The organism is Pseudomonas sp. Van50 (assembly GCF_055390755.1).
The window spans coordinates 4,874,140-4,930,820 of sequence record NZ_AP024343.1; the positions used below are offsets into that span (position 1 = coordinate 4,874,140).

A 56,681-nucleotide genomic window follows, 5' to 3' on the forward strand; every position below is an offset into this window, starting at 1 on the left:
TGCTGGTGTAGCTGTGGGCGAGGTTCTGCAAACGAATTTCGGCCATCAGGCAACCCTCGCGATACGCTGCCCTGGGGCTTGGACCAGCTTGCCCTGGGCGTCGAAAACAAACAGTTTATGGGTCGGAATGTAGATGCGAATCGGCGCGTCCACGTCGTACTCATGCACCCCTGGCAAGTGCAGCACCAGCAGGAAATGTTCGTTGCGCACGTGCAGGAACGTCTCCGAGCCGCTGATCTCGGCCACTTCGACGGTCACCGCCAGCTCGAGGTCGTCGTCGTTGCTCGGCACCAGGGAAATATGGCTGGGGCGCACGCCGAAACGGAACTCGCCCTCGCCCACCGGGCGCAGGTCGACGTTCAGCGGGAAGTGCACGAAATTGGCGAAGCTGACTTCGTTGCCGGCGATACGACCCGGCATGAGGTTGATCGGCGGTTCGGAAAACAACTCGGCGGCCAGCACGGTTTGTGGCTGGTGATAGACAGAAGACGACTTGCCACTTTGAATCACCCGGCCCTCATGCAGGATCGTGGTGGTGCCGCCCAGGGCCAGCGCTTCGTTAGGCTCGGTGGTGGCGTAGACGGCGATGGTGTGGCGGGCCTGGAACAGCTCGCGCATTTCCTGGCGCAGCTCTTCACGCAGCTTGTAGTCCAGGTTCACCAGTGGCTCGTCGAACAGGATCAGTTCGGCGTCCTTGACCAGTGCCCGGGCCATGGCCGTGCGCTGCTGCTGGCCGCCGGACAATTCCAGCGGATGGCGCTGCAGGAACTTCTCGATCCGCAGCATCCTGGCGGTTTCCAGCACCTTGTTCTGGATAACTTCGTCGGACACACCAGCCTGGCGCAACGGCGAGGCGATGTTTTCGAAAACGGTCATGGTCGGGTAGTTGATGAACTGCTGGTAAACCATCGACACGTTGCGCAGCCGCACCGGGCGGTGGGTGACGTCGACGCCGTTCATCAGGATGCGGCCGCTGTCGGGCTTGTCCAGACCGGCCATCAGGCGCATGAGGCTGGTCTTGCCGGACAGCGTGCGGCCCAGCAGGACGTTGAAGGATCCGGGTTCGAAACTCAGATTGGCATCGTCGATCCAGGTCTGGCCTTCGACGGTGCGACAGATGTGCTCAAGCTTTAATGACATGGCTCGGCCTTTTTATTATTTGGAGTCAAGCGACCCGAGTTGCAAAGCGAAAGCCGTGCCAGAAATCACAACCCATTGACTTGGCTTATTTTTTTAAAAAAACATGAGAGAAACACATTCGCAGATGAACACAAGTGAACAGCCACGACTGAACAACTGAACAATCTTCGGGTTGACAATGAACAATTTTGAACAACACTGAATGAACGTTTTCGGTTAGCCTGGCCATGCCCTTTGTGGGAGCGAGCTTGCTCGCGATAGCGGTGGATCAGCAGCATCGATGTGACTGACACACCGCTATCGCGAGCAAGCTCGCTCCCACAATGGTCTGTGTTATTACGTGCTATTCAGGCCTGCCCCAGCACAAGGAGTCTGTGCGAGACTTGCCACAACAATAAAAAACAGCACCTGCGAGAGTGCCCCATGGCCGCACCTGCTCCTGCCTTGTCCCACGAGGCCATCATCCAGGCCTCCTGGTCCCGTTGCCGCGCCTTTGGCCTGAATCACCAGAGCGTGCCGGCCTTCGATCAGTTGCCCGCCCAAGGCATCGCCCAACTGCTGGAGAGCCAGCATTCACTGGTGCAGACCACCCATCAGGAAGTCCTGCCGTATTACGAAAACATCCTGAGCAACTCCAACTGCCTGATCATGCTGGCCGACAACCAGGGCCAAGTGCTGACCTCCTGGGGCACCCAGCGCTTCATCGAGCCGAAACTGGCCCATGGCTTCAGCGCCGGGGCAAGCTGGATGGAGCGCTGCACCGGCACCAACGCCATCGGCACCGCGCTGGCCTGCGAACAGGCAGTGCACATCGAGCACGATGAACACTTCCTCAAGGCCAACCGCTTCATGACCGGTTCCGCCGCGCCGATCTTCGATGCCGAGCGCAAGGTCATCGCCGTACTGGACGTCTCCAGCGACAGCTACCTGCCGCCGTCCCACACCCTGGGCATGGTCAAGATGATGAGCCAGACCGTGGAGAACCGGCTGATCCTCAACTTGTTTCGCGGTGAACACTTCCAGCTGACCTTCAACACCGGCTTGAACAACCTCGACAGCCAATGGGCCGGGCTGCTGATCTTCGATGAGAGCGGCCAGGTGCTTTCCGCCAACCGCCGGGCCGACAACCTGTTGGGCCTGAGCCTGTCACGGGTGAGCATTGAAAGCCTGTTCAAGGTTTCGCTGCTGGAGCTGCTGAACCAACCCGACGGCCTGCCGTTTGCCCTGCAAGCGTCTGGCAGCAATCGATTCCAGTGCTTGCTCAGGCGCCCGAGCCAAGTGTCGATCAGGGCCCGGGTCTTCACCGAGGCGACACCTGCGCCAGCCCCCGCCAGCAACGCCATTAGCCTCAATACCCTGCACTTCGGTGACAACCGTGTGGAAAAAGCCGTGCGCCAGGCCGAGCGCTTGCTGGAGAAGGACATTCCGCTGCTGATCCATGGCGAGACCGGCGTCGGCAAGGAAGTGTTCGTCAAAGCCCTGCACCAGGCCAGCTCGCGCTGCAAGCAGCCATTCATCGCCGTCAACTGCGCGGCGATCCCCGCCGAGTTGGTGGAATCGGAACTGTTCGGTTATGAAAAAGGCGCGTTCACCGGCGCCAACCAGAAAGGCAGCATCGGCCTGATCCGCAAGGCCGACCGCGGTACGCTGTTCCTCGACGAAATCGGCGACATGCCCCTGCCGACCCAGGCCCGACTGTTGCGGGTCTTGCAGGAGCGCTGCGTGCAACCGGTGGGCAGCGCCGAGTTGTTCCCGGTAGACATCCGTATCATCTCCGCCACCAACCGCTCGCTGCGCGAACAGGTGCAGCTGGGGCGGTTTCGCGAGGACTTGTACTACCGCATCGGCGGCCTGACCCTGGAACTGCCGCCCCTGCGCGAACGCAGCGACAAGCAGGCGCTGTTCAAACGCCTCTGGGAACACCACCGCGAACCGACCCAATGGGCCGGCCTGAGCCGTGAGGTCCTGGATTTGTTCGAACGCCATCCCTGGCCGGGCAACCTGCGACAGGTCAGCAGCGTGCTGCAAGTGGCCCTGGCGATGGCCGAGGAACAGCCGATCCGCCCGGAGCACCTGCCCGACGACTTTTTTGTCGACCTGGAAATGGAGCCAGTGGAAACACCGGAGCCGCTGACGGTGGACCTCAACGATACCGAAGACTTGAACCGCCAACTGCAGGCCGTGGGCGGAAATATTTCACACCTGGCACGACGCTTGGGCGTCAGCCGCAACACCCTGTACAAACGCCTGCGACAACTTGAAAGCTGATACAAACCCTGTCCCACAAGGGATTTGTGGTGAATACCGAAACTGTGGGAGCGAGCTTGCTCGCGATAGCGTCAATTCAGCCAATGATGAAGTGACTGAAACGACGCCATCGCGAGCAAGCTCGCTCCCACAGGAGGTTCAGTTGAAACACCGGGTCAGTCGAACGCGCCATTGAGCACTTCGTAGATGATGCCGCTGGCGATCGCCACCAGGATCAGGTCCGTGCCGACCTGCTGCCATTCATAACCGTCATAGTGCGGCAACCGCCCCAGCAGCCGGCCATCAAGCTTCTTGGCGATGCCAGGGGGCAACGGCTTGCCTCGGGCCAGGTTTTTCTGGATGCCCGGCGGCAGTGCCGGGCCGGGGCTCCAGTAATCGCGATAGCCGCCAATCACCCCCAGAATGCCGCCACGGTCAATGCTCGGGCCGTTATGCCAATCGCCGCCGCCTTGGTTTCCCTTGCCGCCCTGGTTGCCCTTGTTGCCGGGATTGCCTTGACCGCCCTGGTTGCCCTGCCCGCCTTTACCTCCTTGCCCGTGGCCCTGGCCTTGATCGAATTGAGCATTCCCCTTGCCGTTGCCCGGGTCCGCGACAACAATGCCAGGGCCCACCGCCAGGGCGAAACAGGTTGCTGCGGCAATCAACGAGCGCGATTTGAACATGGCAGTTCTCTCAAAAAAGGGATGTCCCCTGTAAAGATATAGAGACTAACGGTGATATTAGTTCCATATCACGCTGCGCGCCGCTGGCCGACTGGATTACACCCGAATACAGCAATCAAGGAGTTTCATGCGCAAGGATTACCTGGCTTTTTTTACCTCAATGTTCCTCTCTCGGTTGGCCGACCAGATCTTGCTGTTCATCGTCCCGCTGATTGTTTTCCAGACCACCAACAGCGTCGCCTGGGCAGGCCTGGCCTTCTTCGTCGAGTCCTTGCCACGCTATCTGGCGTTCCCGATCTGCGGCGCGCTGTGCGACAAGTTTCCGCCGATTCGCATCCTGCACATCAGCCAGGTCTATCGCGCCGTGGCCTGCGGCGTGGCAGTGCTGCTGTATGGCATCTTCGGCGGCATCTATTGGATCGTGGCGCTCTCGGCCCTCTGCGGCGTATTGACCACCCAGGGCATCATGGCCCGCGAAGTGGTGATGCCGTACATCTTCAAGCACTACACCTACACCAAGACCCTGTCCTACTCGCAAATCGCCGACCAGACCGGCTTGGTACTGGGCCCGCTGATCGCTGCGCTGCTGCTTGAGGTGTGGGCATGGCACTGGGTGGTGCTGGCGATTGCCGGGCTGTTCCTGCTGGCGGACCTGGCCATGGGGTATTGGCAGCGCACCAGTTCGGTCACCCTGGAAACCTTCGAGCAACCTCACGACCTCTGGCTGAATCCGTTGCGCGTTGCCTTCGGCCACATTCGCAACCTGGCGGAACTGAAAAAAATCATCAGCCTGGCGGTGGGCGTCAACCTGATCATCGGCGTCACCCTCGCCACATCGGCGGCCATGGTCATCGGCCACTACAGCGCTGGCAAGGATGATTACGCCGGGTTGCAGGCGGCCGGTGCGCTGGTCACCATCGTCATCCTGTTTATCCTGGCCCGGGTGAGCTTGCCCTTGAAACTGCTGGGTGCCCTCTCCTACACACTGATTACCGTCGGCGCCTTCGTCACCGCCCTCAGCCCGAACACAGGGGGCTACGTCGTCGGCTTCTTGCTGATCGTCGGTTTCGACAAAATGTTCAACGTCTACTTCCGCACCCTGCGCCAGCAAGTCATTCCGCCCCAGGACTTCGGCAAGACCGTCGGCGTCATCACCCTGCTCAACAACCTGTCGCAACCGCTCGCGGGCCTGCTCGTCGCGGTGCTGGCCGCGCCTGCCGGTACGCAGGAGGTGATTCTGCTGCTGGCGGTTGTCACCGCTCTGATCGGCGCCGCAGTGGTCCTGGTGAACAGGCATTCAACACACGGAGCAAGCGTCTACCGCACCGATACCGACTGACCCTGCCGGAGCGTCGGTTTGTATTATCAGTGACTTATTGTTGAGGCATGGTTGAAACGTTGCCAGCGTCGAGGACGTCTGCCCCGCCATTCGTCACCTGTCCAATGGCGGGGCCAACAAGCGGCCCTGTCTGGCTCAGGGTTTGCACTGGCCTGTCTCAGCAGCCAAGAACGACGTAATTCTGACGCGGCGGCAAATTAATCAATGCTTGGTCAGCAAACGGAGATGTACCGTGTCAACTCTCAACGAAATCGCAGCGAACCACGCGAGAATGGCAAAGTTAAAGGAAGAAGAGTCGATGCGGCTGAGTGCGCTTCAGGGGCAGGTGGTGGGGAGTTTTGAAATTCCACCCATCGAGGCGCCGCAGGAGATGTCGCTGCACTTCATGACGGGAGGACAGGATCACTCGTTTGGAGAAGCATCTGCGCTGAGTTTTTGACCTGAGTGTTGTTAGGGCTCCGTCGCCCGCTTGTGTGCGGGCGACTCGGCTGTTCAGAACTGCCTGGCTAAAGCCGCCGCAAGTATGCCGACCGCAATCGCCGGCAACGGTTTTTTCAGGATCAACATGACGACTGCCGTGGTGAGCAACGCCAAGCGTGCGCCGTCATCACCTTTGACCGCCATCGGTGCCAACACTGCCACCAACACCGAGCCAGACATGGCCGTGATGAACTGCTGCACCCGATAGTTGATCGGCACGAACGACATCACGAAAACACCGCCCCAGCGAGTCGCCAATGTCACCACGGCCATGATCGATAAGATGATCAATGTGCCGTAACCCGCGGTTTCGATATTCATTGTTTTTTCTCCATCCACACCGCACCCAGGATCCCACCCGCCAATGCACCGACGACGACATGACTGTTCGCCGGCAAATACCAATAGGCCAACAGCGATGAGCAGGCCGCCACAGTCCAGATGATGAGCATGCGCAGGTTCTTTTTCCCGCCCACGACCATCGCCAACAAGAAACAGCCCATCACCATATCGAGCCCGAAACTGACCGGGTTCTCGATGGCGCTGCCAAAATGAAGCCCCAGCCAACTCCCCAGGATCCAAGTGACCCACAGTGCAATGCCGCCGCCAAATAAAATCCCCAGCCCCGGCTTGCCCTGACTGAACGCCTGCATCGCCATGGCCCAGTTGGCATCCGAGACAACCAGCATCACACCGTAGCGTTTGGCAACGGGCAATTCCCGCAACCACGGGTAAAGCGTCGCGCCCATCAACAAGTGCCGGGCGTTGATAGCGAAGACGGTGATCATCAGCGGAACGACCGGCACTTGCTGCCCCCACAGATCCAACGCGGCAAATTGAGAAGCGCCGGCAAAAACCAGGGTGCTCATGAGCACGGCTGACGTATCACTCAAGCCCGTTTGCGCAGCCGCCAGGCCGAAAGCAACGCCGAACACGATGACAAAAAGAGAGATGGGGATCAGTTGCTTGAAACCGTCGTAAATGTGCTTCAGCTTTAGCTCATGCAAATGGGGTTGATCGCTCGACAAAACATCGCCTCTTCTGGTTATCCACGGTGTAAAAGCTGGGAGTATGAAGCTGAATCTTCATGGCGAGAACTTCTCGGCGGACCTATCCCCATCAACCCGGCGAATCCTATTAGTCGTAAAGCCAGCGACGAGCGCGTACCGTGCCCCATTTCCCGCTTCAAAACGGGCGTCATTCAAATTGCCACCACGTCATAGGTGAATACCATGAGCACCCTTGAAAAAGCGATATCGATTGCCGCGCTGGCCCATGAAGGGCAAGTGGATAAGGGTGGCGCGCCTTACGTTTTGCACCCTCTGAAGGTCATGCTGCGCCTGGCCCATGACGAAGAGCGTATCGTGGCGGTGCTGCACGACGTGGTCGAAGACACCGCGACAACCCTCGCCGACCTGCGCGATGAAGGCTTCAGCGAAGCAATCCTGGGCGCAATCGACGCGCTCACCAAACGCGAAGGCGAGACTTACCAGGCCTTTATCGAGCGGGCTGCTCGCGACCCGATCGCGCGCCGAGTGAAGCTGGCAGACCTTGCGGAAAACAGCGACTTATCCCGCATAAGCGAGCCAAGCCAGAAAGACCTGGATCGGATTGAAAAGTACCGCAAGGCGACTGACTACCTGACGGCCTTGCAAAGGTAGGTGCCATTGAAAAAATAGAGTGAAGCGCGTCACAGACCAAGCGACCGCTCAAGCTGCCAATGCGGAATGTTCCACATCAACGGTCATAAAGCGGCAAAATAAGTGCCCCGGACGACTCGCTCGAATCTTCGACAAAACCAAAGCAACCAATGCTCTAAACCAGAGCACAGGATTTCTTGGAAGAAAGACAACTATTTATGGAAAACAGGAGCCTTGAAAATGAGCACGACTGAACAAGTACAAAGCACTGGCAAATACAGCGCCAAATGGCAGGAACGCTTCGACTTCTTTGACACCTACGGTGCACCAAACGACCCGCGCTACAAGGAAGCCGTCAAGACGCTGCCTGGCGTCAAGAAAAAAATCCTCATCAACGCCAACGTGATTGCGTTTTTCTTCGGCCCTATCTACCTGTTCGTCCTGGGCCTCTGGAAGAAAAACCTGGCCCTGCTGGGTATTTTCCTGGCGATCAATATCGCATTGAGCGTGATTTTCGCACTCATCGGCATGGAGTTTCCCCGTCCTTTGAGTACGGGCCTGAGCATCGCCCTGTCGATGATGTACGCACTCATGGCCAACTACGCGTACTACCTCAAAGAAGTGAAAGGCGAGCAAGGCTGGAACCCGTTCAAAGGCATGCGTCTCTGATTGCAGGCTCGGGTAATCAACAGCCCGCACCTCGTCATGAGTGTGCGGGCTTGTTGTTTCTGAGTCGTCGGAATTTGGTTTTTAATAATAAAAAAAGTATCGCGCCCATGGACTCATAGGTCGCGGGATACTCGGCAGTACGATGACACTCGGAACTTCGGGGTGGCTTGCGAGCCGACACCGTCCCCAAATCCAATCAGGTGTTAAGTAAGCGATACATATCTGTCCGCATTTTAAACACTCGCACTCATACGCTCTTAAAACCTTTGCAAATAATGGCAACCTACAAAAGCCCGACTACCCTGAGCCTGAGCGACGTAAAAAAAACAATGCAAAGGAGCAGCAGATGAAAACAATACTATTGATAATAACTGCATTACTCTTAACTGCTTGCAATGCAAATTGGAACAGCATCTACAGGACTCATGACTTCCAGCTACCTCAAACCGCCCAAGAGAGACAAAAATCCGTATTCATAGACATTAACCAGAGAGCGATCGTAAGCGGTAACGACACCATTTGTGCGGAACCCAGCCCGGATGCAATGCAAGCCTATGCGGCCCAACTCGCTGCCTCCGGCACGCTGAGCGACAGGGCCAAGGCGGAATTAGCGGCCGCGGTACAAACTTCGGCAGCCTACATTGGCGTCAGGTCAAAGAACATTCAGCTCTTCAGAGATGAATTTTATCGACTCTGCGAAGCGCGCATGAACGACACCCTTGATGATGCACAATATAATTTTTTCCTGGCAAGGCTCCAGCGTTACTCGGTGGCATTGGCAGCCGTGGAAGAACTTAACCAGGGAGCCATTGCCCCGGCTGTATACCTATCGTCCTCCGGCAGCGCATCAGTCGCGGGATTAGCGGCCCAGCGGCAAGAATTGACGGCCGTTCAGAGTGAACTGGCGACAGCGAAAAAAGTGATGACCGACACACCTTCTGACGCAGCCAACGCGAAGGTAGCTGAATTAGCTGGAAAAGAAGCAGAGCTCAAAAAGGCCATCGATGAAAACAAAAACAATTCAGTCAGTGGTAAAACGTCGGGGGCAATTGGAACTCCGGCAAACGGTACGTCCCAGATAACGGCTGATGCCACTCAAAAAATCATTACAGCCGTCCTGACAACCAACGACCTCCCCTATATGTGCCTGGAGCGCTTGAACGAATATGCCAAACGAAACATGAATCTGGGCGAAAGTGACTCATGGTCCCAACTCCCCGACGGACGTGTCATTTCCAAAGGCGGACGCCCGCTGAATGAAGCCGAGAGGGTCATCGTTTCATATTGCAAATCCATACTCCAAACAGCGGGGGCCAACGCGCAGTTCTGAGTACTTGAGAAAAAGGGATAGATTGATGCAAGCCCCTCGGGGGCTCTGCTTTGCCCCCGGCTTTTCCAGGTTAGCGTTAATCATCCAAGATAATAAATCAGTCCTGCCCAGTCATGGCATTGGCTGCGGACTGCGCCGAAAGCGGAACATCGAACACTCGATCGAACACCCATTGAAAAACCAGCGCGTAAAAAAAGAAAAACACGAACAACCCCAGGTTGGTCACCAGCGCCAGCCACAGGCTGATGCCCAACCATGCGCCAATCACCGGAGTCAGGATCAACGTCAAGCCGCCTTCGAATCCCAGGGAATGGAGCAGTCGTCGCAGCCAGGTGCGATGGCGGCTGCGCTGGCGACGTTCCCACCACTCGAACAGGCCGTTGAAAAGCATGTTCCAGGCCAGCGCAACGGCAGAAATCACCAGCGACAGCAGGGTTGAATATCCCATCCCTTGTTCGTAGGTCAGCGCGAGCGCCGGGGCCACGAACAACACACCGCCGGCTTCGTAGAGGATGGCCTGGAGGATTTTACGGGGCGTGCCTTGCATCGGTGGGCTCCTGAGCCGGATTGGAAGACCACAGCCTGGCAAGTTGAGCCCCCGCGCACAATTGAGCTAAATTGAGCCACGCTCAACCTGAGTAACCTACCCGCCCATGTTCGCCAAACTGCCCCTCACCGCCTTGCGCGGCTTCGAGTCCGCCGCACGGCTGGGCAGCTTCAAGGCCGCGGCTCAGGAACTGAACGTCAGCCCGGCGGCGATCTCCCACCAAGTCAAAAGCCTTGAAGCCTTCCTTGGCGTGCGCCTGTTCGATCGCTCCAGCCAAAACGTGCGCCTGAGCGCCGACGGCGAGCGCCTTCACCCTTACATGCACCGCGCCCTGCTCGATATCCAGCAAGGCCTACAGATACTGTCGCCAACGTGTGCCGCGCAGTCCCTGGTGGTGAGCACAACGCCAGCGTTCGCCAGCCTGTGGCTGATACCTCGGCTCGGGGACTTTCATCGGTTGCACCCGCAGATCGACGTCAGGCTGCACAGCAGCAACGACGTGGTGGACCTGCGACGAGACGCCAGCATCGACCTGGCGATCCGCGCCCTGTTCAGGCCGGACCCACAGCTGTTCGAACAGCCTTTATTGGATGAACACTTTGGCGTTTATTGTCGACCCGGTTGGCAACCACCCGCGGCGGGCTCGCCCGTCGAACTGATCGACGTGCCGTGGCTGAGCAGCGCAAACATCGCAGTCGACTGGCCTGCATGGTGCGCCAAGGCCGGCACCCTGGGTTGGCTGGAGAACGCCCGCTTGCGGCGTTATGACGAGGAACAGCATGCACTGCAGGCAGCGATCGCCGGGCACGGGCTGGTGCTCGCCAGCAACGTGCTGGTTGCTGAGGCTGTTGCGCGTGGTGAGCTGGTTGATTATCGCCCGGAGGTTCGCTTGGCGGGTGCGCGGTATACCGTGGTGTGCGTGCCGGGACGGGAGCGGCAAGTGGAGGTGCGGGCTTTTAGTGAGTGGTTGCTGGGGCGGAGTATTGGTTGAATCAGGTGTTCTTGACTTCACCCGCAGCAACCACATCCAACTGACCGCTTGTCGCTTCTGTCATACCTGACAGTTATCACTCGAACATATCACAGGCTACATAGGCAGTTACTTACTCAACTCGCCTGCTGAAAACTGACTGCATAAAATCTGGTGCACCCCCGCATTCAATTTCATTCCTAAGGTAGTACCTCGGTACTTATTACGTAGGAAATAGAACCATGAACTTTCAACTTGAAGAATTACCTGATAACTCAATTACCGAAGCCAAACTCGTGCGCTACCTGTCTGCACGCATCGGCGCGTTGTTTAGTTCGGTCTCCGAAATGCTGGAAGATGTCGAGCTGAATGACTCGGCGATATCGGTAGGAGACACGCTTCTAGCGCAAGGCTTCCAGTATGAAGTCATGGCAGAAACGGCCGAACCTCATCTGGTGACTGCCGGAGGCCTGAAACTTCGCGTACTTGCCGACGCCTCGGAGCGAATGTCATTGGCGGCATTCGGCGCAGACCCCTTGGGCAACGAAGATAGCGTGCCCGCTTTGCAGAAAGCAGCAAGGGCGGCCAACGAGGCGCAAGCGACGCTGGTTGCAAGGGGTCGGTTCAAACTCCTCGGTAACGGCCTCGTTGAACTCACCACCGATTGCGATTTTTCTGGCGCCGTATTCGACTGTTCGGCTTGGTCCGGGCGCTTTGTCTTTGGCAGAAAAAACAGCGCAGAGACCTACGGGCCAGATTCAGCCGTCGTCAGGCTCTTGATGAGTTCTCAGGATCTCGACGTAGGCTCGTCACGATTCTCGGGCTGGTTCGGCCGTCCGGAAGTCAGCGACAGCTTCGTCATCATCTACACCGAGCAGGATTTTTACACCTACCGCTCGGAGACAAAAAAACGGATCGAGCTAAACAGAGTCTACAAAGATGGCGTTGTGTCCTCGCCGCTAAGGTACTCCCTGGCCGGCGTTAACGTATCCTCGGTGAAAGTGTTTCGAATGGAAGATCGACGACGCACGGTCAAGGGATTAACGCTGGACATTCGCAACAATGCTGAATCAAACGAATACGTACGTGTCAGCACCAGCTTGCTCGATCTGGATGTGCGCTTCATCCAGGATGAAAATATCTATACGCCACGCAACCCAACCTATGTTTATTTTGCTGAATGCTGTCAGGTGAGGGCTCGCACTGAGATGCAGTGGGCGATCCGGAACGAAAGTTTCAACTATGCCTACAACTTCCAACTCAATACCTGCTACGACATTGAAATAACGCCCCATGCCGACGGTGAAGGATGGGGCGCGACCGGTAACAATCTTTGCCAACGGGTCACCCTGCGGGACGGCGTGCTCAGCCGTGTGGATTTCCATCAGCCATTCATGGAATGGTTGCGATTGCGCAATATGGTGGTCGGACATAGCGGGATTCTTGTGACGGCGCTCGGCACTTTAGACCTCGATACGGTGACCTTCCATGCCCGTAATATGGCAAGTCGCAGCGACGGTTTTGTGAAAGGGAGAGGTGACACGGGAGGGTTCTGCGATGGCGACCTCCTGATGCGTAACATCACGATCATCAGCAATAAAGGTGTCGGCGATCTGGAGCTTTTTCTGCATTCACAAAGCTCTGGCACGGCAAAACCCGCCGGGCCCCCAATCGAGTATCGATTTTGGCGCAGGATCGTTGTCGATGGCCTTGACTATCGATCTCAATTGAATGTGCCGCAACGGCTCTGGGTCAGGCCCGGTAAAATTCAATTCGCCGACGCATCCATTGCAGTATGCGAGGAACTCACCGTCCACAATGCCCATGGCTCCGGCCTGAATGTGGAGGTAAATCTCGATGACAGGCTCCCCTCAAAAGAAAGCCTATTCGCACTCAAACTCGACCTGGAAAACATGGTGGGTGAGACCATTGCTACACAGGGCAATAACGCGAACTTTCGAGTGCTGGCCTCCATAAGAAACTGTCGTGGTTTTGGTCAGGAAGACGGGATTGCCTTCAAGCCTCAAGCGCCAGGCGAATACACGATGACAGGCGGTTGCGTCTCAAGGATCGACTGCTTGGGCACTCGACCTCCCATTGCGCCGGTCCTGCTCCAAGCGTATGGCACCGTGATCGTTGATACCCATGATGATCGAGACTTGGTCACTGCCAGCCAGAATGGCGATATCCGTTTATTAGACTGCACATTCAGGGTGCCAGTGCTGGACAGGCTGGCCACACTACTGGGCGCCCTGCTGGAACGCCCAAAGTTCTTCGTCAATGGCGCCCGAAAACGCTGGCCTCTCGGCGAAGACTTGCATGGAAAGCCAGGAAACCTGGAACTACCTCATTCCCCACGTGAAGGGCAAAAAGTCAGATTGGTCATGGGATATACCAGTAACTCGACTGCAGCCGAAGTGGAGTTGCTGATACCCGCCGTAGGAGGGCGTACGGTCTTTGCCGGCTTTCATGAGGACGATGAACCGGGCTTGGGTATTTTGCACCGCACCGCAGAGACCACGCTCGCGGTATCGGGCCCTGTCTGGTTCAGGTATCTGCGTCTCGGATGACAGGACGCTCGGCGCTGCATGGCGCCTGAGCAGTTCTCCGGAAAGTAGATGGCAGACCACAATTTCGGGTTCATCTAAGAAAGAGGCGGATCCGCCGCGAAATCCGTAGGGATATTGAGGAAGGAATGCCAAGCATCTACAGCGTCATGATGCCGCTGGGCAGCATCCTCCCAAAAAGGACCGGATACCTCTTTCGCAGAAACCAGCATCATCATTTTTATCGTCGCGGCATCCAACTCTTTGAGAAGCTCATGGGATGTGGCCCTGAATTCTTCGAACGACGTCATTCCATTTACCTCGGGCGGTGCTCACCGCTATTGAGGAATACACATTCCTCGATGAATGGAGTCCCCCGGGCGGCAGTAATTCCAAAGGGTCGGACCGCCGGTAAATTCATTACGAGGCGATGCTCACCGCCTGCTGGGGTCTGTCCCTCGATTTGCGCTATTTATTGGGCAGGAACCGGTCAATGATCATCGAGACTGCCTGCAGCGAAGAGATCAGGGCTGTGTCTATGCAAAATGGAACTTCATCCAACGGTTCATAATGAAACTAGAGCAGCCACAGGCAACAGACCAAACACTCCAGACGTTCAGACAGGGCTCACTTGAAACTTGGAACAGACCCTGCCCCCCTACAAATTCCCAAGTCTGCGCTTTTTGATATTCATCTGTTCGCAACGCGTGCTCAAGCCCTTCCCGATAATCGCATTGCGATTTGACGATTACATTTTCTCGACTATATTAAAATGCAAAATTAAATTTCGGAATGAAATCCGATGAACTATCTTAATAGCTACGACCCCAGTGAAATACTAAACAGCACAATATTATCACTTGCACCAAACAACATTATCGTGCAAGAGCGCAATAGCGTATTTTTTGGCGGACCTAAAGCCAACAATCCGTCTCCAGCCATCCATAGTGGCGGCTATCCGTTTACCCCGCTCGGTCAATTAGGTGGGTTCTACCTGAGTTCTTCTCGCCAAGAGAGCGTGGCAATCCATCAGCTCCAAAACAGGCACTGCATTCCCTATAACCCTCACGCACAATACGCCACTTGGCGTACCGATCAATTAGTTCTCCTCGACACAGATGATGTTCAACAAATAAAAAAAGCCTTGAACGCCGATGCTTACTTCACCTCGGGCAGCTCTATTCAGCCAAATTTCAACTTCTCCAATCCCGTATCAAAGAATGCCAGCGATTACTTCTGTAAAAATTTCCACCTACTCGGCCCTAACGACCCAAATATAAAACTGTGTTTATCTGACTTATCTAAAGATCCAGTCGCGTATTCCGAGGTTTGCGGCTGGTTAAAATTCCGCAGGAACGACGTAAAATCCGGCAATAGACTTAATAACCATTATGTAAACCTAAGAGATTCAAATGCCAAACACTACGCATCGGAGAACAGAGGAGAGTATGGCGCAGCCAAACTAATGGTAACCGTCATGGGTACTAACTATCAGTTGAAAATAGGTAAAGCCTCATCAGGGCGAACCAATGGAATAGACCAGATATGGGTCAAGCGAAATTTGCAGACCGGCGCGGTCGAGGAGTACCTCATAGTTGAATGCAAAGGCAGTGTGGACGCCCATCTCGGCGATGCCAGTTATGGCCGACAGATGTCTACACGCTGGGTCTTTTATTGCTTGCTCGGCCTACTTGGAACCAACGGAAACCTGGCAAGCACATCGACTTCGGATGTATATGCAAAGAAAGAGTTGGTTAATAAAATCTTGCTTGCGCTGATTAATCCAGGAATTCCAGTGCGGGGCATGATTGTTCAACCCATGAGAAAGTCCAAGACTGACCCGGACTCCATAGATGTCTATGAGCTTGGAACCTATAGTTTAATCAATGAATTTAACGTTGCTTGGCAAGCGTGTTATGGGACGTCATCCAGTGGCCCCACCAAGCAGGTTGTCACTGGATTCAGGCTTTGATTTCTATCGTCATGGAAAATTGGGGCATGGGCTGGATCAAGTAGGCTTGTTAGCGTTCTTCGCGCTACGGCGCGCCTAAAAGCACCTTCCAGGCATTACCTGTTGCCCCCTTTCCTCTCAATGAAGAACCCTGCGGCTCTCTCCAATCCTGATCCTGTCGAGCGCTCTGTTTAAAGCATCCAAAGCATCGAGCAGGGCCTTCGCTTCTGCTTCCCGACCATCACCCCAGAGGCGTTCAGCCATTTTGTTCAGTGCTTGGATAGAGCGCTCGATTTCAGCTGCAGTCGCTGCTTTGCTTTCCTGAGGTTTCTTTGGCATTGATTAACCCTTCTTCGGGACGTTGCTTCATCAGCTTCGACGCGATTACATCACACGCCAGAACGTGAAACCGGGAACAAACCATGATTTGAATTCACCTGTAATTAATCCGCCGCATGATCGTGGCTTGTCCCTTCTTCCCGGCGAAATCAGCCCTTACACATCCGCCTATGGACAGGTAACAGCCTTTCGAGACTGCTTCTTGGTCCACAGAAGACGACCATTGATTCTCCCATCAGACCACGACTCGGTAACCAGAGCGCAATTGCCGCTCAGGTTCTCGACAAACGTCCTTGGATAACCTTCAGGCTCATCTCCCCCCAGACGCATCCAGTTTGGATCTGGCGAGGTCACTGATTGATAAGGCATGCAGGCTGCCAGTGTGACCAGCGAGAATGCCAAAATCACTTTTTTCATATAAGTTCCGACCAATTTGGCGAGTGTCCGGGCAAAAACGCGGAGTATAAATTGACTGGATGCTTTCCCAGCGCGAGCCACGAAGAGGACTTGCTGCAAGTGCCGCTATACAACCCACCTCAATCGACGGAAACCAGAAAGCTGGGGACAGACCGCGATTTGAGTTCACGTGTAATCGGACCGTCTCATAGTCGTGGTCTGCCCGCGCTTCCCTTGCATCCACAGCCCGCAAGACCATTGCCGCGAGTGACGATGAGGGGATGGGGAAAGCCTTCGATTTGAACTCATGATCCAACCCACTGTAACGCCACCCTAGCGATGCTCGCTCCCTGCTGGCTCGGCCAGTGAAGAAGGCACGGAAACGGCGCAAAGGGTTTAAATTGGACCAGGCCATATCCAAGCGTGCCTGCACCATCTCATTTTTCGCCTGGACGATCTGCCCTGCCAAACTTAGCGCCCTCCTCTTGAACTCCCTGTGAAGCGCCTGCTCCTCGGTCTCGTTTCCCAGTGGCTTAACCTTCATCTCGGAAAATGTGAAAAGCGTTTTATCGCTGAGCACACAAAACGTGCCGCGACATTTTTGTATATTGCCCTGAAAGATAAAATCGACCGAACAGAACGCATGTTCGTCCATGTCTATGTAGTACAGCGGCTCACCCAGGAGATTTCGAACTTTTCCGTCCTGGTGAATCCGACCCAAGGGTGCCCCATCGCTGCCATTGCCTTTGAAGACCAGATAGCGGCCGTTCGTGTAGTTGTACGGCATTAACGCTCCCAGTTGCCCATTCGCTTCGTGTTATCACTTGAAAAGCACATTGCACCGGGTACACCACCCTTCAGCTGCGCTCCGGTTCATTGGAAAACGGAGGGGAGGATGACTTGTATCGGCAACCGTCAAAACCAGTGAGAATTTTATGAATCTACGCCGAAGCTCGTCGACTGGAACACTCATGCCTGCCCCATCGACTACTTGCATAACCCCGCCCGACACCCGGCTGTCAATCCGTAGCCACTCAAACTGCCAGCCTGTTACCCACGTGAAGTCTCGAATTTGATAGTCGCCGGTGACGCTTTGGCATTGAGCGAGTTTCTTGTTGGAAAGGTCAAAGACAAAAAACAGGGGGCTTGGATAGCCGAGCAGCTGAGTATCGTCAAGGCTCAGACCTTCTTTCAGGTTGATGGATGCGACAAGTGCTTTTGCTCGTCTCTTGCGCCATATCAAGTACCCTATGGCGAGGCAAAAAATAGAACAGGAAGCCACGAAGAGCTGACGTCCTTCGACTGTAAACTGATCGGGCCAAAACCGTACCACGCCCCACAAGAGTCCTATCGTCGCAAGCCCCGATACCCAAGCGGCGGGGATCACTATACTGTTAGCGAGATTTGCTCCGAGCGTCCTCGAACAGCTTTTCATAACTGCATCCTTATAGAAGAGCTCGCAGGTTATCACTCACAGAGCGCTAACTTATAAGACTTGGCCCGCAATGCGTAGGTACGAGCCTTGAGCAGGGCTTCGCTTGCTTGGTTGCGCTGGGAACCTCACCGTTGGCCGGCTAACCTCTTCAGTCGTCCAGAGCCATCATCGACGTATGCAAATACGCCCAGAAACGCGGCGAGCTCACAGGCGAGCTGTTTCTGTTGATTGACTTTTTTTCCGACGACACGGCGAGCGATTAACAAGCGCCCGTTTTCATACTCGATGTAATTGCTGTAGGACGAGCGAAAAACAGCAACGTGGCCGTCGGGCTTGAGCACTATTCGCAGCGGTGTACGTTTCGTTAGCCGATACCATCCGAGGAAAGCAACGAATCTTCTTGTGAAAACCCGGCGAGGTCTTTCATATGGCTGGATATTACCGAGCCCGTCAAGAAGCGCGGACAAGAAATCGAGCAACCGTGCGGATACGGTAATCGGCGGTTTCGAAAAGGACGTCCAGAGGCGCTTCGGTGTCGATGAGCAGGGTTGCTGGGATGCAGTCGATGCCGGTGATGAGAAAACGGGTACGACAGGTTCAACCAGGCAGGTTGGGATAAGGGGGAACCCAGCAGTTAAAAGCTGCAGGGCGAGTTGGCTTTTAGCCTTGACTTGAGACCGGCTAATGGGTGTCCCATTTTTTCTTCAGGCGCCCTTTATCTGGGGAAGGAAGAAACAGGTTTCGAAGAAATGGCCGTGGCCCTGCCGCCATCCTAAGACGAAACAGGCCGGCACCAGGCTCACGCTTTCAGTGCATTGAACGGACTTGAGCGTGAAATCCGGATCCAGAGCGCTTGCCACCCCAAAATAAAAAGACCAAAATAAAGGCCTATATAGGAGTCTTATTTATGCAAAATATTCTGGCTGACGTGGCTGTCAGCGTATCTGAACTGAAGAAGAATCCGTCTTCAGTCTTGAGCAACGCCAACGGGTTGCCCGTGGCCGTGCTGAACCACAACCGGGTCATGGGTTACATGGTCCCTGCCAACGTCTACGAGGCGATGGTTGAGCGCTTGGATGAACTGGAACTGGTTCATTTGGTCAAGTCACGACTCGACGCCAACGAGACACCTGTTCGAGTATCTCTCGACGATCTCATTGGCGAGGCCGAGGCAGATATCGCCAATGGCCGTTGAGTACGAAGTCGAGTGGGATCCGAAGGCGCTGAAAGAACTGCGAAAGCTCGACGGCACCATCCGCCTCCAGTTCTTGCGAAAGCTCCAGGAACGGCAGGCCGGGCCACGAGTGCCAGGCGATGCACTTCACGGCATGAAGGATTGCTACAAGATCAAATTGCGCGGCGCCGGCTACCGACTTGTGTACCGCGTTGAGGATGAACGGATTGTCATCTTGGTGCTGGCCGTCGGCAAGCGGGAACGAAGCAGCGTCTACGATTCGGCCAAGAATCGGGATTCCTCAGGGACAGACCACGATTTGAAATAACTTACTTGGCTCTCACAATCATGGCCGGCCCTGGTTTTCTTAGTTTTTACAGGCCACCTGCGGAGGCGCAGCAGGCGTCAACTTTTGGGGAATCACAATCGAAGTACCAGGCAAAGTGGTAACTTCGAGAACCGCCAACATGCAAATAAGCGCTTGCTCGCCATCTTTGCTTGGCCTGCTATCCACCCCCACCACAGCTTCGTAGTCTTTTCCTGGTTCCAGCTTGTAAACGAGCGCATGACCATCACAGGACCGGTAAGAGCTGCCACTGCCCGCGATAGTCGCGCCCCGGGTTGCAATTTGGAATGGCAGATCCGTTCTGACGCGATACTCGGTTACGACCTCTTTGTAAGCCCCTTCCCCCATCCGAATTGCAGGGGTGTACTGGATAAGACTGGGCCAAACTCTTTTCGGTATGCCGATGCTCGCCGACTTCAGGGGATACTGCGGATAGTTGATGCTCGCCGTACCGTCCTGCCCAAAACGTCCGGCTTCAGCCATCTTATGCCGGGTAGCAGGAGCACAACTGCCGACGATGCTATCTCCATACACATCGGAGTTCGTGATAACGCGAACACGCGCTATCCCTTCCGATTGAGTAGGCTCTTCGTATGGAACTGAAGGTATTCCAGCACAACCAGCAAGTGCTATAGAAAGAAAAGTTACGGAAGTGACAACCCGCATGACCATGTCCTTATGTGCAAGCAAAAAGGGGCTCACCTCTCGGTGAACCCCTTCTAGACCGCCCAGCAGAGCGGATTTTGTTTGGTAGGCGCGATTGGACTCGAACCAACGACCCCCACCATGTCAAGGTGGTGCTCTAACCAACTGAGCTACGTGCCTGCTGTGAGGCGGCATTCTACGGAATTCCAAAGGGGTGTCAATACCTTTTTTTCACCTAACCCTATGAATATGCAAAATATTTAATTTCACCAATACGACGAAGATTCAAGGGGTGGCTGGCGGCCGATTTTTATCTCGGGTAGGATCGCTGCATTCGTAAAAAATATAAAACAGAGGTTCCAGAATGGCGAACACACCGTATCCAGAGTCTTATTACGCCGCGTCGGCCAACCCGGTTCCTCCGCGCCCTGCCCTGCAGGATGACGTCGAGACGGATGTTTGCGTGATCGGCGCTGGTTACACCGGCCTGTCCTCTGCGCTGTTTTTGCTGGAGAACGGTTTCAAGGTCACGGTCCTTGAGGCGGCGAAGGTGGGCTTTGGGGCTTCGGGTCGTAACGGCGGGCAGATCGTTAACAGTTATAGCCGCGACATCGATGTGATCGAGCGCAGCGTCGGTCCTCAGCAGGCGCAGTTGCTGGGCAATATGGCGTTTGAGGGTGGGCGGATCATTCGCGAGCGGGTGGCGAAGTATCAGATTCAGTGTGATTTGAAGGACGGCGGTGTATTCGCCGCCCTCACCGCTAAACAGATGGGCCACCTGGAGTCGCAGAAGCGTTTATGGGAGCGTTTCGGTCATACCCAGCTGGAGCTGCTGGATCAGCGGCGTATTCGCGAGGTGGTGGCTTGCGAGGAGTATGTGGGCGGTATGCTGGACATGAGCGGTGGGCATATTCATCCGCTCAACCTGGCGCTGGGCGAAGCGGCTGCGGTGGAGTCGCTGGGTGGCGTGATTTATGAACAGTCGCCAGCGGTGCGCATCGAGCGTGGCGCCAGCCCGGTTGTGCATACCCCACAAGGCAAGGTCAGGGCCAAGTTCATTATCGTGGCGGGCAATGCCTACCTGGGTAATCTGGTCCCGGAGTTGGCGGCCAAGTCCATGCCTTGCGGCACCCAGGTGATTGCCACCGAGCCCCTGGGCGACGAGCTGGCTCATAGCCTGCTGCCTCAGGATTATTGCGTCGAAGACTGCAACTACTTGCTCGATTACTACCGACTGACGGGCGACAAGCGCCTGATCTTCGGGGGCGGCGTGGTGTATGGCGCGAGGGATCCGGCGAACATTGAGGCGATCATTCGGCCGAAGATGCTCAAGGCATTCCCGCAGCTCAAGGACGTGAAGATCGATTACGCCTGGACCGGAAATTTCCTGCTGACGCTGTCGCGTCTTCCGCAGGTCGGGCGACTGGGGGATAACATTTATTATTCCCAGGGCTGCAGCGGCCATGGCGTGACGTACACGCACCTGGCGGGCAAGGTTCTGGCCGAGGCGCTGCGTGGTCAGGCTGAGCGTTTTGATGCGTTTGCCGACCTGCCTCACTACCCTTTCCCCGGCGGTCAGTTGTTGCGTACGCCGTTTGCGGCGATGGGTGCCTGGTATTACGGGTTGCGGGATAAATTGGGGTTCTGAAGCTGCCAACAATAAGGGCTGCTTCGCAGCCCTGCGGGGATAAATCCCCTCGCCACAGCAAGCTCCCTCGCCACGGGCTTGGCCCAATATCATTTCGCCAAAAACAAAAAACCCCGGTCTTTCGACCAGGGTCTTTGCTATCGACTAGAAGTAGCTTTGCAGCTTTCTTCTTAGCTTCAAGGCGTTCAGTGGGCCTCGAAGCAGATATGGCGCAGCGGACGGGACTCGAACCCGCGACCCCCGGCGTGACAGGCCGGTATTCTAACCGACTGAACTACCGCTGCGTATCGCTATGGACTTGCGTCCAGTTAACTCGTCTGATCAAAACCCTTGGGCTTCAATCTCGAACCAGGCGAACCTGCTTCGGAAAATATGGCGCAGCGGACGGGACTCGAACCCGCGACCCCCGGCGTGACAGGCCGGTATTCTAACCGACTGAACTACCGCTGCGCGTCGGTGGAGGCTTTTGACAGCTTCCGTTTTGCTTTCGCAAAACTCTCGTAAAACATGGTGGGTGATGACGGGATCGAACCGCCGACATTCTGCTTGTAAGGCAGACGCTCTCCCAGCTGAGCTAATCACCCTTTGCTTCGTTGAGGCCGCGAAATTTACGCAGGTACCGAAGCTAAGTCAATAGCAGGGTTGAAGTTTTTTCAAAACAGTTTCAAACGGCACCTGCAACCACCCTCACTCATAAATCATTTTCTTGGTCATGCCACCGTCCACCACGAACTCCTGCCCCGTGACAAAACCGGCATTGCGCGACAACAGCCACGCCACCATCGCCGCCACGTCCTCTACCGTGCCGACCCTGCCAGCAGGATGCTGGGCGTGATCGGCGTCGGTCAGCGGCTGTGCGCGACGCTGGGAAGGATCGCGCGCGTCGATCCAGCCAGGGCTGACGGCGTTGACCCGGATCTCCGGTCCCAAGCTGATTGCCAGGGCATGGGTCAGGGCCAGCAGGCCGCCCTTGCTCGCTGCATAGGCTTCGGTGTCGGGTTCCGATTGCGCGGCGCGGGTCGAGGCCAGGTTGACGATGGCACCGTTGTGAGCGCGCAGATACGGCGCGCAGTGCTTGGCCAGCAGCATCGGCCCGCCCAGGTTCACTGCCAGGACCCGATTCCAGTAAGCCAGGTCGAGGCTTTCCAGGGTGATGTTGTGCGGGTCGGCGATGGCCGCGTTGCACACCAGCGCGTCGAGCCGCCCGAACTGCCCGAGCACCTCGGCGATCCCGGTGGCGACCTGCGCCTCGTCCGCCACGTCCATGGCGATGAACCAGGCATGATCGCCCAAGGTCTTCGCCACCTTGGAGCCGCGCTCGCGGTCCAGGTCGGTCAGCACCACCTGCCAGCCTTCACAGATCAGCCAGGCAGCAATGCCCAGGCCGATGCCCCGCGCGGCGCCCGTGACCAGTGCAACCCGGCCATGAGTGCCGCTCGGCGGCGCAGCCAGCTCAATCACAAGGCCGCCAACCCGCGGGCCAGGTCGGCTTGCAGGTCCGCGATGTCTTCCAGGCCGACCGCGACGCGGATCAGGCTGTCACGAATACCCGCCGACTCGCGTTCCTGAGGCGACAGGCGCCCGTGGGACGTGGTGCTCGGGTGGGTGATAGTGGTTTTGCTGTCACCCAGGTTGGCCGTGATGGAAATCAATCGGGTCGCGTCAATGAAGCGCCAGGCGCCCTCCTTGCCTCCCTTGACCTCGAAGCTCACCACCGCACCGAAACCGCGCTGCTGACGCAAGGCCAGGTCATGTTGCGGATGGCTCTTGAGGCCGGCGTAATGCACTTTCTCGATGCCGTCCTGCTGCTCCAGCCACTCGGCCAGTGCTTGGGCATTGGCGCAATGGGCCTTCATGCGCAGGCCGAGGGTTTCCAGGCCCTTGAGGAAGATCCAGGCGTTGAACGGGCTGAGGGTCGGGCCTGCGGTGCGCAAGAAGCCCACCACCTCTTTCATCTGCTCGCCACGACCGGCCACTACGCCCCCCATGCAACGGCCCTGGCCGTCGATGAACTTGGTCGCCGAATGCACCACCACATCCGCGCCCAGCTTCAGCGGTTGTTGCAGCGCCGGGGTGCAGAAGCAGTTATCGACCACCAGCATGGCGCCCTTGGCGTGAGCGATTTCCGCCAACGCAGCGATGTCCACCAGTTCGGCCAGAGGGTTGGAAGGCGACTCGACGAAGAGCAGCTTGGTATTGGCCTTGATTGCCGCATCCCAACCGGACAGGTCCGCCAGGGGCACGTAGTCGACTTCCACGCCGAAACGCTTGAAGTACTTTTCGAAGAGGCTGATGGTCGAACCGAAGACGCTGCGCGACACCAGCACGTGGTCGCCGGCGCTGCACAGACTCATCACCACGGCCATGATCGCAGCCATGCCGGTGGCGGTCGCTACGGCTTGCTCGGCGCCTTCCAGGGCGGCGATACGCTCCTCGAACGCCCGCACGGTCGGGTTGGTGTAGCGCGAGTAGACGTTGCCCGGCACCTCGCCAGCAAACCGCGCCGCAGCGTCGGCAGCCGTGCGAAACACGTAACTGGAGGTAAAGAACATCGGATCGCCATGTTCGGCTTCCGGTGTACGGTGCTGACCCGCGCGAACCGCCAGGGTATCGAACGCTACGCCTTCAAGGTCGCTGTCCAGCCGACCGGCATCCCAATCCTGACTCATGCTGCCACTCCTTAATCGGTTAAACGCAAACCGGCCCCTCGGGGCCGGTTCGTACTCAGTTGTTGTACAGATCGATGATCGCACTGACCGCCTGGGTCTTGGCCTTGGACGCATCGTTACGCGCGTTCTCGATCTTGTTCAAGTACGCATCGTCGATATCGCCGGTGACGTACTTGCCATCGAATACCGCGCAATCGAACTGTTCGATCTTGATTTTGCCGCCGCCCACCGCTTCGATCAGGTCCGGCAGGTCCTGGTAGATCAGCCAGTCGGCGCCGATCAGGTCGGCCACGTCTTGGGTGGTGCGGTTATGAGCGATCAGCTCATGGGCACTCGGCATATCGATGCCGTAGACGTTCGGGTAGCGCACGGCCGGGGCCGCGGAGCAGAAATACACGTTCTTGGCGCCGGCTTCACGGGCCATCTGGATGATCTGCTTGCAAGTGGTGCCACGGACGATGGAGTCGTCCACCAGCATCACGTTCTTGCCGCGGAATTCCAGTTCGATGGCGTTGAGCTTCTGGCGTACGGATTTTTTCCGTGCGGCCTGGCCCGGCATGATGAAAGTCCGGCCAATGTAGCGGTTCTTCACGAAGCCTTCGCGGAACTTGACGCCCAGGTGGTTCGCCAGCTCCAGGGCGGCGGTACGGCTGGTGTCCGGGATCGGGATGACCACGTCGATGTCGTGCTCCGGACGCTCGCGCAGGATCTTGTCGGCGAGTTTCTCGCCCATGCGCAGGCGCGCCTTGTAGACCGAGATACCGTCGATGATCGAGTCCGGACGCGCCAGGTAGACGTGTTCGAAGATGCACGGGGTCAGGGACGGGTTGGTCGCGCACTGACGGGTGTGCAGCTTGCCGTCTTCAGTGATGTAGACCGCTTCGCCCGGAGCCAGGTCGCGAATCAGGGTGAAGCCCAGCACGTCCAGGGACACGCTTTCGGAAGCGATCATGTACTCGACGCCTTCGTCGGTGTGACGCTGGCCGAACACGATCGGGCGGATGCCATGCGGGTCGCGGAAACCGACGATGCCGTAGCCGGTGATCATCGCCACCACCGCGTAGCCACCCACGCAACGGTTGTGCACGTCGGTCACGGCGGCGAACACGTCTTCTTCGGTAGGCTGCAGCTTGCCGCGCTGGGCCAGCTCATGGGCAAACACGTTGAGCATCACTTCCGAGTCGGAACTGGTGTTGACGTGGCGCAAGTCAGATTCGTAGATCTCCTTGGCCAGTTGCTCGACGTTGGTCAGGTTGCCGTTGTGCGCCAGGGTGATGCCGTAAGGCGAGTTGACATAGAACGGCTGGGCTTCAGCCGACGTCGAGCTGCCCGCGGTCGGGTAGCGCACGTGGCCGATACCCATGTGACCGACCAGGCGCTGCATGTGACGTTGGTGGAACACGTCACGCACCAGGCCGTTGTCCTTGCGCAGGAATAACCGGCCGTCATGGCTGGTCACGATACCGGCAGCGTCCTGGCCGCGGTGCTGGAGCACGGTTAGCGCGTCATACAGCGCCTGATTGACGTTCGACTTACCGACGATACCGACGATGCCACACATGCGACGCAACCCCTACTTAATGGATCTGAACTGAACAACACTCACTGCGGCGTTTTGGCCGTCGGCAAGAGGTGTTCCTTGAACGGTATTTCAGCGGGTACGCTGATACCGCTGGCAAGCCACTGACTGCTCCAACCCAGGATCAGGTTTTTGGACCAGTCTGCGACCAATAGAAATTGTGGCACGAGCCGGGACTCCTGCCACCACGTATCCTGCTGCACCGGCCCCAGGCTCAAGAGCCCGACGGCCACGACCACCAGCAACGCGCCACGCGCCGCGCCAAAGGCCATGCCCAGGAACCGGTCCGTCCCGGAAAGCCCGGTGACGCGAATCAGTTCGCCGATCAGATAATTGATCATTGCGCCAACCAGCAAGGTGGCGATAAACAAGATGGCACAGCCCGCGATCACGCGGGCCGAGGGAGTTTCGATGTATCCGGCGAGGTACTGGGACAGCGAACCACCAAACATCCAGGCTACGACTCCCGCGATGATCCAGGTCAGCAGCGAGAGGGCTTCCTTGACGAAGCCGCGGCTCAGACTGATCAATGCGGAGATGGCGACGATCGCAACGATCGCCCAGTCAACCCAGGTAAATGGCACGGTGCAGCCTACAGACGGATAAGGCGGCGCATTTTAGCAGAGCCCAGGGCTGTCGGTAAGCTGCGTGATTCAAATCAGCTAAATCGCTGTCAACCACGCTCTGGCTGGAAGCGCACGACGAACCCCTTGAGGTTTTGCTGGCGGCTGAGCAGGTCACGCAGGCGGTCGGCCTCGGCGCGCTCGATCAGCGGACCGACAAACACCCGATTCTTGCCATCGGCGGAACGGATGTAGGCGTTATAGCCCTGGCTGCGCAAGGTTTTCTGCAAGTTCTCGGCACTTTCGCGACTGGTCAGGCTGGCCAGTTGCACCGACCAACTGACCGACAGGCCATTGGCATCCACACGACTCTGGGTCGTGTCCGGCTTGGCCGGGGCGGCGGTGATCGGCTGGCTCGGGGCCGGCTTGATCGCCGGAGCCGCTGGAACAGGCACGGGTGCGACAGCCGGTTTGCTCGGTGCGGCGGGAGCCGGCGTGGCAGGCGCCGGTGCAATCGGCGTGGAGGGCGCAACAGGTTGCTCAGCCAGCTCCTCGTCGCTTGGCACCGGTTCCTGAGGCAACGTCTGGGGCTCGGGCACAGCCACCGGCTCGACCTGCACAGGCGGCACCGAAGGCGCCTGGGGAGCGGCTGGCGCGTCGACCGTGACCTGGCGCTGCTCGTCCTGGCGGGAAAACAGCATCGGCAGGAAAATCACCGCCAGGGCCACCAACACCAGGGCCCCGACCATGCGCTGCTTATACGCTTTATCCAGCAATGCCATCTGCAGCTTCCTCCGTGGAGCGCCGGGCCAACCATTGAAGGGCCTCGGCAACACAAAAAAATGATCCGAACAGCAGGATTTCATCATCGGCCGTCGCCAGGGCGCACTGCCCTTCCAGGGCGGCGGCCACACTGGCGTAGGCATGCACTGAAGCACCGTGACGCTGCAAGGCCTCCTGCAGCTCAACCGCCGTACGCGAGCGCGGCGAATCCAGCGGCGTTACCGCCCAGTGCTGGACACTAGCATCCAACGCCTGGACAACGCCATCCAGATCCTTGTCGGCCAGCAGCCCGAACACCGCCAGACGCCGCCCTGCCACGGGCCGCCGCGCCAGGCGCTCGGCCAGGTACTGCGCCGCATGGGGGTTATGACCGACGTCCAGCAACAGGTTCAGGCGTTTGCCTTGCCAATCGAACTGACGGCGGTCGAGGCGCCCGACCACACGGGTCGCCTGCAACGCCTGGACGATTTGCCCGGCTTCCCAGGGCAAGCCCAGCAACAAGTAGGCCTGGAGCGCCAGTGCAGCGTTTTCCATCGGCAGGTCCAGCAGCGGCAGGTCGCGCAACTCCACCGGATTGCCACGCAGGTCGCTGCCGCGCCATTGCCAATGCTGCTCGGTCATCGCCAGGTCGAAGTCCCGACCCCGCAGAAAGAACGGGCAGCTCAGTTCGCGAACCTTGTCCAGCAATGGCTGGGGAGGATTGAGATCGCCACACAGCGCAGGCGCGCCCTGGCGGAAGATGCCGGCCTTCTCGAAGGCCACGGATTCGCGGGTATCGCCCAGGTAATCGGCATGGTCCACGCCAATGCTGGTGACCAGTGCAATGTCGGCGTCCACCAGGTTGACCGTATCCAGCCGCCCGCCCAGGCCGACTTCCAGCACGACCGCATCGAGACCGGCACGGGCAAACAACCAGAACGCCGCCAGGGTGCCCATCTCGAAATACGTGAGGGTTGTATCGCCTCGCCCGGCTTCCACCGCGGCAAAGGCTTCGCACAGCTGGGCGTCAGTGGCTTCGACGCCGTTCACTTGCACCCGCTCGTTGTAGCGCAGCAGGTGCGGCGAGCTGTAGACACCGACGCTCAGCCCCTGGGCCCGCAGCAGCGAGGCCACGAAGGCGCAGGTCGAACCCTTGCCATTGGTGCCGGTGACAGTGATGACCCGGGGTGCCGGCTTGGCCAGTCCCATGCGGGACGCTACCGATTGCGAGCGCTCCAGCCCCATGTCGATGACCGATGGATGCAACTGCTCGAGGTAGACAAGCCAGTCGCCCAGGGTGCGTTGGGTCATAGCCCGGCAGGCACTGGCGGAACCACGATCGGCTCGATCGGTGCGGCGACGAATGTCGGCGTCGGCAGGCCCATCAGTTGCGCCAGCAGATTGCCCAGGCGCGGACGCAGCTCCTGGCGATGGATGATCATGTCGATGGCGCCGTGCTCCAGCAGGAACTCACTGCGCTGGAAGCCTTCCGGCAGTTTTTCACGTACGGTCTGCTCGATCACACGCGGGCCGGCGAAGCCGATCAGGGCTTTCGGCTCGCCGACGATGACGTCGCCCAGCATGGCCAGGCTCGCGGAAACACCGCCGTAGACCGGGTCGGTCAGCACCGAGATGAACGGAATGCCTTCTTCACGCAGACGCGCCAGCACCGCGGAGGTCTTGGCCATTTGCATCAGGGAGATCAGCGCTTCCTGCATCCGCGCACCGCCGGAAGCGGCGAAGCAGATCATCGGGCAACGGTTTTCCAGGGCATGGTTGGCGGCGCGAACGAAACGCTCACCGACGATGGCGCCCATGGAACCGCCCATGAAGGAGAATTCGAAGGCCGAGACCACCACCGGCATGCCCAGCAAGGTGCCGCTCATGGACACCAGGGCGTCTTTTTCACCGGTCTGCTTCTGGGCAGCGGTCAGGCGATCCTTGTATTTCTTGCCGTCGCGGAATTTCAGGCGATCCACCGGCTCGAGGTCGGCGCCCAGCTCCACGCGGCCTTCTGCGTCCAGGAAAATATCGATACGGGCACGCGCGCCGATGCGCATGTGGTGGTTGCACTTGGGGCAAACGTCCAGGGTCTTTTCCAGCTCGGGACGGTACAGCACCGCCTCGCAGGATGGACATTTGTGCCACAGACCTTCAGGCACCGAGCTTTTCTTCACCTCGGAACGCATGATCGAAGGGATCAGTTTGTCTACCAACCAGTTGCTCATGCTTTCTTTCTCCAGTACCGGCGGCCCGAACGCTCTGGTTCGCGGCCCCGCGTATGCCCTTGAGCTAAATTCATTGTGCGGCGAGGGTCGAACGGCCACCACGGTCAGCGCGAAACATGACCTGCGTGCAGCCCAATCCCCTCAACCATCCCGGCAACCGCTGCACTGCGGTTGCCCCTACGCTATCGGCCCACCCGGAGGCGGCGCCTGCCTGCTTTGTACAGTGCAGGTATGGACGGCGGCAGTCTGCCAGCCGTCACATTGACTACTGGCTGTTGCGAACAGCAGCCATGAACGCACGAATCTTTGCCGGATCCTTGATGCCCTTGCCCTGCTCCACCCCGCCGCTCACATCCACCGCGTAGGGGCGAACCTGGCGAATGGCCGCGGCGACGTTCTCCGCCGTCAGGCCACCGGCCAGGATGATCGGCTTGCTCAGGCCTCGTGGCACCAGCGACCAGTCGAATGCTTCGCCGGTACCGCCGGGCACGCCTTCCACATAGGTGTCCAGCAAGATGCCGCTGGCACCGGCAAAGGCTGCGCAACCGGCGGCGATGTCGTCACCGGCCTTGACCCGCAACGCCTTGATATACGGACGATGCCAGCCTTCGCAATCGGCCGGGGTTTCGTCGCCATGGAACTGCAACAAGCCCAGCGGCACGGCATCGAGGATCTCGCCCAGCTCGCAACGACTGGCATTGACGAACAACCCTACGGGTGTCACGAACGGCGGCAAGGCCTGGACGATCGCCCGCGCCTGCTGCACCGTCACCGCCCGCGGGCTCTTGGCGTAGAACACCAGCCCGATGGCATCGGCCCCGGCCTCGACCGCCGCCAACGCGTCCTCGACGCGGGTGATCCCGCAAATCTTGCTGCGAACGACGGGCATGGCGGCTAAAACCTCAGGCAAATCCGTGAAAGTCCCGGATGGTAACAAATGCTGCGGAGGGCGTCAGCCGTCGAGTTCCGAGAAGCCGGTGAGGAAATGTGGCCCGATGTAACGCTCCGGCAGCTCGAATTCATCGCGATATTCCACCTGTACCAGGTACAGGCCAAACGGATGCGCCGTGACGCCGCCGGAACGGCGGACGCGACTGTCGAGCACTTCCTTGATCCACTCCACCGGTCGCTCGCCAGCGCCAATGGTCATCAGCACCCCGGCAATGTTGCGCACCATGTGATGCAGGAAGGCGCTGGCGCGGATGTCGAGCACGATCATCTTGCCGTGCCGGGTCACGCGCAGGTGATGCAGCTCCTTGATCGGCGACTTGGCCTGGCACTGGCCCGCGCGGAATGCGCTGAAATCGTGGACACCGACCAGGTATTGCGCGGCTTCGGCCATGCGCTCGACGTCCAGCGGGCGGTGGTTCCAGGTGATTTCTTCGTTCAGGTGCGCCGGACGGATCTGATCGTTGTAGATCACGTAGCGATAACGCCGGGCGATGGCTTTGAAGCGGGCATGGAAATGCGCCGGCATCACCTTGGCCCAACTGACGCTGACGTCATGGGGCAAGTTGATGTTGGCGCCCATGACCCAGGCTTTCATCGAGCGTTCGACCTGGGTGTCGAAATGCACCACCTGGCCGCAGGCATGCACGCCGGCATCGGTCCGGCCGGCGCAATGCAACGACACGGGCGAGTCGGCGACTTTGGACAGCGCATTTTCGAGGGTTTCCTGCACCGTCAATACACCGGATGCCTGGCGCTGCCAGCCACGGTAGCGCGAGCCTTTGTATTCAACGCCCAAGGCGATCCGAAAAAAGCCGTCGGCCGCCATTTCGGCGGCCGGGTTGTCTATGTTTGCCAAGGAATTACAGCCTGCTAAGTACGCAAAGGCGGGCATTATAAGGCCGACTGGGCGGGATGCCAGTGTAACTGGTGGTCCTGGGTTGGATCGACGGGCGCTATCGCGAGCAAGCTCGGCTCCCACAAGGGATAGCACCCAGATCCCTGTGGAAGCAGATCACTGTGGGAGCAGATCCCTGTGGAAGCAGATCACTGTGGGAGCCGAGCTTGCTCGCGATGAGGCCAGCCCAGACACCAAAAATCCCGCTGTAAACAAAAACGGCAGCCTCACCGGCTGCCGTTTTTGTCTAACTACTGACTTACACCAAACGCGACAACATCTCCTGCGCTTCGCTCTTCTGAGTCGCATCGCCTTCGCTGAGGACTTCGCCAAGGATGTCGCGGGCGCCGTCGTTGTCGCCCATGTCGATATAGGCCTGGGCCAGATCGAGCTTGGTCGCCACCTCGTCGGTACCGCTGAGGAAGTCGAAGTCCGGCTCGTCTTCAGCACCAACCAGGGCATCTTCAGCGGTGAAGGTCGGCTGGGCCAAGCTGTCGGACAGGCGATCCAGTTCGGCGTTCACATCGTCCAGCTCGGATTCAAAGGCATCCTTTGGCCGATCATGGACATCCATCTCGTCGGCAAGGGACAGGTCAAAATCTGCCGGCAGTTCGAGATCGTCGGCCGGTGTATCGTCCAGGGCCGGCGTTTCGGCTGCTGGAAGGTCCAGGCCCTTGAGATCGTCACCCAGGTCCAGCAGGAAGTCTTCGTCATCGAGCGCCGGGACCGGGGTCGGCGCGTCGGCCCCCAGGTCCAGGTCGAATTCCGACAGGTCGTCCAAGCTCGCGCTGGCTTCAGTCTGCTGCTTGAGCACCGACTCGAAACTCAGGTCGTCGTCTTCCGGGAACGCGTCCAGCTCGGCGACAGGCTCCGGCGCGGGTGCGACCGGAGCTTCCAGGTCGTCCAGGCTCAGGTCGAAGGCGCTGTCCAGCTCCTCGTCGGTGGGCGACTTGTCTTCCAGCAGGTCCTTGACGTACTGCGCGTCCAGCTCTGCAGCCACTGCCGCCGCGGCCAGGCCGGCGGCGGTAGCGACCACCATGGCCGGGAAACGGCTTTTCAGCTGTTCGACCTGGGCGAAGTTGTCGCCATTGGCCACCAGTTGGCGTTCCTGGGCGACAAAGGCGTCGCGGTCGCCCTGCTGGCCGTAAACTTCCATCAATTTCAGGCGCAGGTCGCTGCGCTGGGGTTCAGCCTTGATGCCCTGCTCGAGCAGGTCAGCGGCCTGGTTCAAGCGACCGCGGTCCATGTGGGACTGGGCCTGGGGCAGCACGTCGTCGAAGCGATCGGCGGCCGGAGCCACCAATGGCGCGGCGATAGGCGGCGTGACCACCACAGGCGCGACCACCGGGGCCGGCTTGGGGGCTGGCGCAGGGGCCGGCGCGGGTTTTGGCTCAAGCTTTACGCTAGGTGGTGGAACATCAATGCCCTCGAAGCTGCTCGGGGGCAGATCGAGCTCCGGGGAGAAGTCAGCCTCCTCCTCGAGGGCCCGGGCCATGCGCAAGTGTTTTTCCGCTTCCTGCTGGGCCTTGCGGCGACGGGCGAGCAACAACAGCAGCAACAGCAAAAGCAGCGCGCCGCCGCCAATCAACCCCAGCAGGATCGGATTGGTCAGCAGGTCGTTGTATTTTTGCTCGTTGGACGCGACAGGCGTCGGCTCGACCGGTGCGGCAGGGGGTGTCGCTTCCGGGGTCGTTTCTGGCGCAGGAGCAGGTGCAGTCGTCGGGGCCTGTGCCGCTGGCACAGGGGTCAGCTCTGCGGACATCGCCGCAGGCGCCTCGCCAGCAGGCGGAACCGCGGCACCTTCGGCCTGCATCTTGGCCAGTTGATTGTTCTTCAGCTCGATCAGGCGCTGCAGTTTGTCCAGTTGGCTCTGCAGATCCGCCATGCGGCTTTTCAGTTCTTCGTTATCCCGACGAGCCGAATCGAGGCTTTCCTGGGTAACCGCAAGCTTGTTGGTCAGCGCCTGGGCATCGCCAGCAGCGCCCTTGCCCTTGCCGCCCGCTTTCGCCGAATCGGCCGACACCAGGCTCAAGTTGTCGCGACCGGCCGCCTGTGCCGGCGCGCCTTCGCCACGGCCACGCTTGGTGGCATCCAGCTGCTGTTTGCCAGCACCCGCCACGGTACGACGCCCCGAGCGCCAGGCGGCGTTCTGCGCAGCCACTTCGGCGATGGCCTGGGGCTGCGGCAACGCCGTGCTTTGCACCGGATCCGGCAGGCGCAACACCTGGCCGGTCTTGAGCAGGTTGATGTTGCCGTTGATGAACGCGTTCGGGTTCAACGCCTGAATCGCCAGCATGGTTTGCTGGACCGACCCGCCGTTGCGAACCTTGGCGGCGATTTCCCACAGGGTATCGCGCGGCGTGGTGGTGTATTGGGAAGGCTTGGTGGCCCCGGTGACCGGCGTGGCCACGACCTGGGGCGGTTTTGCCCGGGCCGCGTCGGCGGCCTGCGGCGAGAATTTGGAGGGATCGAGCAATACGCTGTAGTCGCGCAGCAGACGGCCGTTGGGCCACATCACCTGCACCAGGAACTTGACCATGGGCTCGGACAGCGGTCGGCTGGACGTGACCCGCAGGACACTCTTGCCGTTGGCGTTGATCACCGGGGTGAAGCTCAGGTCATTGAGAAAGACCTGGCGGTCGACCCCGGCCTTGGCGAAATCGTCGGGCGAGGCCAGGCTCGGCACGACTTCGGCGGCGGTCAGTTGCTGGACGTCGAGCAACTCGATCTCGGCGACCAGAGGCTGGTTCGGCGTCGACTTCAGGGTCAGTTCCCCGAGCCCGAGCGCTTGCGCCATACCGGAGGACAGCGCCGAGGCGGCCGCTATTGCTAACACCAGTTTGCGAACTTGAACCATAGCCTCTTCCTTTGTTTGAACATTCCTCGGCCAGCGAGAAGGTATTGATGCCGCTGCCGTAAGGCATTGCGCGCAGCCCCTAAACGACGGTGCGCGCGATCATTTCACTCATGCCCCGGGAAAGTCCCCCAGAGGGATGTTCGCCTTCAGCACTCCGGCCAAGCATAGCGCCCAGCTAGAATCATTCGACAAATTGATGCCAAGTATCTTTTACAGCAAGTCTTTTATCAACAACTCAGCCACCTGCACGGCATTGAGCGCCGCGCCCTTGCGCACGTTATCTGACGTCAGCCACATATTCAGTTCCGTCGGATCGTCGATCCCACCGCGCACACGACCAACGTAGACCACATCCTGCCCCACCGCATCACCCACCGCAGTCGGGTAGTCACCCGCCTCCACCAGCTCGATACCGGGCGCCGCTTCCAGGGCCGCGTTGACCTTGGCCAGGTCGACGGCGTTCGCAGACTGCACGGTCACGCTAAAGCTATCGCCAAAAAACACCGGGGCTTGAATGCAAGTGACGGAAATCTTTAACAAAGGTTGGTTCAGCACCTGGCGCAACTCACGAACCAGACGCTTTTCCAGCGACGTATGGCCCTGCTCGTCTGGAGCGCCGACCTGGGCCAGCAGGTTGAACGCCATCTGCCGGTCAAAGAACTTCGGTTCCAGCGGACGGGCGTTGAGCAGCTCGGCGGTCTGGCGCGCCAGCTCGCTCACGGCCACGCGGCCCTGGGCCGACACCGCGAGGCTGGCGGTCAGGCTGATGCGCTGCAGATCGAGGCACTCGCGCAGTGGCGCCAGCACGACCGCCAGGGCCGTGGCCGATGCGCTGGGGCTGCTGACCTGCAACGGCTTGCCCAAGCCGGCCAGGACCTGGACGTTGGCTTCCGGCACGATCTGCGGTGCCTGCTCGGGCGGCAAGGCCCCGGACAGGTCGATCAGCGCACAGCCAGCCGCCGTGGCCCGCGGTGCAAAACTCAGGGTCACCGCCGGGCCGGCGGCGAAGAACACCAGTTGGACTTTACTGAAATCGAACTCGTCGACCTCACGCACCCGCACGTTTTTGCCGCGAAACATCACCGAGCTGCCTGCCGATTCGCTGCTGGCCAGCAGGTGCAGGTTGCCAACCGGGAAGTCCCGCTCTTCGAGAATCTGGACGAGGGTTTCGCCGACAGTACCGGTGGCGCCGATCACGGCAATATCAAAGGACTGGCTCATGGGTCTACCTCAGGTAAAACGTGGGGAGCGGCACTTTACCGGGTGGTGGGTATGCAGGCAATTGGCTGGGGGACTTGCAGTGCCTGGACTGGCCTCATCGCGAGCAAGCTCGCTCCCACAGGTTTTACAATCACTGAATATCCCATGTGGGAGCGAGCTTGCTCGCGATGAGGCCAGCCCTGACACACAACTGTCGCCCAATAAAAAACCCGCGCCTCTCACAAGGCACGGGTTCTTTCACAGCAGCAATCGATCAACGCTCGAGCAGGATCCGCAGCATGCGGCGCAGCGGTTCGGCCGCGCCCCACAGCAGCTGGTCGCCGACGGTGAAGGCACCGACGAACTGCGACCCCATGTTCAATTTGCGCAGACGGCCCACCGGTACATTCAGGGTGCCGGTGACCTTGGTCGGGCTCAGCTCCTGCATGCTGGTTTCGCGATTGTTCGGCACCAGCTTGACCCAAGGGTTGTGCTGGCTGATCAGCCCTTCGATGTCGGCGATCGGCACGTCTTTGTTCAGCTTGATGGTCAGCGCCTGACTGTGGCAGCGCATGGCGCCGATGCGCACGCAGATGCCATCCACCGGGATCGGGCTCTTGAAGCGACCGAGGATCTTGTTGGTTTCGGCCTGGGCCTTCCACTCTTCCCGGCTCTGGCCGTTGGGCAGTTCCTTGTCGATCCAGGGGATCAGGCTGCCGGCCAGCGGTACGCCAAAGTTCTCGGTCGGATAGGCATCGCTGCGCATCGCCTCGGCGACCTTGCGGTCGATGTCGAGGATGGCACTGGCCGGGTTGGCCAGGTCATCGGCGACGGCGGCGTGGGTGGCGCCCATCTGCTTGATCAGCTCACGCATGTTCTGCGCGCCGGCACCGGACGCGGCCTGGTAGGTCATGGCGCTCATCCACTCCACCAGACCGGCTTCGAACAGGCCGCCCAGGCCCATCAGCATCAGGCTGACGGTGCAGTTGCCGCCGATGTAGTTCTTGGTGCCCGCGTCCAGCTGCTGGTCGATGACCTTGCGGTTGACCGGGTCGAGGATGATCACCGCGTCGTCCTGCATACGCAGGCTGGAGGCGGCGTCGATCCAGTAACCCTGCCAGCCGGCTTCACGCAGCTTGGGGAACACTTCGCTGGTGTAGTCGCCACCCTGGCAAGTCAGGATCACGTCGAGGGTCTTGAGCTCTTCGATGCTGTAGGCATCCTTGAGCGCACCGGTGTCCTTGCCCACGGACGGGCCCTGGCCACCGACATTGGAAGTGGTGAAAAACACCGGCTCAATGAGATCGAAATCCTGCTCTTCCAGCATTCGCTGCATGAGCACGGAACCGACCATGCCGCGCCAACCGATCAGACCTACACGTTTCATCGCAACTACACCTATACAAAAGTGGGCCACCGTCGAAGCGGTGGGCCCGAAAGATTACAGATTCCGCAGCGCGGCGACTACTGCATCGCCCATTTGCTGCGTACCGACTTTGGTACAACCTTGCGACCAGATATCACCGGTGCGCAAGCCTTGGTCCAGGACCACGCTGACGGCTTTTTCGATCGCGTCGGCGGCATCGTTCAAGTTGAAGCTGTAGCGCAGCATCATCGACACCGACAGGATGGTCGCCAACGGGTTGGCAATGCCCTGCCCGGCGATGTCCGGCGCCGAACCGTGGCACGGCTCGTACATGCCCTTGTTGTTGGCGTCCAGGGAGGCCGACGGCAGCATGCCGATGGAACCGGTGAGCATCGACGCTTCGTCGGACAGGATGTCGCCGAACATGTTGTCGGTGACGATCACGTCGAACTGCTTGGGCGCACGCACCAGTTGCATGGCAGCGTTGTCGACGTACATGTGGCTCAGCTCGATGTCCGGGTAATCCTTGGCCACCTGCTCGACCACTTCACGCCACAGTTGGCTGGAAGCCAGCACGTTGGCCTTGTCCACCGAACACAGCTTCTTGCCACGCACACGGGCCATGTCGAAGCCGACCCGGGCGATACGGCGGATTTCGCTTTCGCTGTACGGCAGGGTGTCATAGGCCTGGCGCTCGCCATTATCCAGCTCACGGGTGCCACGCGGGGCACCGAAGTAGATACCGCCGGTCAGCTCACGCACGATGAGGATGTCCAGGCCCGAGACGATTTCCGGCTTCAGGCTCGACGCATCGGCCAGTTGCGGATAAAGAATCGCCGGCCGCAGGTTGCCGAACAGGCCCAGTTGCGCGCGAATCTTCAGCAGGCCGCGCTCAGGGCGGATGTCGCGTTCGATCTTGTCCCATTTCGGGCCGCCCACGGCGCCCAGCAGCACGGCATCGGCGGCACGGGCACGGTCCAGGGTTTCGTCGGCCAGGGGCACGCCGTGCTTGTCGATGGCGGCGCCGCCGATCACGTCGTGGCTGAGTTCGAAGCCCAGGCCATACTTGTCGTTCGCCAGCTCCAGGACCTTGACCGCCTCGGCCATGATTTCCGGGCCGATGCCGTCACCTGGGAGAATCAGAATCTGCTTGCTCATGCTTTCCTCGTTTGCTCTGTCGACACGGGCCTGGGTTGCGCACCCAAGGCCTGGCCGGGAAAAATGCTATCGCTCGGCCCACAGCACCAGTACATCTGTACTGAACGAACCATCGGCCTCAATCTCAAAATATTCTCGCACTTCATCGCCCATCGAACGCTGCAGCTGGAGAATCGCCCCGCGCATCACCTCGGGCGTACGCATGCGTTCGACCCAGGAGTGGTACTCCAGGCGCAGGCGCTGGCGCGAGGTGCTGCGGGTGTGCAACCCCGCTTCGCTGACCTGGCGCAACCACTCGCCGGCCGAATAATCGCGCACATGGCTGGTATCGCGCAGCACTTCGATGCTTTGCAAGTAGGTGTCCAGCAACGGCGTACCCGGCGACAGGATGTCGATGAACGCCATCACCCCGCCCGGCTTGAGCACCCGTCGCACTTCCCGCAACGCCAGGCCCAGGTCGCTCCAATGATGCGCCGAATAACGGCTGAACACGAAGTCGAACTCAGCGTCGGCGAACGGCAGGCGCTCGGCGGCGCCCCGTACCGTGCTGATGTTGTCCAGGCCACGCTCGGCCGCTGCCGCGGTCACAACATCCAACATCTGTTGGGACAGATCGTAGGCCACCACTTCACCGGCCAGGGGCGCCACGTGGAAACTCACATGACCGGCGCCACAGCCCAGGTCCAGCACACGGGCATCGCCACGACCGGCCAACGCAGCCTGTAGCAGCGCGAACTCGGCGCCCTGGGCGTGCACGGCACTGCTCAGATAGGCCGAAGCCTGTTCACCGAATTGCTTTTGTACAACCTGACTGTGGGCGGTGTTGGTCATGGGATGTCCTTATGGTTTTTTATTGCCTGGGCGGCCCCATCGCGAGCAAGCTCGCTCCCACAGGGGATTTTGGGTGTTCACAAAACACCTGTGGGCGCGAGCTTGCTCGCGATGAAGCCGGTACTGCCTACATCAATCCATCAAGCATCGCGAAACAACCAAGGCTGGCTCGCCCGGTGCCTGGCCTCGAACGCGGCAATCGCCTCGCCGTCCTGCAGGGTCAGGCCGATGTCATCCAAGCCGTTGAGCAGGCAGTGCTTGCGGAACGCATCGATCTCAAAACCCAGCACCTTGCCATCGGGACGGGTCACCGTCTGGGCGGCCAGGTCGATCTGCAGTTGATAGCCAGGGTTGGCCTCGACCTGCTGGAACAGCTCATCCACGTCAGCATCGCTGAGGATGATCGGCAGCAAGCCGTTCTTGAAGCTGTTGTTGAAGAAGATGTCGGCGTAGCTCGGCGCTATGATGCTGCGGAAACCGTACTCTTCCAGGGCCCATGGCGCGTGCTCGCGGCTCGAACCGCAGCCGAAGTTCTCCCGGGCCAGCAACACGCTGGCGCCTTGGTAACGCTCAGCGTTGAGCACGAAATCCTTGTTCAACGGCCGCTTGGAGTTGTCCTGGTACGGCTGGCCGACATCCAGGTAGCGCCATTCGTCGAACAGGTTCGGGCCGAAACCGGTGCGCTTGATGGACTTCAGGAATTGCTTGGGAATGATCTGGTCGGTGTCGACGTTGGCACGATCCAAAGGCGCGACAAGACCGGTGTGCTGGGTAAAAGCTTTCATGCTGCGCTCCTTCAGATCAATTCGCGGACGTCGACGAAACGGCCGTTGACGGCCGCCGCGGCGGCCATGGCCGGGCTCACCAGGTGCGTACGGCCACCGGCGCCCTGACGGCCTTCGAAGTTACGGTTGGAGGTGGAGGCGCAATGCTCGCCGGACTCCAGGCGGTCAGGGTTCATCGCCAGGCACATCGAGCAGCCCGGCTCACGCCATTCGAAACCGGCCTCGAGGAAAATCTTGTCCAGCCCTTCCGCTTCGGCCTGGGCCTTCACCAGGCCCGAGCCCGGCACCACGATGGCCTGCTTGATGGTCGAGGCCACCTTGCGGCCCTTGGCGATCACCGCCGCGGCGCGCAGGTCTTCGATCCGCGAGTTGGTGCAGGAGCCGATGAACACGCGGTCGAGCTGGATGTCGGTGATCGCCTGGTTGGCGCTCAAGCCCATGTACTTCAAGGCACGGACGATGGAGTCGCGCTTGACCAGGTCCATTTCCTTGGCCGGATCCGGCACGTTCTGGTCCACGGCCAAGACCATCTCCGGGGAAGTGCCCCAGCTGACTTGCGGCTTGAGCTGCGTCGCGTCGAGCTCGACCACCGTGTCGAACTTGGCATCGGCATCGGAGACCAGGTCTTTCCAAGCCTCGACCGCCATATCCCATTCCGCGCCTTTGGGCGAGAACGGACGGCCCTTGACGTATTCCACGGTTTTTTCATCGGCGGCCACCAGGCCGACGCGGGCACCGGCCTCGATGGACATGTTGCAAATGGTCATGCGGCCTTCGACGGACAAGTCGCGGATCGCGCTGCCGGCGAACTCGATGGCATGGCCGTTACCGCCGGCGGTGCCGATCTTGCCGATCACGGCCAGGACGATGTCCTTGGCGGTCACGCCGAACGGCAACTTGCCTTCGACGCGCACCAGCATGTTTTTCATTTTCTTGGCGACCAGGCACTGGGTGGCGAGCACGTGCTCGACCTCGGACGTGCCGATGCCGTGGGCCAGGGCGCCGAACGCACCGTGGGTCGAGGTGTGCGAGTCGCCGCAGACCACGGTCATGCCAGGCAAGGTCGCGCCCTGCTCCGGGCCGATGACGTGGACGATGCCTTGGCGCACATCGTTCATCTTGAATTCGACGATGCCGTATTCGTCACAGTTATCGTCGAGGGTCTGGACCTGCAAGCGCGAGACCTGGTCGGCAATGGCTTCGATGCCGCCCTTGCGCTCCGGCGTGGTCGGTACGTTGTGGTCCGGGGTCGCGATGTTGGCATCGATGCGCCACGGCTTGCGCCCGGCCAGGCGCAGGCCTTCGAAGGCTTGCGGCGACGTCACTTCGTGAATGATGTGACGGTCGATGTAGATCAGCGCCGAGCCATCGTCGCGCTGCTTGACCAAATGCGAATCCCAGAGCTTGTCGTAGAGCGTTTTGCCGGCCATCAGACGGTTTCCTCATCAGCTTGTTTCTATGCCCCGGGCCTTGAACGAATCAATAACCCCTTGGCTTGTGAGGCTGATCCTATGGGGTTACATTAAATAACTCAAATTCATATTTTTCATGCTTTGCATAACTAACTGGAATCCGACCGGAACCGTCATGGACCTCGCCAACCTCAATGCCTTTATTGCCATCGCCGAGACGGGCAGTTTCTCCGGCGCCGGTGAACGCCTGCACCTGACCCAGCCAGCCATCAGCAAGCGCATTGCCGGCCTCGAACAACAACTCAAGGTGCGCCTGTTCGACCGCCTGGGCCGAGAGGTGGGCCTGACCGAGGCCGGCCGGGCCCTGTTGCCGAGGGCCTACCAGATCCTCAACGTACTGGACGACACCCGCCGCGCCCTGACCAACCTGACCGGCGAAGTGACCGGGCGCCTGACGCTCGCCACCAGCCACCACATCGGCCTGCACCGCTTGCCACCTTTATTGCGCGAGTTCACCCGGCGTTATCCCCAGGTGGCGCTGGATATCCAGTTCCTGGATTCGGAAGTGGCCTACGAAGAAATCCTCCATGGCCGGGCGGAACTGGCCGTCATCACCCTCGCCCCCGAGCCCCACACGCTGGTAAGGGCCACGCCAGTGTGGGACGACCCCCTGGATTTCGTGGTCGCCCCGGAGCATGCGTTGCTGGAAAACAGCGCGGTGAGCCTGGCGGACATTGCCTTGCATCCGGCAGTTTTCCCGGGGGCAACACCTTTACCCATCACATCGTGCAACGGTTGTTCGAGGCCCAGGGCCTGACGCCTAACATCGCCATGAGCACGAATTATCTGGAAACCATAAAGATGATGGTTTCCATCGGCCTGGCCTGGAGCGTTCTGCCGCGCACCATGCTCGATGAACAGGTCGCGCGCATTCCTTTGCCGGGCATACAGCTCAGTCGCCAGCTAGGCTATATCTTGCACACCGAACGGACGCTATCGAATGCCGCACGGGCTTTCATGGCCTTACTGGACGCACAAATCGATTTGCCAGGGACAAAGGCATAGGTTGTGCCGCGCCTGTAGGGCCTTGAATGCTTGTGCTTAATGCCCAAAACCGCTCAAGGCTCGCTAGAAATGCCCAAACCTGCTGACCATCTCCCGCCCCTGCCGCGCATTCAGGCGCTCGACCCGAAGCGGTCCGAGCAAAGCTGGGACAGCGCGCCACAGTTGCTGGCCGCCCTGAACGGTGCGCGGCTGGGCGCTTGGTCGTGGGACATCGACAGCGGCCAGATCAGCTGGTCCCGCGGCACCCAGGCGTTGTTCGGCTTCGATCCGCGCCAACCGTTGCCGGCGGACGTGGACTACCTCGACCTGCTGTTGCCCGAAGACCGGGCCAGGGCCGTGCGCGCCTTTCACGCGGCAGTGGCCGGAGCGCCGGTGGAACAGGCGATGCATCACCGCATCGTCTGGCCCGACGGCAGCCTGCACTGGCTGGAAATCAGTGGCAGCGTGCTACCCGACAAGCACGGTCGGCCGCGCATGATCGGGGTGATTCGTGAAATCACCCATCAGCGCGAGCGGGAACAGGCGCTGCGCAGCTCGGAAAAACGCTTCGCCACGCTCTTTCATCTGTGCCCGAACATGGTCTTGCTGACCCGCCAGGAAGACGGGCTGATCAGCGAGGCCAACCAGTATTTCGAAAGCCTGTTCGGTTGGCCAGTACATGACGTGATCGGCCGTACCACCCTGGAGCTGGGCCTGTGGGTTGACCCCAGGCAGCGGGCGAAACTGGTGGAGGCAACCAAGGCCAAGGGCGAGCTGGTCAGCATGGAGGTGGAGTTCCGGGCCAGCAACGGCCAGATTCATAGCGGCATTCTGAGCGCGCAGAAAGTCGAGCTCGAAGGCCAGCCGTACCTGCTGAGCACGTTCCTCGACACCTCCGAGCGCAAGCTCGCCGAACAGGCCCTCAAGGACAGCCAGGAACGCCTGGACCTGGCCCTCGACTCGGCGCAACTGGGCACCTGGGACTGGCACATTCCCAGCGGCATGCTCTACGGCTCGGCCCGGGCCGCGCAGCTCCATGGCCTGGAACCCAAGCCGTTCCACGAATCATTCGATGCGTTTTTCGAGGGGGTTCCCACAGAAGAACGCAACAACATGCGCAACGCCTATCGCAGCCTGCGGGAAGGCCCGGCGGGCAACTATCAATTGACCTACCGCGTACAACTGCCCGACGGCACCTCGCGCTACCTGGAAAGCCGCGCCCGCCTCTACCGCAACGACGACGGCAGCCCCTTGCGCATGGCCGGGACCTTGCTGGACATCACCGACCAGGTGGAGCGCGAACAAAGCCTGGCCGCCTCGGAAGAGAAGTTCGCCACGCTGTTCCAGGTCAGTCCCGACCCGATCTGCGTCACCCACCAGGACAGCGGGCGCTTCCTCGAGATCAACTCCAGTTTCACCCAGACCTTTGGCTGGACCACCAACGACGTGATTGGCCTCAGCGCCGACGAAATCGGCCTATGGGGTGGCTCGGGCAGCAGTCTGCAACGCATCGAACGGGTGATCCGCGAACAATCGCTGAACAATGTCGCCATCGTCGTTCACCACAAGAACGGCCAGCCATTGACCTGTGTGATTTCCAGCCGGCAAATCAACGTCGGCAACCAGCCGTGCATCGTCACGACCTTGCGCGACATCACGCAGCAGCAACGCTCCGAAGCCGCCCTCAAGGCCAGTGAAGAGAAATTCGCCAAGGCGTTTCATTCCAGCCCCGACGCCATCACCATCACCGAACACCAAAGCGGTCGCTACCTTGAGGTCAACGACGGCTTCTGCCGGTTGACCGGCTACCGCGCCGACGAAGTGATAGGGCATACGGTCTACGAGGTAGGGATCTGGGCCGAAGAAAAACAGCGCGCCGCCCTGCTGGCCGAATTGCAACTCAAGGGCCGTGTGCACCACCAAGAGATGCTCGGGCGCAATAAACGTGGGGAAATCCTCACGGTGGAGGTCTCGGTCGAGCCCATCACCCTCAATGAAACCGAGTGCCTGCTGCTGACCGCCCGAGACGTGAGCCTGCTGCGCAATGCCGAAGCCCAGATCCGCCACCTGGCCTACCACGACTCGCTGACCAACCTGCCCAACCGGGCCTTGCTGATGGACCGCCTGAGCCAGCAGATCGCCCTGCTCAAGCGTCACAACTTGCGCGGCGCCCTGCTGTTTCTCGACCTGGACCACTTCAAGCACATCAACGATTCCCTCGGTCACCCGGTGGGCGACACCGTACTGAAAATCATCACTGCACGCCTGGAAGCCAGCGTACGCCTGGAAGACACCGTGGCGCGACTGGGTGGCGATGAGTTCGTGGTGCTGCTCAGCGGCCTGGAGGGCTCGCGCAGCGAGGTCAGCAAGCAAGTGCAGGCCCTGGCCGACACCCTGCGTGAACTGCTCTCGGAACCGATGTTTCTCGATGGCCAGCGACTGCAGGTCACGCCGAGCATCGGTATCGCGTTGATCCCCGACCACGGCTCCACCCCCACCGATTTGCTCAAGCGCGCCGACATTGCGCTGTATCGCGCCAAGGACTCAGGACGCAACACCTCGCAGATGTTCCACACCACCATGCAAAAAGCCGCCAGCGAACGGTTGCGCATGGAAACCGACCTGCGCCTGGCCCTGGCCCGTGGCGAGTTCAGCGTGCATTTCCAGCCTCAGGTCGATGCCCGGGACAACCGCATCATCGGCGCCGAAGCCTTGGTGCGCTGGCATCACCCGGACCTCGGCGCCCAATCGCCCAACGAATTCATCAAAGTGCTGGAGGACAGTGGCCTGATCCTCGAAGTCGGGACCTGGATCCTCGATGAAGCCTGCGACGGCTTCAAGCAACTGATCGCCAAGGGCAAGATCGATCCGCAGCGATTCAGCCTGTGCGTGAACATCAGCCCACGACAATTCCGCCAGAGCGACTTCGTCGAACGCATCGAAAACAGCCTGGCCGCCCACGGCCTGCCCTGCTCGCTGCTGAAACTGGAGATCACCGAAGGTATCGTGATCCAGAACCTGGACGACACCATCGCCAAGATGCGCCGGCTCAAGAAGCTGGGGGTGAGCTTCGCCATGGACGATTTCGGCACCGGTTATTCGTCACTGACCTACCTCAAGCGCCTGCCGGTGGACACGCTGAAAATCGACCAGTCATTCGTGCGCGACGCCACCAGCGACCCCAACGACGCCGAAATCATCCGCGCCATCGTCGCCATGGCCCGCAGCCTCAACCTGGTAATGATCGCCGAAGGCGTGGAGACCCTGGAGCAATTGCATTTTTTGCAGGGGCTTGATTGCCATTTGTACCAGGGTTACCTGCACAGCCGGCCGTTGCCGCTGGAGGCGTTTGAGCGGTTGTTGCCATAGTGGGAGCCCCCCACAGATATGAAAAAGGGCGCCATCAGGCGCCCTTTTTCAGTTGCGATGCATCAGTTTTGCAGCGCGGGTTGCTGCTGCGCACCGTTGATCGGGATGCGCTTGGCTTTCGCCTCTTCCGGAACCACTCGCAACAGGTCGATGCTCAACAGACCGTTACGCAGGCCGGCGGACTTGATCTCGATATGATCGGCCAACCGGAAGGACAGCTTGAACGCACGCTGGGCAATGCCCTGGTGCAGGAAGGTGACGCTGTCGTTGCTGGCTTCACGCTTGCCGCCACTGATGGTCAGCACACCTTTTTCCACTTGCAGGTCCAGGTCTTCTTCCTGGAACCCGGCGGCGGCGACCACGATGCGGTATTCGTCATCACCATGTTTTTCCACGTTGTAGGGTGGATAGCTGCTGCCTGGTTCGTTGCGCAGGGCGGTTTCGAACAAGTCGTTGAAGCGATCGAAGCCTACCGAGGAACGGAACAGAGGGGCCAGCGAAAATGCAGTACTCATGATTCAAATCTCCTGAAAAATTCAGCAAGTTTTTTTGTCTCCGCGACCCGAATTCGGCATCGCGTAACCCCTATCTAGGGTCCGCCAAAAACTTTTCAAGAGGTTTTTTCGAATTTTTTTCAGGCCGCTTCGGTGCGCTGAACACCCAATAAATGCCCCACCGCGTCCAGGTCGGTTTCCCGGCGTAGCGCGGTAAACAGCTCCACCGCTTCGGGGTAATTGCGGGTCAGCATCGCCAGCCACTGCTTCAACCGGCCCGGGGCCTGGCGCGGCGTCAACTGTTCGACCACTTGCTGCCAAAAATCATGGAGCATCGGCTGCAACTCGGCCCAGGACATCTCGACCACGTCCTCGCCAGCCCGGGCGGCGGCGATCTGCCGGGCCAGGTCAGGGCGGGAAACGAGGCCGCGACCAAGCATGATGTCTTCGACACCGCTGATTTCGCGGCAACGGCGCCAATCCTCCACGCTCCAGATATCGCCATTGGCGAACACCGGCACCTTGACCACTTCCTGCACGCGGGGGATCCACTCCCAATGGGCCGGAGGCTTGTAGCCATCGACCTTGGTCCGCGCATGCACCACGATGTGCGCCGCGCCGCCTTCGGCCAACGCCGTGGCACAGACCAGGGCGCCGTCCGGGCTATCGAAACCCAGGCGCATCTTGGCGGTGACGGGGATGTGTTTCGGCACCGCGCGGCGCACGTGTTCGACGATTTCGTTGAGCAGTTCCGGCTCCTTGAGCAACACTGCGCCGCCCCGGGATTTGTTCACGGTCTTGGCCGGGCAACCGAAATTGAGGTCGATCACCTCTGAGCCCAACTCGCACGCCAACGCCGCGTTTTCCGCCAGGCACACCGGATCGGAGCCGAGCAACTGCACCCGCAACGGCACGCCGGCAGCGGTCTGGGCACCGCTCAGCAGCTCAGGGGCGAGCTTATGGAAATAGGCCGGCGTGAGCAGACGATCGTTGACGCGGATGAACTCGGTGACACACCAGTCGATACCGCCAACACGGGTCAGGACGTCCCGCAGGATGTTGTCGACCAACCCCTCCATGGGCGCCAGGGCAATTTGCATGGAAACACACACTCAACGAAAAAACGTGCGGCAGTTTACCGGATTTTGCCCATGACATCGGAATTCACCACCAATCCCTGTGGGAACCGAGCTTGCTCGCGATGGCGGTGGGTCAGCTTGCGCAAATGTTGAATGTATCGCCGCTATCGCGAGCAAGCTCGCTCCCACACGGGCTCCAGGGCGTTAATGGAGTCGAAGTCCACCACCAATCCCTGTGGGAGCTGAGCTTGCTCGCGATGGCGCTGGGTCAGCTTGCGCAAATGTTGAATGTATCGCCGCTATCGCGAGCAAGCTCGCTCCCACACGAGTTCCAAGGTGTTCATGGAATCGAAGTCCACCACCAATCCCTGTGGGAGCTGAGCTTGCTCGCGATGGCGCTGGGTCAGTCCACGAGGATGCCGGACGGTTCCAGGGCGGGGCCATACCCCTCGATGAATTCCTGGGGCATGCGCTTGGGCCGGCCAGTGGACAGTTCGATGCAGACGAAAGTGGTCTGGGCCCGCAGCAACGTGGCGTTGTCGCTGGGACGGACCAGCTGGAAATGCCGGGTCATTTTCAGGCGCTGGTCCCAGTCGACGATCCAGGTCGCCAATTGCAGTTCGTCGCCTTCATAGGCGGCCGCCAGGTAATCGATTTCATGCCGCACCACCGCCATGGCCCGGTCCAGGCGTCGATACTCCACCAGATCCAGCCCCAGGCGCTGGGAATGGCGCCAGGCACAGCGCTCGAGCCAGGTGACGTATACCGCGTTGTTGGCGTGGCCCAGCCCGTCGATGTCTTCGGCATTGACCTGAAGATCAATGATGAATGGCGTTGCCCGATCCCAGCCCATGCCCCTCTCCCGGTCGAATTTGGATCGGGGCAGTGTAACGGATCCTAGCTCGACCGCCATCGCGGGCAAGCCTTGCTCCCACCGCTCAAGCCGATTGCCGCGCTTGCAGGCTGCGACCGGCCAACAGTGATAACACCCCATCAATGACCCGAGGATCGGCCAGCACCCGCTGATGCCCGCCCTGTGGCAGTCGCAGCAGCCGACTGTCGAACCAGGCGTCATGAATCAATTGCGACTCCTTGACCGAGACCGATGTGTCGTCCTCGGCATGGACGATCAACCCCGGCACGTCCAACTGGTAATGCGCCACATCCATCTTCGAGGCGGGCATGCCCACGTCGCTTTCCACCTGACGAATGAAGGCCGAACGCGCCTTGGGCGGCAGGCCCATCATCCGGGAGAAACCGCGCAGCACCCCAAGAATGCGAGCGGGCGCGGCGATGCTGACCAGCGTCTCGGTACGCAACCCCAATTGGACCGCCAGCATGGCGCTGGCGCCGCCCATGGAGTGCCCGATCACCGCCTGCAACGGCGGCAGCTCGGCGGCGGCTTCGAGCATGGCCCTGGCGAACAACAGGACATTCGCCTCACGACCCGGCGAGCGACCATGGGCCGGACCGTCCAGCGCCACGACCGTGTAACCAGCGCCCACCAGGGCCGTGATCAGCGCCGCGAACTGGGTCGGCCGCCCTTCCCAACCGTGCATCAACAAGACCGCCGGGCCTTTGCCCCAGCGCAAGGCCGAGAGACCGAAACGCAAGGTGATACGCTCGGAAGTCGCCAGCAACGGCAGTTCCCAATCCCGCGGCGGCAAGTTTCGAGGGCGCATGAACAGCGAACGCATCTGCTTCGCCACCAGGCGTGGAGCCACCCAGCCAAGCGTGCCATTGACACTACGTATCCAGCTCAACCTGTCCATCGCTCATCTCCAGGGCTCGCGCCTCAGCTCAACGCACCGCCGACTTGGCGGCGCGCAGCAAACGATCCGATAACTCTCCCGGGCCCAATGCCCGCGCCAGTGCCAGGCCACCGACCATCAAGGCGATGTCGGCCAGGGCCTTGTCGGCATCCTCCGGGCTGGCCGCCAATTGCGCGACCATCAACTCGATATGCTCATTGAGCACCTCACGAAACGCATCCGGCAGTCGCCCGAGTTCGCCGACCGACGCCGGAATCGGGCAGGCTTGCTCGGTGGAGTCGCGGTGCTTTCGGGACAGATAGAACGCGGCGACCAACGCACGCCGCTCTTCGCCTGTCAGCTCACCGTCCATATCGGCGATCAAGCCGCGGCGCCGATTGAGCAATTGCTTGAAGGCCTCCAGCATCAAGGCATCCTTGCTTTCGAAATGGGCGTAAAAGCCGCCCACCGTCAGCCCGGCTGCGCCCATCACCTCGCCCACGCTCGGTTCCGCCGGCCCACGCTGGATCAGCGCATCGCTGGCGGCCTTGAGAATGCGTTCACGGGTTTGTGCCTTTTTATCGCTCATCGTCGCCTCCGAATATTACGACTGAAATATTATCCATGTAATAATTTTCCGCAAGCGGAAATTTTCACCGCTGGTCAGAAGACTTTTTCAAAGGATAAGGGAATTGGCCAAACGCCAGACAAACAAAAGGGCCATTCAAGAATTGAATGACCCTTATAAAATCCCGCAGAGCGGGTAATCGTGGCGTCCCCTAGGGGACTCGAACCCCTGTTACCGCCGTGAAAGGGCGGTGTCCTAGGCCACTAGACGAAGGGGACACAAACCTTCTAACTTGATCAGCGCTGAGAACTGATCGATTCAAGGCCGGTGTGGCCAAACCTTGAACCTGTAATTGGTGGAGCTAGACGGGATCGAACCGTCGACCTCTTGCATGCCATGCAAGCGCTCTCCCAGCTGAGCTATAGCCCCGGATTTTTCGCCTCGCGGCGGAGCGACATCTTGCAACATCGCTTCTGTAAAACTGGCGTCCCCTAGGGGACTCGAACCCCTGTTACCGCCGTGAAAGGGCGGTGTCCTAGGCCACTAGACGAAGGGGACGCAAACCCTTCTATACAACTGATCAACGCTGAGTGTTGATCGCTTCAAGGCCGGTGTGGCCAGACCTTGAAGTGTAAATTGGTGGAGCTAGACGGGATCGAACCGTCGACCTCTTGCATGCCATGCAAGCGCTCTCCCAGCTGAGCTATAGCCCCTCATCGCTGAGGACGGGGCGAATCTTAAGGGCGTATCGGAGGGCTGTCAAATTTATTTTCAACAAATATGAAAATTTTTTGCCGGGATAACAATCACTTACCGACAAACCCCGGAAAACCGGGGTATGTCCTGCCTCATCGAGCGCTTACGCGATCGCGCCCAGCAGTTTTTCCCACTCCTTGTTCTCCTTCTTCGACACGCCACCGAGCAGATCGATGGCCTGGCGCAGGCGGAAACGGGTCAGGTCCGGCCCGAGAATTTCCATCGCATCGAGCACCGACACCGAACTGGCCTGGCCGGTAATGGCGGCGAACATCAGCGGCATGGCATCGCGCAGTTTCAACTCCAAGGATTCGACCACGGCCTGGATGGTCGCCGTGATGCTGTCCTTCTCCCACTGACGCAGGCTTTCGAGCTTCCACAGGATCAGTTGCATCAACTGGCGTACCTGGTCGCCGGAGAGTTTCTTGGACTCGAACAGCTTCGCGTCCGGCGTCACGCCACCGGCAAAGAAGAAGCCGGCCAGCGGGGCGATCTGGCTGAAGGTCTCTACCCTGCCCTGCACATGGGGCGCGATCTTCATCATGTACTCAGGGTTCAACGCCCACTTCTGCACACGTGCGGCGAACTCTTCCACCGGCAGGTCCCGCAGCCACTGGCCGTTGAGCCACGACAGCTTCTCGATGTCGAAGATCGGCCCGCCCAGGGAGACCCGCGACAGGTCGAAATGCTCGACCATTTCCTGCAGCGAGAACTTCTCGCGCTCGTCCGGCATCGACCAGCCCATGCGCCCCAGGTAGTTGAGCATCGCCTCGGGCATGAAGCCCATGCGCTCGTAGAACGTCACCGAGGTCGGGTTCTTGCGCTTGGACAGCTTGCTCTTGTCCGGGTTACGCAGCAGCGGCATGTAGCACAGCTGCGGTTGTTCCCAGCCGAAGTATTCGTAGAGCAGGATCAGTTTCGGCGCCGACGGCAGCCATTCTTCACCACGCAATACGTGGGTGATGCCCATCAGGTGATCGTCGACCACGTTGGCCAGGAAGTACGTCGGCAGGCCGTCGGTCTTCATCAGCACTTGCATGTCCATGCGATCCCACGGGATCTCGACATCGCCACGCAGCATGTCCGGCACCACGCAGACGCCTTCGCTCGGCACTTTCATGCGGATCACATGGGGCTCGCCGGCCGCCAGGCGACGGGCGACTTCTTCCTTGGACAGCAGCAGCGCCCGGCCGTCATAGCGCGGGGTTTCGCCGCGGGCCATTTGCTCGGCGCGCATCTGGTCCAGCTCTTCGGCGGTGCAGAAACACGGGAACGCATGCCCCATGTCCACCAACTGCTGGCAATACTGCTTGTAGATATCACCGCGCTCGCTCTGGCGGTACGGACCGTGTGGGCCGCCGACGTCCGGGCCTTCGCTCCAGTCGATCCCCAACCAGCGCAAGGCATCGAAGATCTGTTGCTCGGACTCGCGGGTCGAACGCAACTGGTCGGTGTCCTCGATCCGCAGGATGAACTCGCCGCCGTGCTGCTTGGCAAAGCAATAGTTGAACAAAGCGATGTAGGCGGTGCCGACATGGGGATCGCCAGTGGGCGAAGGCGCGATGCGGGTGCGGACGGTGGTCATGGCATGTCTCGGAAAGAATATAAAAGCGAAGATCGAACAGGGGGCGAATGGTAACAGGCGATGGCGGGCGGGCTCCAGTGAGAGCGGGATTTGTGTGGCCAGTCGTCAGACCGAGTCGCGCCCATCGCGAGCAAGCTCGCTCCCACAAGGGATCATTGGGCGACTCGATCGAACTTGTGGGAGCGAGCTTGCTCGCGATGAGGCCCTTAAGGTCGCCACACAACCTCAGACAGCCAACAACCGCTCCCGCAACTTGCCAATCTCATCACGCAATTGCGCCGCCGCTTCGAACTCCAGGTCCCGGGCAAGCTGGTACATTTTCTCTTCCAATTGACGGATACGCTTGGTGATCTCGCTTGGGGAGCGCAGTTCGGCCTCGTAGCGGGCGCTCTCTTCGGCCGCCTTGGCCATGCCCTTGCGCTTCTTGCTGCGCGAGCCTGGCACGGTGGCGCCCTCCATGATGTCGGCGACATCCTTGAACACGCCCTTGGGGGTGATGCCATTGGCCAGGTTGAAGGCGATCTGCTTGTCACGACGGCGCTCGGTCTCGCCGATGGCCCGCTCCATGGAGCCGGTAATGCGGTCAGCGTACAGAATCGCCCGGCCGTTCAGGTTACGCGCCGCGCGACCGATGGTCTGGATCAACGAGCGTTCGGAGCGCAGGAAACCTTCCTTGTCGGCGTCGAGAATCGCCACCAGCGACACTTCCGGCATGTCCAGGCCTTCGCGCAGCAGGTTGATGCCCACCAGCACATCGAAGGTGCCCAGGCGCAGGTCGCGGATGATCTCGACCCGCTCCACCGTGTCGATGTCCGAGTGCAGGTAACGCACCCGCACGCCGTGGTCGGCCAGGTAATCGGTAAGGTCTTCGGCCATGCGCTTGGTCAGCGTGGTGACCAGCACCCGCTCCTCCACCGCCACGCGCTTGCTGATTTCCGAGAGCAGATCGTCCACCTGGGTCAGCGCCGGACGCACCTCGACTTGCGGGTCCACCAGCCCGGTCGGTCGCACCACCTGCTCGACCACCCGCCCGGCATGCTCGGCTTCGTAGTTGCCAGGGGTGGCCGAGACAAAAATCGTCTGCGGGCTTACGCTTTCCCATTCGTCGAAGCGCATCGGCCGGTTATCCAGCGCCGAGGGCAAGCGGAAACCGTACTCCACCAGGGTTTCCTTGCGCGAACGGTCGCCTTTGTACATCGCGCCGACCTGGGGCACGCTGACGTGGGACTCGTCGATCACCAGCAAGGCATCGGCCGGCAGATAGTCATACAAGGTCGGCGGCGGCGCACCTGCCGGACGGCCCGACAGGTAACGCGAGTAGTTTTCGATGCCGTTGCAGTAGCCCAGCTCCAGGATCATCTCCAGGTCGAACCGGGTCCGTTGCTCCAGACGCTGGGCTTCCACCAGCTTGTTGTTCGAACGCAGGTACTCCAGGCGCTCCTGCAACTCGGCCTTGATCCCCTCGATGGCGTCCAGCAGGGTTTCCCGCGGCGTCACGTAGTGGCTCTTGGGATAGAACGTAAAGCGCGGCAATTTGCGGATCACTTCGCCGGTCAGCGGATCGAACGCCGAAAGACTCTCCACTTCATCGTCGAACAGTTCGATGCGGATCGCTTCCAGGTCCGATTCCGCCGGGTAGATGTCGATGACATCGCCCCGTACCCGGAAGGTCGCCCGGGCAAAATCCATGTCGTTGCGGGTGTACTGCAAGTCCGCCAGGCGCCGCAGCAAGGCGCGCTGGTCGAGTTTGTCGCCGCGATCCACGTGCAGCACCATCTTCAGGTAGGTTTCCGGGCTGCCCAGGCCGTAGATGCACGACACCGTGGTGACGATGATCGCGTCCTTGCGCTCGAGCAGCGCCTTGGTCGCCGACAGGCGCATCTGTTCGATGTGGTCGTTGATCGAGGCGTCCTTCTCGATGAAGGTGTCCGACGATGGCACGTAGGCCTCGGGCTGGTAGTAGTCGTAGTAGGAAACGAAGTACTCCACGGCGTTGTTCGGGAAAAACGCCTTGAACTCACCGTACAGTTGCGCCGCCAGGGTCTTGTTCGGCGCCAGGACCAGGGTCGGGCGCTGTACCTGGGCGATCACGTTGGCAATGCTGAAGGTCTTGCCCGAGCCGGTCACACCGAGCAACGTCTGGTGCGCCAGCCCGGCCTCGATGCCTTCGACCATCAGGCGGATGGCTTCCGGCTGATCGCCGGCGGGCTGGAAGCGGGTGACTAGCTGGAATTCAGACATGACATAACCTCTGGATTCACCCCTGTCAGCCAGCGACAGGAACGAGAAAGACCGAAACGACTGATGTCGCCCGAGGAAAAAGCTGGGATGCACACAATGTGGAGGTGAATGCCTTCGCTTTCAAGACGAACGTCCTACACGCCTTGAAGACTTTGACGCGGCGAGAAGACTAACGGTCGAAAAAAATCGAAAAAACTTAGCCTAAAAGCCGAATCGCCTGTCGCCGTGCCGGGTGATGGCCTCTATACTAGCTCCCCGTTTGTGCACCGCTCTAGTGCATTCGGCTGGAGCGTCACACGTCCCCTCATTCTCCATTCAGAGCCGCGCACTAATGAGCCTGTTTTCCGCTGTCGAATTGGCACCCCGCGATCCCATCCTGGGCCTCAACGAAGCTTTCAACGCCGACACCCGTACCAATAAGGTCAACCTGGGTGTAGGTGTTTACTGCAACGAGGAGGGGCGCATTCCACTCCTGCGCGCCGTGGTCGAGGCCGAGACGATTCGCGTGGCTCAGCACGTTTCCCGTGGTTACTTGCCGATCGACGGCATCGCCGCCTACGACCAGGCTGTGCAGACCCTGCTGTTCGGCAAGGATTCGCCGCTGATCGCCTCCGGTCGCGTCGTCACCGCCCAGGCCGTGGGCGGCACTGGCGCATTGAAGATCGGTGCCGACTTCCTCAAGCAACTGCTGCCTGACGCGGTCGTGGCCATCAGCGACCCGAGCTGGGAGAACCACCGCGCCCTGTTCGAAACCGCCGGCTTCCCGGTGCAGAACTACCGCTACTACGATGCCGCCACCCACGACGTGAACCGCAGCGGCCTGCTGGAAGACCTCAACGCCCTGCCCGATCGCTCGATCGTTGTGCTGCACGCCTGCTGCCACAACCCGACCGGCGTGGACCTGAACCCGGAAGACTGGAAAAACGTGCTGGCCGTGGTCAAGGCCAAGAACCACGTACCGTTCCTGGACATGGCCTACCAGGGCTTTGGCGCCGGTATCGACGAAGACGCGGCGGCCGTGCGCCTGTTCGCCGAATCGGGGCTGACCTTCTTTGCCTCCAGCTCGTTCTCCAAGTCGTTCTCGCTGTACGGCGAGCGCGTCGGTGCCCTGTCGATCGTCAGCGAATCGAAAGAAGAAAGTGCCCGTGTGCTGTCCCAGGTCAAGCGCGTGATCCGCACCAACTACTCCAACCCGCCCACCCATGGCGCCAGCATCGTCGCCGCCGTGCTCAACAGCCCGGAGCTGCGGACACAGTGGGAAGCCGAACTGGCCGAAATGCGCCTGCGCATTCGCGGCATGCGCGACCAGATGGTCGACATGCTGGCCAAGGCCGCCCCGCAGCACGACTTCAGCTTCGTCGCCCGTCAGAGCGGGATGTTCTCCTACTCCGGCCTGAGCGTTGAACAAGTGATGCGCCTGCGCAACGAGTTCGGCATCTACGCCCTGGACACCGGCCGCATCTGCGTGGCCGCGCTGAACCAGAACAACATCGATGCGGTGACCAAGGCTATTGTCCAGGTGATCTGAAGATCGCTGAAATGAAGAACGGGAAGCCATGGCTTCCCGTTTTTTTGAGTGCTCACACCGACCCGTGGCGAGGGAGCTTGCTCCCTCGCCACAAAAGCACCAGATCGAAACTACAACTCCGTCGCCCGCTGACTCGCCGCATCGTCATAGATGACATACAACGACTCGGCCACCTGGCTCTTGATCGCCTTGGTACTTTCCAACCCCAGGACAAAACCCTCGGCCTTGCCGCCAGCGCGGTTCAGTTCTTCGGCCGTGCTCGCCTGGGCGATGGCGTCGTACAGTTTCTCGGCGTGCGGCCCCACACCCTTGGGCAAACTGATCTGGGCGGTGCTCACAAGCACACCTCGGCGCAACGGGCTGTGTGAAGTGGTAACAGGTGGTTCATGGCACGTACCTCAATGTCGGCGAATGGCCGGCAGCGCGTCCTGCCACTTCCGGGCAACCATGGTAGCCCTCTCCCGCCCTTGCGGTAACTGCCAATCGCTGATTGACCGTCAATGGACACCGGGAATGCGCCGTCCGCCAATAGACGCTTGACTTCTCTTTTCCAATCAGTAACATACGCGCCATTCCGCGATAGCTCAGTTGGTAGAGCAAGTGACTGTTAATCACTGGGTCCCTGGTTCGAGTCCAGGTCGTGGAGCCAGACAAGGTTCCAGAGAAAGCTTTCAAAATCTCTGCCCTCCCCCGAAAAACCCGCCTTCTGGCGGGTTTTTTCGTTTTGGCGTTCCATCGGGATTCAGGTGGGCAGCAACCGTTTTAGGTTATCTTCACTTCGCCAACAGCGGCCAGCCCAGCAAGTACTATTTTGATACGCCGCTAAGCGAAATTTTGAGCTGCGAGAAACGAGAGCCTTCAACTATTTTCATCATCATGAACATCGAATATTGAGGGGTTAAATTTTTAATATCTGCGAGCACATATCAATAAAAGCACGCAACTTCGGTTGATTTCTAGCAGCCCTTGAAAAATAAAGAAAGAGTCCATCATTACCTGGAGAACAGTCAAGCAATGCCGATTCAAGCGTCCCGTTTGCCAGTTCACGCGAGGTGTGGAATGTTGAAGAGTAAATGAGTCCAACTCCTTGAACAGCAAGGCTGCGCATAAGCTCTCCATCATTGACAGTGAGCGGGCCGCTCGGCTCAATCCTTATACTTTCGTTATTTTCGATGAACTCCCACCGATAGATATCTCCCTTTTCCGGGCGACGAAATCGAATACATTCGTGGTGCACAAGATCACTGGTGACTTTCGGCTTTCCATTAGCCTTGAAATAGGCGGGTGCCCCAAAAACAGCCCATTGAAAAGGTTTTGAAAGTCTTACCGCGATCATATCTTGCTCAATATATGAACCGATCAAGATACCTGCGTCATAACCTTCCGATACGAAATTGTCATGACGATTGCTGACCGTGATGTCCACATTCAGATTTGGCCAGGCTTCTCGAAATGCGGGTAACAGAGGCTCAATAACGTGCGGCA

At 59.6% G+C, this 56,681-nt stretch carries 50 protein-coding genes, 9 tRNA genes and 1 pseudogene (2 of these 60 only partly in view); 16 read left to right on the plus strand and 44 right to left on the minus strand.

What is annotated here, in order from left to right:
* Positions 1-46: the beginning of an ABC transporter ATP-binding protein gene (locus ACZ5M5_RS20615; RefSeq protein ID WP_060741472.1), read on the minus strand. The gene continues 1,064 nt to the left of window position 1, outside the view; the window shows 46 of its 1,110 coding nt (coding positions 1-46); the start codon lies at positions 44-46; its stop codon lies off the left edge, out of view.
* A complete protein-coding gene (locus ACZ5M5_RS20620; protein ID WP_192260891.1) occupies positions 46-1,140 on the minus strand; it encodes an ABC transporter ATP-binding protein in 1,095 nt (364 codons plus the stop codon). The genes ACZ5M5_RS20615 and ACZ5M5_RS20620 overlap by 1 nt, the downstream gene beginning before the upstream one ends.
* 423 nt (positions 1,141-1,563) lie before the next feature.
* Between ACZ5M5_RS20620 and ACZ5M5_RS20625 the strand changes: the two genes are divergently transcribed.
* Entirely contained in the window at positions 1,564-3,408 is a 1,845-nt protein-coding gene (locus tag ACZ5M5_RS20625; protein WP_060741470.1) for a sigma-54-dependent Fis family transcriptional regulator, read from the plus strand.
* Between the two features lie 155 nt (positions 3,409-3,563).
* Here the strand turns inward: ACZ5M5_RS20625 and ACZ5M5_RS20630 are convergent, their stop codons facing one another.
* Positions 3,564-4,070, minus strand: a complete 507-nt coding sequence (locus ACZ5M5_RS20630; protein WP_464737905.1) for an anti-virulence regulator CigR family protein — start codon at positions 4,068-4,070, stop codon at positions 3,564-3,566.
* A gap of 127 nt (positions 4,071-4,197) precedes the next feature.
* Here ACZ5M5_RS20630 and ACZ5M5_RS20635 point away from each other — a divergent pair, with 127 nt between their 5' ends.
* Entirely contained in the window at positions 4,198-5,409 is a 1,212-nt protein-coding gene (locus tag ACZ5M5_RS20635) for an MFS transporter (RefSeq protein ID WP_103309587.1), read from the plus strand.
* 232 nt (positions 5,410-5,641) lie between these two features.
* Positions 5,642-5,848, plus strand: coding sequence for a hypothetical protein (locus ACZ5M5_RS20640; protein WP_060741467.1), 207 nt, complete (start codon positions 5,642-5,644; stop codon positions 5,846-5,848).
* A 53-nt stretch (positions 5,849-5,901) separates the two neighbouring features.
* Here ACZ5M5_RS20640 and ACZ5M5_RS20645 read toward each other — a convergent pair whose 3' ends face one another.
* Complete coding sequence (locus ACZ5M5_RS20645) at positions 5,902-6,210, minus strand: AzlD family protein (RefSeq protein WP_103309586.1); 309 nt, start codon at positions 6,208-6,210, stop codon at positions 5,902-5,904.
* A complete protein-coding gene (locus tag ACZ5M5_RS20650) occupies positions 6,207-6,917 on the minus strand; it encodes an AzlC family ABC transporter permease (protein WP_060741465.1) in 711 nt (236 codons plus the stop codon). Before ACZ5M5_RS20650 ends, ACZ5M5_RS20645 begins: the two co-directional genes overlap by 4 nt.
* A 204-nt stretch (positions 6,918-7,121) precedes the next feature.
* Here ACZ5M5_RS20650 and ACZ5M5_RS20655 point away from each other — a divergent pair, with 204 nt between their 5' ends.
* The 3 genes from ACZ5M5_RS20655 (at position 7,122) to ACZ5M5_RS20665 (ending at position 9,528) form a co-directional block, all read left to right on the plus strand.
* Entirely contained in the window at positions 7,122-7,550 is a 429-nt protein-coding gene (locus ACZ5M5_RS20655; protein WP_103309584.1) for an HD domain-containing protein, read from the plus strand.
* 219 nt (positions 7,551-7,769) lie between these two features.
* On the plus strand, positions 7,770-8,198 hold the full coding sequence (locus ACZ5M5_RS20660) for a DUF2628 domain-containing protein (RefSeq protein WP_060741463.1): 429 nt from the start codon (positions 7,770-7,772) through the stop codon (positions 8,196-8,198).
* A gap of 346 nt (positions 8,199-8,544) precedes the next feature.
* Complete coding sequence (locus tag ACZ5M5_RS20665; RefSeq protein WP_103309582.1) at positions 8,545-9,528, plus strand: hypothetical protein; 984 nt, start codon at positions 8,545-8,547, stop codon at positions 9,526-9,528.
* A 97-nt stretch (positions 9,529-9,625) separates the two neighbouring features.
* Here ACZ5M5_RS20665 and ACZ5M5_RS20670 read toward each other — a convergent pair whose 3' ends face one another.
* Positions 9,626-10,075 (minus strand): PACE efflux transporter, encoded by a 450-nt coding sequence (locus ACZ5M5_RS20670; RefSeq protein WP_060741461.1) that lies wholly within the window; start codon positions 10,073-10,075, stop codon positions 9,626-9,628.
* A 106-nt stretch (positions 10,076-10,181) separates the two neighbouring features.
* Between ACZ5M5_RS20670 and ACZ5M5_RS20675 the strand changes: the two genes are divergently transcribed.
* Both ACZ5M5_RS20675 and ACZ5M5_RS20680 read left to right on the plus strand, forming a co-directional pair.
* Positions 10,182-11,066 carry a LysR substrate-binding domain-containing protein gene (locus tag ACZ5M5_RS20675; RefSeq protein ID WP_464737906.1) on the plus strand — a complete coding sequence of 295 codons (885 nt, stop codon included), beginning with the start codon at positions 10,182-10,184 and terminating at the stop codon, positions 11,064-11,066.
* 221 nt (positions 11,067-11,287) lie between these two features.
* Positions 11,288-13,615: a hypothetical protein gene (locus tag ACZ5M5_RS20680; protein ID WP_464737907.1), complete on the plus strand. Its 2,328-nt coding sequence runs from the start codon at positions 11,288-11,290 to the stop codon at positions 13,613-13,615.
* A 74-nt stretch (positions 13,616-13,689) separates the two neighbouring features.
* On the opposite strand, the gene ACZ5M5_RS20685 is transcribed toward ACZ5M5_RS20680, so the two are convergent.
* A complete protein-coding gene (locus ACZ5M5_RS20685) occupies positions 13,690-13,902 on the minus strand; it encodes a hypothetical protein (RefSeq protein ID WP_060741458.1) in 213 nt (70 codons plus the stop codon).
* Positions 13,903-14,393: 491 nt separating this feature from the next.
* On the opposite strand from ACZ5M5_RS20685, the gene ACZ5M5_RS20690 reads away from it, so the two are divergent.
* Complete coding sequence (locus ACZ5M5_RS20690) at positions 14,394-15,563, plus strand: hypothetical protein (protein WP_146042643.1); 1,170 nt, start codon at positions 14,394-14,396, stop codon at positions 15,561-15,563.
* Between the two features lie 117 nt (positions 15,564-15,680).
* On the opposite strand, the gene ACZ5M5_RS20695 is transcribed toward ACZ5M5_RS20690, so the two are convergent.
* The 3 genes from ACZ5M5_RS20695 to ACZ5M5_RS20705 form a co-directional block, all read right to left on the minus strand.
* Positions 15,681-15,881 (minus strand): hypothetical protein, encoded by a 201-nt coding sequence (locus ACZ5M5_RS20695; protein WP_103309578.1) that lies wholly within the window; start codon positions 15,879-15,881, stop codon positions 15,681-15,683.
* A 310-nt stretch (positions 15,882-16,191) separates the two neighbouring features.
* Positions 16,192-17,064 carry a hypothetical protein gene (locus ACZ5M5_RS20700; protein ID WP_464737908.1) on the minus strand — a complete coding sequence of 291 codons (873 nt, stop codon included), beginning with the start codon at positions 17,062-17,064 and terminating at the stop codon, positions 16,192-16,194.
* Positions 17,065-17,097: 33 nt separating this feature from the next.
* Positions 17,098-17,712 carry a hypothetical protein gene (locus ACZ5M5_RS20705; protein ID WP_464737909.1) on the minus strand — a complete coding sequence of 205 codons (615 nt, stop codon included), beginning with the start codon at positions 17,710-17,712 and terminating at the stop codon, positions 17,098-17,100.
* A gap of 907 nt (positions 17,713-18,619) precedes the next feature.
* On the opposite strand from ACZ5M5_RS20705, the gene ACZ5M5_RS20710 reads away from it, so the two are divergent.
* A complete protein-coding gene (locus ACZ5M5_RS20710) occupies positions 18,620-18,907 on the plus strand; it encodes a type II toxin-antitoxin system Phd/YefM family antitoxin (RefSeq protein WP_060741453.1) in 288 nt (95 codons plus the stop codon).
* Positions 18,897-19,214 carry a type II toxin-antitoxin system RelE family toxin gene (locus ACZ5M5_RS20715; RefSeq protein WP_060741452.1) on the plus strand — a complete coding sequence of 106 codons (318 nt, stop codon included), beginning with the start codon at positions 18,897-18,899 and terminating at the stop codon, positions 19,212-19,214. Before ACZ5M5_RS20710 ends, ACZ5M5_RS20715 begins: the two co-directional genes overlap by 11 nt.
* 39 nt (positions 19,215-19,253) lie before the next feature.
* Here ACZ5M5_RS20715 and ACZ5M5_RS20720 read toward each other — a convergent pair whose 3' ends face one another.
* Both ACZ5M5_RS20720 and ACZ5M5_RS20725 read right to left on the minus strand, forming a co-directional pair.
* A complete protein-coding gene (locus ACZ5M5_RS20720) occupies positions 19,254-19,898 on the minus strand; it encodes a hypothetical protein (protein WP_060741451.1) in 645 nt (214 codons plus the stop codon).
* 82 nt (positions 19,899-19,980) lie between these two features.
* Positions 19,981-20,057, minus strand: a tRNA-Val gene (locus ACZ5M5_RS20725).
* Positions 20,058-20,241: 184 nt separating this feature from the next.
* Between ACZ5M5_RS20725 and ACZ5M5_RS20730 the strand changes: the two genes are divergently transcribed.
* A complete protein-coding gene (locus ACZ5M5_RS20730) occupies positions 20,242-21,525 on the plus strand; it encodes an NAD(P)/FAD-dependent oxidoreductase (RefSeq protein ID WP_060741450.1) in 1,284 nt (427 codons plus the stop codon).
* Between the two features lie 207 nt (positions 21,526-21,732).
* On the opposite strand, the gene ACZ5M5_RS20735 is transcribed toward ACZ5M5_RS20730, so the two are convergent.
* From ACZ5M5_RS20735 to leuC, 19 genes are all read right to left on the minus strand, one after another.
* A tRNA-Asp gene (locus ACZ5M5_RS20735) sits at positions 21,733-21,809 on the minus strand.
* 89 nt (positions 21,810-21,898) lie between these two features.
* A tRNA-Asp gene (locus ACZ5M5_RS20740) sits at positions 21,899-21,975 on the minus strand.
* A gap of 58 nt (positions 21,976-22,033) precedes the next feature.
* A tRNA-Val gene (locus ACZ5M5_RS20745) sits at positions 22,034-22,109 on the minus strand.
* Positions 22,110-22,212: 103 nt separating this feature from the next.
* Positions 22,213-22,986 carry an SDR family oxidoreductase gene (locus tag ACZ5M5_RS20750; RefSeq protein WP_060741449.1) on the minus strand — a complete coding sequence of 258 codons (774 nt, stop codon included), beginning with the start codon at positions 22,984-22,986 and terminating at the stop codon, positions 22,213-22,215.
* A complete protein-coding gene (locus ACZ5M5_RS20755) occupies positions 22,983-24,194 on the minus strand; it encodes an O-succinylhomoserine sulfhydrylase (RefSeq protein ID WP_464737910.1) in 1,212 nt (403 codons plus the stop codon). Before ACZ5M5_RS20755 ends, ACZ5M5_RS20750 begins: the two co-directional genes overlap by 4 nt.
* A 55-nt stretch (positions 24,195-24,249) precedes the next feature.
* Positions 24,250-25,755, minus strand: a complete 1,506-nt coding sequence (purF, locus tag ACZ5M5_RS20760; protein ID WP_053123453.1) for an amidophosphoribosyltransferase — start codon at positions 25,753-25,755, stop codon at positions 24,250-24,252.
* Positions 25,756-25,796: 41 nt separating this feature from the next.
* The gene (locus tag ACZ5M5_RS20765; RefSeq protein WP_030142022.1) at positions 25,797-26,357 is read right to left on the minus strand and encodes a CvpA family protein; all 561 of its coding nucleotides are present in this window, start codon (positions 26,355-26,357) and stop codon (positions 25,797-25,799) included.
* A gap of 89 nt (positions 26,358-26,446) precedes the next feature.
* A complete protein-coding gene (locus ACZ5M5_RS20770; protein WP_464737911.1) occupies positions 26,447-27,118 on the minus strand; it encodes an SPOR domain-containing protein in 672 nt (223 codons plus the stop codon).
* On the minus strand, positions 27,102-28,409 hold the full coding sequence (folC, locus tag ACZ5M5_RS20775; protein WP_464737912.1) for a bifunctional tetrahydrofolate synthase/dihydrofolate synthase: 1,308 nt from the start codon (positions 28,407-28,409) through the stop codon (positions 27,102-27,104). Before folC ends, ACZ5M5_RS20770 begins: the two co-directional genes overlap by 17 nt.
* Complete coding sequence (gene accD / locus ACZ5M5_RS20780) at positions 28,406-29,326, minus strand: acetyl-CoA carboxylase, carboxyltransferase subunit beta (protein ID WP_060741445.1); 921 nt, start codon at positions 29,324-29,326, stop codon at positions 28,406-28,408. The genes folC and accD overlap by 4 nt, the downstream gene beginning before the upstream one ends.
* A gap of 265 nt (positions 29,327-29,591) precedes the next feature.
* Positions 29,592-30,215, minus strand: coding sequence for a phosphoribosylanthranilate isomerase (locus ACZ5M5_RS20785; protein ID WP_060741444.1), 624 nt, complete (start codon positions 30,213-30,215; stop codon positions 29,592-29,594).
* A 63-nt stretch (positions 30,216-30,278) separates the two neighbouring features.
* On the minus strand, positions 30,279-31,103 hold the full coding sequence (truA, locus tag ACZ5M5_RS20790) for a tRNA pseudouridine(38-40) synthase TruA (protein ID WP_018610821.1): 825 nt from the start codon (positions 31,101-31,103) through the stop codon (positions 30,279-30,281).
* A 328-nt stretch (positions 31,104-31,431) separates the two neighbouring features.
* The gene (locus ACZ5M5_RS20795; RefSeq protein WP_464737913.1) at positions 31,432-34,029 is read right to left on the minus strand and encodes a FimV/HubP family polar landmark protein; all 2,598 of its coding nucleotides are present in this window, start codon (positions 34,027-34,029) and stop codon (positions 31,432-31,434) included.
* A gap of 210 nt (positions 34,030-34,239) precedes the next feature.
* On the minus strand, positions 34,240-35,250 hold the full coding sequence (locus ACZ5M5_RS20800) for an aspartate-semialdehyde dehydrogenase (protein ID WP_103308781.1): 1,011 nt from the start codon (positions 35,248-35,250) through the stop codon (positions 34,240-34,242).
* Between the two features lie 253 nt (positions 35,251-35,503).
* The gene (gene asd, locus ACZ5M5_RS20805; protein ID WP_024779161.1) at positions 35,504-36,616 is read right to left on the minus strand and encodes an aspartate-semialdehyde dehydrogenase; all 1,113 of its coding nucleotides are present in this window, start codon (positions 36,614-36,616) and stop codon (positions 35,504-35,506) included.
* A 54-nt stretch (positions 36,617-36,670) separates the two neighbouring features.
* Positions 36,671-37,753 carry a 3-isopropylmalate dehydrogenase gene (leuB, locus tag ACZ5M5_RS20810; protein ID WP_060741441.1) on the minus strand — a complete coding sequence of 361 codons (1,083 nt, stop codon included), beginning with the start codon at positions 37,751-37,753 and terminating at the stop codon, positions 36,671-36,673.
* 66 nt (positions 37,754-37,819) lie between these two features.
* Entirely contained in the window at positions 37,820-38,584 is a 765-nt protein-coding gene (locus ACZ5M5_RS20815; protein ID WP_060741440.1) for a class I SAM-dependent methyltransferase, read from the minus strand.
* Positions 38,585-38,724: 140 nt separating this feature from the next.
* Positions 38,725-39,369 carry a 3-isopropylmalate dehydratase small subunit gene (gene leuD / locus ACZ5M5_RS20820; RefSeq protein WP_060741439.1) on the minus strand — a complete coding sequence of 215 codons (645 nt, stop codon included), beginning with the start codon at positions 39,367-39,369 and terminating at the stop codon, positions 38,725-38,727.
* Between the two features lie 11 nt (positions 39,370-39,380).
* Positions 39,381-40,799 carry a 3-isopropylmalate dehydratase large subunit gene (leuC, locus tag ACZ5M5_RS20825; RefSeq protein WP_464737914.1) on the minus strand — a complete coding sequence of 473 codons (1,419 nt, stop codon included), beginning with the start codon at positions 40,797-40,799 and terminating at the stop codon, positions 39,381-39,383.
* 157 nt (positions 40,800-40,956) lie between these two features.
* Here leuC and ACZ5M5_RS20830 point away from each other — a divergent pair.
* A pseudogene (locus ACZ5M5_RS20830) lies at positions 40,957-41,846 on the plus strand (LysR family transcriptional regulator).
* 69 nt (positions 41,847-41,915) lie between these two features.
* Entirely contained in the window at positions 41,916-45,194 is a 3,279-nt protein-coding gene (locus tag ACZ5M5_RS20835) for a sensor domain-containing protein (protein ID WP_060741437.1), read from the plus strand.
* 62 nt (positions 45,195-45,256) lie between these two features.
* Here the strand turns inward: ACZ5M5_RS20835 and ACZ5M5_RS20840 are convergent, their stop codons facing one another.
* The 11 genes from ACZ5M5_RS20840 to uvrB all read right to left on the minus strand — a co-directional run bounded on the left by ACZ5M5_RS20840 (position 45,257) and on the right by uvrB (position 53,668).
* Positions 45,257-45,709, minus strand: coding sequence for an Hsp20 family protein (locus tag ACZ5M5_RS20840; protein WP_053123476.1), 453 nt, complete (start codon positions 45,707-45,709; stop codon positions 45,257-45,259).
* A 119-nt stretch (positions 45,710-45,828) separates the two neighbouring features.
* Positions 45,829-46,788, minus strand: a complete 960-nt coding sequence (locus ACZ5M5_RS20845; protein WP_060741436.1) for a tRNA dihydrouridine synthase — start codon at positions 46,786-46,788, stop codon at positions 45,829-45,831.
* 382 nt (positions 46,789-47,170) lie between these two features.
* Complete coding sequence (locus tag ACZ5M5_RS20850) at positions 47,171-47,620, minus strand: acyl-CoA thioesterase (protein ID WP_060741435.1); 450 nt, start codon at positions 47,618-47,620, stop codon at positions 47,171-47,173.
* A gap of 85 nt (positions 47,621-47,705) precedes the next feature.
* Complete coding sequence (locus ACZ5M5_RS20855) at positions 47,706-48,539, minus strand: alpha/beta fold hydrolase (RefSeq protein WP_060741434.1); 834 nt, start codon at positions 48,537-48,539, stop codon at positions 47,706-47,708.
* A 28-nt stretch (positions 48,540-48,567) separates the two neighbouring features.
* Positions 48,568-49,107, minus strand: a complete 540-nt coding sequence (locus ACZ5M5_RS20860) for a TetR/AcrR family transcriptional regulator (RefSeq protein ID WP_058546579.1) — start codon at positions 49,105-49,107, stop codon at positions 48,568-48,570.
* Positions 49,108-49,288: 181 nt separating this feature from the next.
* Positions 49,289-49,364 (minus strand) — tRNA-Glu (locus ACZ5M5_RS20865).
* A gap of 75 nt (positions 49,365-49,439) precedes the next feature.
* Positions 49,440-49,515, minus strand: a tRNA-Ala gene (locus tag ACZ5M5_RS20870).
* A gap of 53 nt (positions 49,516-49,568) precedes the next feature.
* Positions 49,569-49,644: transfer RNA gene (locus ACZ5M5_RS20875), tRNA-Glu, on the minus strand.
* A gap of 79 nt (positions 49,645-49,723) precedes the next feature.
* Positions 49,724-49,799, minus strand: a tRNA-Ala gene (locus ACZ5M5_RS20880).
* 146 nt (positions 49,800-49,945) lie between these two features.
* Complete coding sequence (gltX, locus tag ACZ5M5_RS20885; RefSeq protein ID WP_041023763.1) at positions 49,946-51,427, minus strand: glutamate--tRNA ligase; 1,482 nt, start codon at positions 51,425-51,427, stop codon at positions 49,946-49,948.
* A 225-nt stretch (positions 51,428-51,652) separates the two neighbouring features.
* Positions 51,653-53,668, minus strand: coding sequence for an excinuclease ABC subunit UvrB (gene uvrB / locus ACZ5M5_RS20890; RefSeq protein ID WP_060741432.1), 2,016 nt, complete (start codon positions 53,666-53,668; stop codon positions 51,653-51,655).
* 331 nt (positions 53,669-53,999) lie between these two features.
* Between uvrB and ACZ5M5_RS20895 the strand changes: the two genes are divergently transcribed.
* Positions 54,000-55,196 (plus strand): amino acid aminotransferase, encoded by a 1,197-nt coding sequence (locus tag ACZ5M5_RS20895; RefSeq protein ID WP_060741431.1) that lies wholly within the window; start codon positions 54,000-54,002, stop codon positions 55,194-55,196.
* Positions 55,197-55,306: 110 nt separating this feature from the next.
* On the opposite strand, the gene ACZ5M5_RS20900 is transcribed toward ACZ5M5_RS20895, so the two are convergent.
* On the minus strand, positions 55,307-55,534 hold the full coding sequence (locus ACZ5M5_RS20900) for a hypothetical protein (protein ID WP_060741430.1): 228 nt from the start codon (positions 55,532-55,534) through the stop codon (positions 55,307-55,309).
* Positions 55,535-55,769: 235 nt separating this feature from the next.
* On the opposite strand from ACZ5M5_RS20900, the gene ACZ5M5_RS20905 reads away from it, so the two are divergent.
* Positions 55,770-55,845 (plus strand) — tRNA-Asn (locus tag ACZ5M5_RS20905).
* A gap of 249 nt (positions 55,846-56,094) precedes the next feature.
* Here the strand turns inward: ACZ5M5_RS20905 and ACZ5M5_RS20910 are convergent.
* Positions 56,095-56,681 carry the 3' portion of a LysR family transcriptional regulator gene (locus ACZ5M5_RS20910; protein ID WP_464737915.1) on the minus strand. Its footprint extends 316 nt past the window's final position, so the window shows 587 of its 903 coding nt (coding positions 317-903); its start codon lies beyond the right edge, outside the window; it ends in the stop codon at positions 56,095-56,097.

Coding starts and splice junctions, on each gene's coding strand:
- ACZ5M5_RS20620 (WP_192260891.1), bottom strand. CDS start 1,140: ATGTCATTAAAGCTTGAGCACATCTGTCGCACCGTCGAAGGCCAGACC.
- ACZ5M5_RS20625 (WP_060741470.1), top strand. CDS start 1,564: ATGGCCGCACCTGCTCCTGCCTTGTCCCACGAGGCCATCATCCAGGCC.
- ACZ5M5_RS20630 (WP_464737905.1), bottom strand. CDS start 4,070: ATGTTCAAATCGCGCTCGTTGATTGCCGCAGCAACCTGTTTCGCCCTG.
- ACZ5M5_RS20635 (WP_103309587.1), top strand. CDS start 4,198: ATGCGCAAGGATTACCTGGCTTTTTTTACCTCAATGTTCCTCTCTCGG.
- ACZ5M5_RS20645 (WP_103309586.1), bottom strand. CDS start 6,210: ATGAATATCGAAACCGCGGGTTACGGCACATTGATCATCTTATCGATC.
- ACZ5M5_RS20655 (WP_103309584.1), top strand. CDS start 7,122: ATGAGCACCCTTGAAAAAGCGATATCGATTGCCGCGCTGGCCCATGAA.
- ACZ5M5_RS20660 (WP_060741463.1), top strand. CDS start 7,770: ATGAGCACGACTGAACAAGTACAAAGCACTGGCAAATACAGCGCCAAA.
- ACZ5M5_RS20665 (WP_103309582.1), top strand. CDS start 8,545: ATGAAAACAATACTATTGATAATAACTGCATTACTCTTAACTGCTTGC.
- ACZ5M5_RS20670 (WP_060741461.1), bottom strand. CDS start 10,075: ATGCAAGGCACGCCCCGTAAAATCCTCCAGGCCATCCTCTACGAAGCC.
- ACZ5M5_RS20675 (WP_464737906.1), top strand. CDS start 10,182: ATGTTCGCCAAACTGCCCCTCACCGCCTTGCGCGGCTTCGAGTCCGCC.
- ACZ5M5_RS20680 (WP_464737907.1), top strand. CDS start 11,288: ATGAACTTTCAACTTGAAGAATTACCTGATAACTCAATTACCGAAGCC.
- ACZ5M5_RS20685 (WP_060741458.1), bottom strand. CDS start 13,902: ATGACGTCGTTCGAAGAATTCAGGGCCACATCCCATGAGCTTCTCAAA.
- ACZ5M5_RS20690 (WP_146042643.1), top strand. CDS start 14,394: ATGAACTATCTTAATAGCTACGACCCCAGTGAAATACTAAACAGCACA.
- ACZ5M5_RS20695 (WP_103309578.1), bottom strand. CDS start 15,881: ATGCCAAAGAAACCTCAGGAAAGCAAAGCAGCGACTGCAGCTGAAATC.
- ACZ5M5_RS20700 (WP_464737908.1), bottom strand. CDS start 17,064: ATGCCGTACAACTACACGAACGGCCGCTATCTGGTCTTCAAAGGCAAT.
- ACZ5M5_RS20705 (WP_464737909.1), bottom strand. CDS start 17,712: ATGAAAAGCTGTTCGAGGACGCTCGGAGCAAATCTCGCTAACAGTATA.
- ACZ5M5_RS20710 (WP_060741453.1), top strand. CDS start 18,620: ATGCAAAATATTCTGGCTGACGTGGCTGTCAGCGTATCTGAACTGAAG.
- ACZ5M5_RS20715 (WP_060741452.1), top strand. CDS start 18,897: ATGGCCGTTGAGTACGAAGTCGAGTGGGATCCGAAGGCGCTGAAAGAA.
- ACZ5M5_RS20720 (WP_060741451.1), bottom strand. CDS start 19,898: ATGCGGGTTGTCACTTCCGTAACTTTTCTTTCTATAGCACTTGCTGGT.
- ACZ5M5_RS20730 (WP_060741450.1), top strand. CDS start 20,242: ATGGCGAACACACCGTATCCAGAGTCTTATTACGCCGCGTCGGCCAAC.
- ACZ5M5_RS20755 (WP_464737910.1), bottom strand. CDS start 24,194: ATGAGTCAGGATTGGGATGCCGGTCGGCTGGACAGCGACCTTGAAGGC.
- purF (WP_053123453.1), bottom strand. CDS start 25,755: ATGTGTGGCATCGTCGGTATCGTCGGTAAGTCGAACGTCAATCAGGCG.
- ACZ5M5_RS20770 (WP_464737911.1), bottom strand. CDS start 27,118: ATGGCATTGCTGGATAAAGCGTATAAGCAGCGCATGGTCGGGGCCCTG.
- folC (WP_464737912.1), bottom strand. CDS start 28,409: ATGACCCAACGCACCCTGGGCGACTGGCTTGTCTACCTCGAGCAGTTG.
- accD (WP_060741445.1), bottom strand. CDS start 29,326: ATGAGCAACTGGTTGGTAGACAAACTGATCCCTTCGATCATGCGTTCC.
- ACZ5M5_RS20785 (WP_060741444.1), bottom strand. CDS start 30,215: ATGCCCGTCGTTCGCAGCAAGATTTGCGGGATCACCCGCGTCGAGGAC.
- truA (WP_018610821.1), bottom strand. CDS start 31,103: ATGGCGGCCGACGGCTTTTTTCGGATCGCCTTGGGCGTTGAATACAAA.
- ACZ5M5_RS20795 (WP_464737913.1), bottom strand. CDS start 34,029: ATGGTTCAAGTTCGCAAACTGGTGTTAGCAATAGCGGCCGCCTCGGCG.
- ACZ5M5_RS20800 (WP_103308781.1), bottom strand. CDS start 35,250: ATGAGCCAGTCCTTTGATATTGCCGTGATCGGCGCCACCGGTACTGTC.
- asd (WP_024779161.1), bottom strand. CDS start 36,616: ATGAAACGTGTAGGTCTGATCGGTTGGCGCGGCATGGTCGGTTCCGTG.
- leuB (WP_060741441.1), bottom strand. CDS start 37,753: ATGAGCAAGCAGATTCTGATTCTCCCAGGTGACGGCATCGGCCCGGAA.
- ACZ5M5_RS20815 (WP_060741440.1), bottom strand. CDS start 38,584: ATGACCAACACCGCCCACAGTCAGGTTGTACAAAAGCAATTCGGTGAA.
- leuD (WP_060741439.1), bottom strand. CDS start 39,369: ATGAAAGCTTTTACCCAGCACACCGGTCTTGTCGCGCCTTTGGATCGT.
- leuC (WP_464737914.1), bottom strand. CDS start 40,799: ATGGCCGGCAAAACGCTCTACGACAAGCTCTGGGATTCGCATTTGGTC.
- ACZ5M5_RS20835 (WP_060741437.1), top strand. CDS start 41,916: ATGCCCAAACCTGCTGACCATCTCCCGCCCCTGCCGCGCATTCAGGCG.
- ACZ5M5_RS20840 (WP_053123476.1), bottom strand. CDS start 45,709: ATGAGTACTGCATTTTCGCTGGCCCCTCTGTTCCGTTCCTCGGTAGGC.
- ACZ5M5_RS20845 (WP_060741436.1), bottom strand. CDS start 46,788: ATGCAAATTGCCCTGGCGCCCATGGAGGGGTTGGTCGACAACATCCTG.
- ACZ5M5_RS20850 (WP_060741435.1), bottom strand. CDS start 47,620: ATGGGCTGGGATCGGGCAACGCCATTCATCATTGATCTTCAGGTCAAT.
- ACZ5M5_RS20855 (WP_060741434.1), bottom strand. CDS start 48,539: ATGGACAGGTTGAGCTGGATACGTAGTGTCAATGGCACGCTTGGCTGG.
- ACZ5M5_RS20860 (WP_058546579.1), bottom strand. CDS start 49,107: ATGAGCGATAAAAAGGCACAAACCCGTGAACGCATTCTCAAGGCCGCC.
- gltX (WP_041023763.1), bottom strand. CDS start 51,427: ATGACCACCGTCCGCACCCGCATCGCGCCTTCGCCCACTGGCGATCCC.
- uvrB (WP_060741432.1), bottom strand. CDS start 53,668: ATGTCTGAATTCCAGCTAGTCACCCGCTTCCAGCCCGCCGGCGATCAG.
- ACZ5M5_RS20895 (WP_060741431.1), top strand. CDS start 54,000: ATGAGCCTGTTTTCCGCTGTCGAATTGGCACCCCGCGATCCCATCCTG.